This is a genomic window from Mycobacterium sp. 852014-52450_SCH5900713 (genome assembly GCF_001667075.1).
Lineage (GTDB): Bacteria > Actinomycetota > Actinomycetes > Mycobacteriales > Mycobacteriaceae > Mycobacterium.
In genome coordinates, this window is the sequence record NZ_LZIL01000009.1 from 1 (window position 1) to 55,734 (window position 55,734).

The following is a 55,734-nucleotide window of genomic DNA, read 5'->3' on the forward strand; positions in this document are numbered from 1 at the left end:
AGTTGTGTATAAGCCCCGGACCAGGGAGCGCGTTCGGGCCCCTACCAGGCCCCGCGCCGGGCCAGGCGCCGACGCCGGCCGACCAGGGGGGCGGCTAAGTGAACCGGATGTGGTTGCGCGGTAGCGCTTTAGCGGCGGGCAGCGCGCTGCTGGCGGGCTGCCAATTCAACGGCCTGAACTCGCTGTCGATGCCTGGGACGGCGGGCCATGGCGGCGGCGCCTACTCGATCACTGTCGATCTGCCCGACGTGGCGACCCTGCCGCAAAACTCTCCGGTCATGGTTGACGACGTCACGGTCGGCAGTGTCTCCGGTATCCAGGCCGTGCAGCGGTCCGATGGATCGTTCTACGCGGCAGTGAAATTGTCGTTGGACAACCATGTCGCGCTGCCCGCCAACGCGACAGCGACCGTCGCCCAGACATCGCTGCTGGGTTCGATGCACATCGACCTGGCCCGCCCCAAGGGCAAGCCGGCCGTCGGCAAACTTTCCGATGGGTCCAAGATCTCCGAGGCCAACACCGGCCGCTATCCCACCACCGAGGAGGTGCTGTCGGCCCTCGGCGTCGTGGTGAACAAGGGCAATGTCGGTGCCCTCGAAGAGATCACCGACGAGACCTATCAGGCCGTTGCTGGTCGGCAAGACCAATTCGTCGACCTGGTCCCCCGGCTGGCGGAACTGACCGCCGGACTCAACCGGCAGGTCAACGACATCATCGATGCGGTCGACGGGTTGAACCGATTTTCGGCGAGCCTGGCCCGCGACAAGGACAACCTGGGCCGGGCACTGGACACGCTGCCCGACGCGATTCGGGTGCTCAACAAGAACCGCGACCATATCGTCGAGGCGTTCGCCGCGCTCAAGAAGCTGGCGACGGTGACCTCGCACGTGCTGGCAAAAACGAAGGTGGATTTCGCCGCCGACCTCAAGGACCTGTACGCCGCCTCCAAGGCGCTCGCCGACAACCGGAAGAACTTCGTCACGTCGCTGCAGCTCTTGCTGACGTTCCCCTTCCCCAACTTCGGCATCAAGAACGCGGTGCGCGGTGACTATCTCAACGTGTTCACCACGTTCGATCTAACGCTGCGCCGGCTCGGTGAAACCTTCTTCACCACGGCGTATTTCGACCCGAACATGGCCCACATGAACGAGATCCTCAATCCGCCCGACTTTTTGGTCGGCGAAATGGCCAACCTATCCGGACAGGCGGCCGATCCGTTCAAGATTCCGCCCGGCACGGCTTCGGGACAGTAGGGGGCGGGCGCAGATGCACGACAGACTGACCAAAATCCAGCTGTGGATATTCGCGGTGATCACCGCCATCACATTGACCGTGATGGCGATCTTCTACCTCCGGCTGCCCTCGACGTTCGGCCTCGGAACCTACGCCGGGACGGCCGATTTCGTAGCCGGCGGCGGCTTGTACAAGAACGCCAACGTCACCTACCGTGGCGTCGCCGTCGGCCGGGTGGAATCGGTGGGGCTCAATCCCAATGGCGTCACCGCCGGGATGCGGTTGAACAGCGGAACCGCCATCCCGTCAAACGTCACCGCCACCGTCAAGAGCGTATCGGCCGTCGGTGAGCAATACATCGACCTGGTGCCACCGAGCGCACCGGCGGGGACCAAGCTGCGCAACGGGTTTCGGATCGATCGGCAGAACACCCGGATCGGTCAGGACGTCGCCGACCTGTTGAAGCGCGCGGAGGCGCTGACCAACAGCCTGGGCGACACCCGGTTGCGCGAGGTGTTGCATGAGACGTTCATCGCGGCCAACGGGTCGGGACCCGAGCTGGCCCGGCTGTTCGAGTCCGCCCGTCTGCTGGTGGACGAGGCCAACGCCAACTATCCGGAAGTCTCCCAATTGATCGACCAGGCCGGCCCGTTCCTGCAGTCGCAGATTCGCGCCGGCGCCGACATCAAGTCGCTGTCCGACGGGCTAGCGCGGTTCACCTCCGAGGTGCGCCAGGCCGACCCGCAGCTGCGCTCCACGCTGGCCACCGCCCCGGGCGCGACCGACGAGGCCAGCACCGCGTTCTCCGGCATCCGCCCGTCCTTCCCGACGTTGGCCGCCAGCCTGGCCAACCTGGGTCGGGTGGGGGTGATCTACCACAAGTCGATAGAGCAGCTGCTGGTCGTGCTGCCGGCGCTGTTCGCCGCGATCACCACGGCGGCGGGCGGTGCGCCGCAGGACGAAGGCGCCAAGCTGGACTTCAAGCTGGACCTGAACGACCCGCCGCCGTGCGCCGTCGGCTTCCTGCCCCCGCCGTTGATGCGCACGCCGGCCGACGAGACGGTGCGCGAGCTGCCGAGGGACATGTACTGCAAGGTGGCCCAGAACGATCCGAGCACCGTGCGGGGCGCGCGCAACTATCCGTGCCAGGAATTCCCCGGCAAGCGGGCGCCGACCGTTCAGCTCTGCCGCGACCCGAAGGGCTACGTCCCCATTGGTCGCAACCCGTGGCGCGGTCCGCCCGTGCCGTACGACACCCCGGTGACCAACGGGCTGAACGTGTTGCCGCCCAACAAGTTCCCCTACATCCCGCCGGGTGCGGAACCCGATCCGGGCACCCCGATCGTCGGGCCACCCCCGCCCGGGGTGGTGCCGGGGCCCGGCCCGCTGCCGAACAAACAGCCGGCATACGACCCGCCACCGCCCAACGACAACGGGCCGCCACCGCCGTTCACGTCGTGGCAGCCGCCCGGGGTTCCGCCCGTGCCGCCGCAGCTGCCGTATCCCAAGTGGCTGCCGCCGCCGGCGCCGCCGGAAGGGATCAATCCCCCGCCGGCGGGCCCGGGACCGGAGAAGCCGTGGGGTCCGCCGCCCGGCGGCCAACCGCAGGCCAGCGGGCCTGCGTACGCCACCTACGACGAGAAGACCGGCGCATTTAAGGACCCGGCCGGTGGCACTGGTATTTTCGCGGCCGGTGCTAGCGGCGTGTCCAGCGCCGAGAATTGGGTGGACCTGATGCTTGATCCGAGGCCGATGTAGTGGCAGAGGAGCCAACGACCAATCAGCGCGTCCGTCGTCGGGCCTCCCGCGCGGCCGGCCCCGCGAACGGCGAAGTGAACGAAGCCGCCACCGTGCAGGTCGAAGCCGCGCCGACGCGGCCGGCCAAGCCCGTCAAGGCGCTCAAGTCGCTCAAGCCGCCACCGCGGCGCCGACCGCACCGTGCCCTGGTGGCATGGATTTCGTTCGCGGCCGCGGTGTTGGCCATCGGCGCGCTGGCCGGTTGCCTGGCCGTGCTCGTCGTCCAGCAGCGGCACGCCAACGCCCAGCAATCACGCGACCAACGTTTCGTCGACACAGCCACGCAGACGGTGGTCAACATGTTCAGCTACAAGCAGGACAACATCGACGAGAGCGTGAACCGCTTCTTCAACGGGACCAGCGGACCGCTGCGCGGCATGCTCGGGGCCAACAACAACATCGAGAACCTCAAGGGCATCTTCCGGTCCACCAACGCCACGTCTGAAGCGGTCATCAACGGCGCAGCGCTCGAGGGCATCGACACGGTCACCGACAATGCGTCCGTGCTTGTTTCGGTGCGGGTCACGGTCGCCGACATCGACGGCGTGAACAAACCCTCCATGCCCTATCGCCTGCGAGTGATCGTGCACGAGGACGAGCAGGGGCGGATGACGGGCTACGACCTGAAGTATCCCAACGGGGGTAATTGATGCGGTGGCGGCGCCGGCTGCTCGTCGTCGCGGGCTATCTCCTGATTCTGGTGTTCGTCGGGTTGTCCGCGGCGGCCGGCTGGTTCTACTGGCAGCGGGTGCAGACGCGCGGCGAGGAAGCCGCGCGGGCGGTGCTACCTGCGTTGGCTACCAAGGAGATTCCCCAGGTCTTCGCCTATGACTATCAGACGGTGGAACGCAGCCTCAGCGACGCGTACCCGCTGTTGACCCCCGACTACCGCCAGGAATTCCGGAAAAGCGCCAACACGCAGATCATTCCGGAGGCCAAGAAGCGCGAGGTGGTCGTCCAGGCCAGCGTCGTGGGCGTGGGAGTGATGTCCGCCAAGCGTGATTCGGCATCGCTGATGGTCTATATGAACCGCACCGTGACCGACAAAACACGCCAGCCGCTCTACGACGGCAGCAGGTTGCGGGTCGACTTCAAAAAGATCGGCAAGCAATGGCTGATCGCCTACATCACGCCGATCTAGGCGCACGTCTTAATAGCACATCGCAATGCCGTTGCAGTACAACGGATAACGTTCGACCGGGCTGGGCGGGGGGCCGGTCATCTGCAGCGAGAACGGTTGCTTCTTCATCTCCGGCTGCATCCCGCAGACGGCGCCGTGCAGGCTGGTGTGGGTGCCGCTCATGTTCTCGTCGCTGAACGCGTAGGTTTCGGTGGACGGTGCGGTGCCGCCGCCCGGACACGAGACGCCGTCCGGTTTCTCGACTTTGAACGTCCACAGCATGCTGGACATTCGGGCCCTGCCGCTGAAGTTCTGTAATTTGTCCGCGGCGGTGATCCGTTCGGCCGTCGAACTCACGATGTTCAGGGCGCAGTTCATCGCGAAGACGATCGGGTCGGAATAGTCATTCATGTTTCGGGTTCCGGACGGCTGGTCGCACAACGCCGAGATCGTCCAGGTCACCCCGGAGACCCCCGCCTCGTTGAAGTTGTAGTTGCCATCCGGGGGCGGTCCGATCGCGTGCGCGGGGTCACCGGAGTCCAGTGCGATTCCGATGGCGACAGCCGAGAAGATGCCTGCGCCAGCGGCCAACGCGCGACGGAGCTTCACAGTGCCCTCCCTTCCGGTCCTTCCCCTGCACCGATCCACCGAGTATCACAGCGTTTGCGCGGCAACACCATGGGTTCGGGCGGCCTACTTGGCGTCCTGCGCCTGCGGCTCCGCTAACGCGTCCAGGAATGACCGCGCCCAGCGGTCGACGTCGTGGGCGAGGACCTGGCGCCGCATCGACCGCATCCGGCGCCGACCCTCTTCGACGGGCTGGTTCAGCGCCGCTTCGATCGCGTCCTTGACGCCCTCGAGGTCGTGCGGGTTGACCAGATAGGCCTGCCGGAGTTCGGCGGCAGCGCCGGTGAATTCGGACAGGACCAGCGCACCGCCGAGGTCGCTGCGACAGGCGACGTACTCCTTGGCGACCAGGTTCATGCCGTCGCGCAGCGGGGTGACCAGCATGACGTCGGCGGCCACGAAGAACGCGATCAATTCGGTGCGGGGGACCGGACGGTGCAAGTAGTGCACCACCGGATGACCGACCTCGGCGTATTCGCCGTTGATGTGGCCCACCTCGCGCTCGATGTCGTTGCGCAGAATCTGGTAGCTCTCCACGCGTTCGCGGCTCGGCGTCGCGAGCTGCACCAAAACGGTGTCGTCGCGTTTGGCCCGTCCCTCCGCGAGCAACTCCGAGAAGGCCTTCAGCCGCACATCGATGCCCTTGGTGTAGTCCAGCCGGTCGACGCCGAGCAGCACCTTGCGAGGGTTGCCCAGCTCGGCCCGGATCTCCCGGGCGCGGCGCCTGACGTCGCGGTCGCGGGCGGCCTGGTCGAGCGAGCCCGAATCGATGGAGATGGGGAAGGCGCCGACCCGGACGACGCGCGACCCGAGATCGACCTCGCCGTACCGCGTCCGCACCCCGACCGACCCGCGGGACGTGTTGACGCCGATCAATCGCCGGGACAGGAACAGGAAGTTCTGGGCGCCTCCGGTCAGGTGGAAGCCCACCAGGTCGGCGCCGAGCAGGCCCTCGATGATCTCGGTGCGCCACGGCAGCTGCATGAACAATTCCACCGGCGGGAAGGGGATGTGCAGGAAAAAGCCGATGGTCAGGTCGGGCCGCAGTTCTCGCAGCATCGCCGGCACCAGTTGCAGCTGGTAGTCCTGCACCCACACGGTCGCGCCCTGGGCGGCGGCGCGGGAGGTGGCCGCGGCGAAGCGCCGGTTGACCTCGACGTAGCGGTCCCACCATTGGCGGTGGTAGATCGGTTTGACGATGACGTCGTGGTACAGCGGCCACAGCGTGGCGTTCGAGAATCCCTCGTAGTACTCGGCGATGTCGTCGGCGCTCAGTCGCACCGGGCGCAGCTCCAAGTCCTCCTGGACAATGGGCTCGTCGTCGAAATCGGTCTCTTCCTCGGCGACGCCCGCCCAGCCGACCCACGCGCCCCGCTGGCGGCGCAGCAGCGGCTCCAGGGCCGTCACGAGGCCGCCGGGGCTGCGCTTCCACGCCGTGGTGCCGTCGGGAAGCCGTTCCTGGTCTACCGGCAGCCGGTTGGCGACCACCACAAAGTCGGAATTCCCGAAGGTCGGTGTCGTCGAGTCGTGCCCGTCCCCGGGTGCCATTTACGCGTCTTGTTTTGCGGGCCCAATACCGAGCATGGACAGGAAGACGCGGCACTCGTCGGCGTCGTTCGCATAGGCCGCGACGACTCGCCTGGCCTGGCTCGCGGTGCTGTCGGCAACGGGTTCGACGTCGTCGATCTCGCCAGGGTCAGATTTCGTAGCCATGACATAACTGTAGGTGATGCAGGATGAGCAGGTGGGTGAGGACTTGATGTTCGAGTTCCTCGACGTGGTCGTTGAGCAGCGAGGCGTCCGGGCGCTGGACGGCCTGACGGCGGCCATCCCGGGTCGGGGCGTGACCGCGGTGTTCGGACCGTCGGGCTCGGGCAAAACCACCCTGCTTCGGCTGTGCAACCGGCTCGAGGTCCCAACGAGCGGCACGGTGTCGTTCTGCGGGGACGACGTCGCCGGCATCGATCCCCTGTGGTTGCGGCGCCGGGTGGGCATGTGTTTCCAGCGTCCGTCGCCGTTTCCGGGGACGGTCGCCGACAACCTGCGGGCGGCCAACCCAGACGCCTCCGACGAACGGATGCGGGACACCCTGTCCCGGGTCGCTCTGACCGGATCGTGGCTGGACCGCGACGCCACGGCCTTGTCCGGCGGGGAGGCGCAGCGGATGTGCCTGGCCCGCACCCTGATGGCCCAACCGCAGGTGTTGCTCCTCGACGAGCCCACCTCCGCGGTCGACGCCGAGGCCGCCAGGGTGATCGAGCGTGCCGTGCGTGACCTGGCGGTCGACGGGATTCCCGCGCTGTGGGTCACCCACGATCCGGCGCAGGTGGAACGCGCCGCGGACCGGGTCCTGCACATCGAGCGGGGCCGAAGCCTGGGGCTCGGCCCGGTCGGGTCGGTGGCGGGATGAACGGCCAGGTTGGCTGGATGGGCCTGGCCGCGTCGCTCATTCTGGTGGCGTTCGCGGCGGCGATTTCGCTCTGGCAGCGGTTGGGGCTGCAGGGGCAGCTTGCATGGGCGGCGGCCCGCGCGTTGGCGCAGTTGCTGCTCGTCGGCGGCGCGCTGACGTTGCTGTTCGAGCCCGGCCGTTCGCTGTGGTGGTCATGGGCGTGGGTGGCTGGCATGGTGGCCTACGCCGGGGATCTCGCCCGGCGTAGGGCGCCTGAGGTGCCGCGACTCGCGCCGCTGACGATCGCGGCGTTCGCCGCCGCGGCCGTCATCACCCTCGGGGTGATCTTCGGGCTGCGGGTGTTCCCCCTACAGGCGCGGACATTGGTGCCGGTCGCCGGGATGATGATCGGCAACTCGATGACGGCCACGGTGTTGGTCGCCCGGCGGTTGGTCGACGAGCTCCGCGACAAGCGTGACGAGGTTGAAGCCAGGCTCGCCCTCGGGCAACCCTCCCGCCAGGCCGCCTCCCCGTACCTGCGGACCGCGCTGCGGTCGGCGATATCGCCGCAGATCGAAACCACCAAAGCCACCGGGCTGGTGTTCCTCCCGGGTGCCATGACAGGGCTCATCCTCGCCGGCGTGCACCCGGTGCAGGCCGTGCTGGTCCAGGCCGTCGTGATGTTCTTGATCCTGGGCTCGGTAGCGGCCACCACGGTCGTCGTCGCACTCGGACTGGTCCGCCTGGCCTTCACTCGCGATCACCGCCTCCTGCCGCTTGGCATGAGGCCGGACGGCTCACCCACCCACCGGTGACCCACTTACACACTGGCCGTAATGTGTAACGACGTCGGACCTGACAACAAGTGAGGTGGGCCGCATGACACTCTCCGAGCAAACCGGTGCTCAGACCGGCGACGCGAACGCCGAAGAGTTGGTGAGCTACGAAACCCTCGACGAGGGCCGCATCGCGCGGATATGGCTCAACCGGCCGGACGCCCACAACGCGCAAAGCCGCGGCCTGCTGGTGCAACTCGACGAGGCGTTTTTACGCGCCGAGGCCGACGACACCGTGCGCGTGGTGATCCTGGCGGCGCGCGGCCGCAACTTCTCCGCGGGCCACGACCTGGGCTCAGAGCTGGCGATCGCCGAGCGCAGCCAGCTTCCGAGCTTCCGTATCAACGGCGGGACCCGCGATCCGATCGCGGAGAAGATCTACCTGCAGGAGTGGCACTACTTCTTCCAAAACACCTGCCGCTGGCGGGATTTGCGCAAAATCACCATCGCCCAGGTGCAGGGCAACGCGATCTCCGCGGGTCTGATGCTGATTTGGGCGTGCGATCTCATCGTGGCCGCCGACAATGCCAAGTTCAGCGATGTCGTCGCGGTGCGCTTGGGGATGCCGGGCGTCGAATATTACGCTCACCCTTGGGAATTCGGTCCCCGGAAGGCCAAAGAGCTGCTGCTGACCGGAGATGCGCTCGACGCCGACGAGGCCTATCGGCTTGGCATGGTGTCCAAGGTGTTCCCGGTCGACGAGCTGGCCGACAAGACACTGGAATTCGCCCGGCGCATCGCCAACCGGCCCACGATGGCGGCGCTGCTCGTCAAGGACTCGGTCAACGCCGCTTCCGACGCAATGGGATTCACCGAGGCCCTGCGGCACGCGTTCCACATCCACGAGCTCGGGCATGCGCACTGGGCGGCCCACAACGAGAACAGGTACGCGGTCGGACTGCCGCCCGACGTCGAGGACTGGCGCAACGCCAAGCCGACGCAGGTGGCCCGCCGCGATACGCCGTAACGCTCGCCGGCCGCACGCGACCACCCGTTGCCGCCGCGAGTTCTCCACGTGGTTCGATATCTAGAACCTGTTTCAGTTTGAGAGGGCGTCGGCGTGCAGCTTTCTTTCGAAAACCGGACATATCTGGTCACCGGCGGTGGCAGCGGGATCGGCAAGGGCGTCGCCGCCGGACTGGTCGTGGCGGGCGCCTCGGTCATGATCGTCGGCCGCAACCCCGACCGGCTGGCGGGGGCAGTCAGCGAGATCGAAGCGCTTGGGAGTGGCGGGTCCATTCGCTACGAGCCGACCGACGTCACCAACGAGGAGGAGGCCGCCCGCGCGGTGGACGCCGCCACGGCCTGGCACGGTCAACTCCACGGGGTGGTGCATTGCGCCGGTGGCTCTGAGACCATCGGGCCGATCACCCAGATTGACTCCGAAGGCTGGCGGCGCACCGTCGATCTGAACGTCAACGGCACCATGTACGTGCTCAAGCACGCCGCGCGGGAGCTGGTCCGCGGCGGCGGTGGCTCATTCGTGGGCATCTCATCGATCGCCGCCAGCAACACCCACCGGTGGTTCGGCGCCTATGGCGTCAGCAAGTCGGCCGTCGACCACATGATGCAGCTGGCAGCCGACGAGCTCGGCCCGTCCTGGGTGCGCGTCAACAGCATCCGGCCGGGCCTGATCCGCACGGATCTGGTCGCCCCGGTCTTCGCGTTGCCGGAGGTGAGCGACGACTACCGCGAGTGCACGCCGCTTCCGCGGCCCGGCGAGGTCGAGGACGTCGCCAACCTGGCGATGTTCTTGCTCAGCGATGCCGCGTGCTACATCACCGGGCAGATCATCAACGTCGACGGTGGGCTCATGCTGCGACGGGGCCCGGACTACTCGGCGATGCTGGAACCCGCGTTCGGCGCCGACGGGCTACGCGGAGTCGTCTGATCCCAGGCCGGCATCTCGATCGGCGAGCGTGGCGAGCGCCGACCAGTCTAGGTGCCCGCCGCCCGTAGCCACCAACGTGAGGAAGCGGTCACGCAGCAGGCTTGCCACCGGCAGTGGCACCTGCAACTGCTCCGCGGCGGCCAGCGCCAGGCGAACATCTTTGAGGCCCAGCTGGGCGGCGAAGCCGGCCGGCTCGAATTCCCGGCGGGCGATGAGCCCGCCGTAGGTCTGATAGACCGGGGCCGCGAACAGCGTCGAAGTGAGGATGTCGACGTATTGCTGCCTGTCGACCCCCGCCTTGGCGACCAGCGCGACGGCCTCACTGACGCTCTCGATCACCGAAGCGATGAGGAAGTTGCCGCTCAGCTTCACCAGGTTGGCGCTGTGCGGCTGCTCGGACACCACAAAGGTCCGCTGGCCGATCGTGTCGAACAGCGGGGACAGCGGTTGCAGCACCTGCGGCTCGCCCGCCGCGACGACGAAAAGCTTTGCGGCGGCGGCCGCTTCGGGCCGACCGAATACCGGCGCCGCGGCGTACCGCTGACCCGCTTCGGCGTGCGCGGTGGCCAGGTGCTCCGAGAGGGCAACGCTGATGGTGCTCGACGAGACGTGCGTGGCGCCCGCGGCCAGTGCCGCCAGAATCCCGTGTTCGCCGAACGCAACGGCCTCGACGGCGTGGTCGTCGGCCAGCATCGTGAACACCACGTCGCCGGTGCACGCCTCGGCGACGGTCGAGGCGGCAGTGGCGCCCCGCTCGACCAGGCCCTCCGCCTTGCCGGGGGAGCGGTTGTAGACGGTGACCTGATGGCCCGCCCCGATCAGGTTGGCGGCCATGCCCCGGCCCATGTTGCCCAAGCCGATAAATCCGATGTCCATGCATCCACTCTGCCTTGCCGGGGGCCGTCCTTTGCGATGATGAGCGCCTAGTGACGCGACGAGCACGGGAGCGACCAATGAATCGACTCGAGGGCAAGCGAATCCTGGTGACGGGCGCCGCGTCGGGGATCGGGCAGGCGACCGCGCTGCGGCTCCTCGACGAGGGCGCCACCGTGGTTGCCTCCGACGTCGCCGAGGCCGGCCTGGACGCCACCCGGGCCCGCGCGGACGAGGCCGCGACCGCCGGCCGCCTCACCACCGTGCCGATGGACGTCGGCAACGAGGATTCGGTGATCGACGGCGTGCGCCGGACCGTCGAAAAGCTCGGCGGCCTGGATTCATTGGTCAATGCCGCCGGCATCCTGCGCGCCGCGCACACCCACCAGACCAGCCTGGAACTGTGGAACCAGATCGTCGGCGTCAACCTGACCGGGACGTTTCTCGTTGTGCGCGAGGCGCTTCCGATGCTATTGGCGAATCCGCGCAGCGCGATCGTCAACTTCAGTTCGACCTCGGCGTCGTTCGCCCACCCGTATATGGCGGCGTACGCGGCGAGCAAAGGCGGAATCCAGGCCTTCACTCACTCACTGGCACTTGAATACGCTCGTGACGGCCTGCGTGCGGTCTGCGTGGCACCCGGCAGCATCAAGTCCGGAATCACCGACGCGACCGGGGGATACATCCCGAAAGACGCTGACTGGTCGTTGTTTTCGAGGTTGATACCGATCCTGCCGACCACGGTGGAGTCCAGCGGCACCGGGATGGCCGACCCGTCGGCGGTCGCCGGGGTGATCGCAATGCTGGTCTCCGATGACGGCGCGTTCATCACCGGGACCGAGATCCGCATCGACGGCGGGACGCACGCTTAGCCGCTAGTTAACGCAGGGCACGCCGCCGCCGTCGATCGGTTTCCCCTGATCCGGCGTCGGATAGGTCGTGGTGGTGCCGTTGTAGTAGTAACTCTTGGCCTTGGTCGACGTTGTGGTGCTCGCCGTTTCGTCCGAAGTGCCGTCGTCAACCATCGACACCGAGAAATTGGTATCGACGGTCACCCTGATATGTCCGGGCTGGACGCTGGGATCGGGCTGGCTGGGCGCGTCGAGGCCGAGCAGTTTGGCCACGTTACGTGCGTCGGTTTCCGACCCGGCGCCATACGCGACCGTGCTCGCCGTGGGCTCACCCGAATTGCGGTCCCGGGTCTGCCCCGTGGTGTAGCCGTGGTTTTGCAGGGCGTGCGACACCTCGGTCGCTAGTCCGCTCATGCTTCCGGCATTGATGACGTCGACGATGGTTGATGGACTCGGTTTTGCGGCTGTGGTGGCGGGCGTCGTGGTCTGGGGCGAGGCACCGATCGCAGTGGCCACCTCCGCCTTGATCGCGGCCGGGTCGATGATGTTGACGTCCTGGCCGTCGATGTTGTCGTAGCGCACTACCGGAAGCGTCCGGAACTCGACGTGGCCGCCGGACGCCAGCGAACCCAGCCGCTGGATCATCTCCTCATCCCACCCGGAAGACAGCACCACATCCTTGCGCGCCACCGCCATCAGGCCTTTGAGTTTGTCCAAGTTGGTGAAGGTTCCCGCGGCCTGCAGCTCCTGCATGACCGACGAAATGAACGCCTGCTGCCGGTGGGTCCGGTCCAGGTCCCCGTTTTCCAGCCCGTGCCGCTGCCGGACGAAGGACAACGCCTCGGAGGCGTCCAGCGTCTGTCGCCCTGCCGGGAAGTCGGCACCGGAATACGAGTCGTAGACGGGATGGTTGAGGCAGACCTCCACCCCGCCCAGTGTCTGCGCCAAGTCGAAGAACCCGGCCAGATTGACCTCGGCGAAATAGTCGATCGGGACGCCGGTCAGGCTGCGCACCGCGCGCAGGGTCGCCGCCCGGCCCGCTTCGCGACCCTTGGTCTCAAGTTCTTTCTGGCTGCTGGTGCCCTGGTTGGCGAGCTTGTTCGCGACGTACTGCTTGGTGAGGCCGTACGCCTCCTTGATCTTGATGTGGTTGTATCCGGGGACCCCGGTGAAGGGCACCCAGTCGTCGCGCGGGATTGAGAAGGCCACAACTTTGTTGTCGGCGCTGACGTGCACCAGGATCAGTGTGTTGGTGTTGTAGCCGCCGTCGTCGGAATCGCCGGCGTGCAGATGTTTCAGGATCGACCAGGGCAGGTCGTTGCCGTCCTGGTCTTTGCGGGAGTCCAGCCCGATCAGCAGGATGTTCATGTCGTCGCCGCTGGACCGCGGATCGTCGGGCTGCAGGGCGTTCGAGACGGTGATGCCGCCCAGCGCGCCGTGAGCCACGTAGTATCCCGCCCCGGTCATCCCCACCGCCGCCACCGAGATCAGCGCGCCCAGGGTGCGCGTCAGCCCTTTGCGGAAACGTGAGGGCTGGCGGACGGCTCGATGGCGGCGATGAGCACCGCCCGAGCGGGCCATCACAAACCTCTGCCCACGCCCAGCGCATCACCAGCCACCGCAGCGGCGGTTTGCGGCGATGTCGCTTCAAGCATGGTGTCAAGTATGCGTTAGCTTGCTGTGAAGCCCCCAATCGAGAAGGCTTCCCAGGTCGGCCCCTTGCGGCGGCCCGCGCGCGCGTTAGCGGCGGCAATCCCGGTCTGACCAGCGCGTTCCGGCTCGAGCGTCGCACCGTGGTTTCGACAAGGTCACACTGCCGACGGGACCGACTCGAACTTGTTATCGAGCCGAGACGGCGGCTATCGGGCTGGGACGAGGTCCTCGCCCGACTCGTAGAAAACGGTGATGTTCGAGCCGGCCAAGATCTCGGCGAGGTAGATACCGAGCGGCTCGACCTCGTAGTAGTAATGAACATTGCCCCGGGGGTCCACCGCCGTCGCGCAGGACAAGCCCGGCGCCCCGCATCGTTGCTTGATGGGGATGGCCAGAATGGCCAGCGCCACCACTACGGCAATCCCGACCATGAGCGGGACCCTGGTGACTGCCCGCCTCGTCGTGGGCGCCGGATGCATCACCGTTGGAGTGTAAGCGGGATGCCCGCCCGGTTCGGCGCGGCGCAGTAGGGTTTTTCAGCTATGACCACCATCAACCCGGACGGCGCGCCGTCGCCGCAGACCCGGGTCGAGGTACTGGGCAACATCGGACCCAACTGGTTCGCCTCGGTGATGGGCACCGGCATCGTCGCCATCGCCGGCGCCACCCTGCCCGTGCACGTGGCGGGATTGCGCGCTTTCGCCCAAGTGGTCTGGGTGATGGCCGCCGTCCTGCTGGCGGTGCTGATCGTCCTGGTCGGGGGGCACTGGTTGCGCCACCCCACCGTCGCGCGCACGCACGCGCGCAATCCACAGATGGCGCACTTCTACGGCGCCGCCCCGATGGCGTTGATGACGGTCGGCGGCGGAGCTGTGTTGGTCGGCAGGGATCTGCTGGGCGAACGCATCGCCGTCGACCTGGATTGGGTGCTGTGGACCGCGGGGACGCTGGGCGGGCTGTTCACCGCGGTGAGCATTCCGTTCTTGATGTTCACCCAGCACAACGTCGAGCCCGACGCGGCATTCGGTGGCTGGCTCATGCCGGTGGTTCCGCCCATGGTGACCGCGGCGACCGGTGCGCTGTTGCTGCCGCACGTGTCGTCGGGCACCGGGCGCGAGACCCTGCTGTACGGCTGTTACGCGATGTTCGGGCTGTCATTGCTGGCTTCCCTGAACATCATCGCGATGATCTGGGCGCGCCTGACCCTGTATGGCACCTCGGGTTCCGCGCGGGTGCCAACGCTGTGGATCGTGCTGGGTCCGCTCGGCCAATCCATCACCGCCGCAGGGCTTTTGGGTGCCAGCGCCGGACTGGCCGTTGACCCCGAAGTGGCCGAGGACATGAACGCCTTCGCGATCCTGTACGGAGTTCCGGTGTGGGGCTTCGCGGTGTTGTGGATCGCGCTGGCAACCGCGCTGACCGTGCGCACACTGCTGCGCGGCATGCCGTTCGCCCTGACATGGTGGAGCCTGACCTTCCCGGTCGGAACCTTCGTCACGGGTACCTCCCAGCTCGCCGGCCACACGCATCTGCCCGCGTTCCGGGTGGCCGCGACCATCGCGTACGCCGGCCTGTTGTTCACCTGGCTGCTGGTTGCCGCGCGCACCTTGCGGGGCAGCCTGCGCGGCAACCTGCTCAAGCTGCCGCCGAGCACCACGCCGGTGAAGGCCAGCAAGCAACCGGTGGCCTGACCGTGCGCGGTGGGGGCGCGGCCCGTAGGCGTTTCGATCCCCCGGGTCGGCGGGTAGGCAACTCTGAGCCGATCGGAGGGCTAAATGATGAACTCAAGCGAGCCGCCGGAGCGGGGTACTCCGAGCGAGACACCCGAGCGACCGGCGCCGACGGAAACACCTGAACGGCTCGCACCGGCAGATCCGCCGGAGCGTTTGACGCCGTCGGAACCGTCTGAGCGTTAGGCGCGGACACAAACAGCTTGATGAGGACCGGAGGTTGAGGATGCGCGCTGAAGAAGGCGACGAAACGGTCAAGGACTACGCAGCAGAGGGCAAACAGGCCCTCGGCAGGATCAACGCTTCACAACGAGCGGGGTATCGGCTTGGCGACGTGGCCCGGCGGTTCGCCAGATTATGGCGGGGCGATCACGGGCCGGGGGACAAGCCCGGATTCCCGAGATAGTCACGCGGGCGCGGGGTACCGGTGTACCCAGGGGGCCGCTTCTTCGAGCTGGGCTGCCAGCTGAAGTAGATCGCCGTCGGCGCCCAGGCGCCCCACCAACTGCACACCGAGCGGAAGCCCGGCCTGTGTCCAGTGCAGGGGCACGCTGATCGCGGGGCGCCCGGTGATGTTGGCGAGTTGCGTGTAAGGCACCCAGCCCAGGCTTTCCTGAATCAGTTGGTCGAGAATTCCGCTGTGCGCCATGACTTTTCCCGCCCGCAGCTTGCTGGCGACCCGGGCCGCCTGTTGCAGCGCGCGCGGCGTCGCCGTGGCGCCGACGCGAAGGGGCGGCGTGGCCAGGGTCGGGGTCAACAAGCAATCGAAGGTCTCGTGGAACGTCGACAGGGATCGGATGTGATTGTTTCTGTTCTCCAACGCAAGTATGGGCGCCAGAACGCCGGTGGCCCGGGCGAGTTCACTGACGGCCAAGGTGTCGGCCTCGAAATCGCGGTCGCGGGCGCCGGTGCGTTGTCTGGCGTCGGCAACGTGCTGATAGAGCTGCGCGAACCAGATGGTGAGAAAGTCGCGCGCCAGCGCGTCGTCGTCGTAGGGGGGTGGGACCTCCTCGACCCGGTGCCCCAGATCGCTGAGGAGCGCCACCGCCCGTTCCACCGCGGCGACGGCTTCCCGATCGGGATGCGGGTTGATCGCCGAGGACCACGAGTATCCGATGCGCAGCTCGCCCGGCCTGCGCTTGATGTGATCGGCGAAAGTGCCTCGCGGAAGGGCAACTTCGTAGGCGGCGTGCGGATCGCGGCCGACGATCGCGTCACACAGCGCGGCGCTGTCGCGCACGGTGCGTGATACGACGCCCTGGGTCACCATCCCAAACATCGGCTCACCGGTCTGCGGACCGTAGGGCGACAGCCCCCGGCTGAACTTGAGTCCGACCAGCCCGTTGCAGGCCGCGGGAATGCGGATCGATCCACCACCGTCGTTGGCTCCGGCCGCCGGGACGATCCCGGCCGCGACCGCCGCGCCGGATCCACCCGAAGAACCGCCGGGAGTGTGCTCGGTGTTCCACGGGTTGCGGGCCGGGCCCCAGTAATCCGATTCCGTCACGCCCTTGGCCCCGAACTCCGGGGTGTTGGTCATTGCGAAGATCACCAGTCCCGCGTCCAGGAACCGCTGAGTCACCAGGGCGTGTTGGTCGGCCACGTCGTTGGCCAGCGAACGGGAACCGCTCGAGGTCGGAAAGCCGCGGTACTCCTGAGCAAGGTCTTTGATCACGAAGGGCACACCGGCAAACGGTCCGCGCAGGCCCGGATCGGCGGCCTGTCGGTCCGCCACATCGCCGAGGCGGCGGACGATCGCGTTCAACCGCGGATTCACTGCGTCTGCTCGCTGACGCGCCAACGCGAGGAGTTCGCCCGGCGTCACCTGCTTGCGGTCGACGAGTTCGGCCAACGCCGTCGCGTCCAAGGACATGTACTCGTCAAGCTGCATCGGATTCTCCTCTGGACGCCCCGCCTGCATCGTATTGGAGGCGCTTCGCCACCCGGGTCGGCGCAGAAGCGGCTTAGTATCACCTGATGCCCATGGCAGTGGAACCGTTTTCGATCCAGGGACCCGGCGGCGTGCGCATCGTCGCCGACCGGCTTGGCGATCCTCGAGCGCGCGCCGTGGTGTTCCTGCACGGCGGCGGGCAGACTCGCCGCTCCTGGGGCAGGGCCGCCGCAGCCGTCGCCCAGCGTGGCTGGCAAGCGGTCACCGTCGACCTACGCGGCCACGGCGAATCCGACTGGTCCGACGAAGGCGACTACCGCGTCGTCAGCTTTGCCGGCGACGTCCAGGAGGTGCTGGGCACGCTGCCCCCGCAGCCGGTGCTGGTCGGTGCCTCACTTGGCGGGTTCACCTCGATGCTGCTCGCAGGTGAGATTTCCCCGGGCATCGCCAGCGCGGTCGTGTTGGTCGACATCGTGCCGAACATGGACCAGTCCGGAGCCAATCGGATACACGCCTTCATGTCCGATCGGGTGGAATCGGGCTTCGCCTCACTTGACGAGGTCGCTGACGCGATCGCCGAATACAACCCGCACCGGCCGCGGCCAACCGACTTAGACGGCCTGACCACGAATCTGCGCCGACGCGGCGATCGCTGGTACTGGCACTGGGATCCCCAGTTCATCAGCGGGACCGCCGCGTTTCCCCCTTTCGAGGTCACCGACCCCGACCGCATGCACGCGGCCGTCGACGCCATCTTGCGCGGCGGCGTGCCGATGCTATTGATTCGGGGCCAGATGAGCGACCTCGTCAGCCAGGAACGGGCGGACGAATTCCTGGCGCGCTTTCCGCAGGTCGAGTTCACCGATGTGCGCGGTGCCGGGCACATGGTCGCCGGCGACCGCAACGACATCTTCGCCGACGCCGTCCTGGGGTTCCTCGCCAGGCATCTCGACGACTGATCGGTTCGTCGGCCTAGAGTGAAAGCAATTGTCCGGCAGGGCATTCCCCAAAGATTTGTCGCTCATGTCAATTCGGTCGGGTCAGGTGCGCGCCCGGACTTAGCGCCCAGGCGGCCGAAACCCGCTGGCGCTGTTAGCATGCTGGCCGACACATCAAGAGAGGCGGCGTGGCATTGCAGTGGTTGCGAGGTTTGGGCTTGGTCGGTGCTGTGCTCGTCGCCGCGACGGCGCTGGCGAACCCGGCGCGGGCCGACGCGGGCGTCACGCCGGGTATCAAGGTCGAAGACGAAAATAGCTCGTGCACATCGGGTTTCGCGGCGCAGGGCAATGACGGCAGCTATTACCTGATGACCAGCGGCCATTGCGACGCCCACGACGGCTCACAGTGGACATACGGCAATGACGTCCCGCTCGGAAAGATCACCGCAAGCGAGAAGGAGGGCGACACGAGGGACGCCGCCATCATCCTCCTCCGCCCGAGCGTGGGGGCGCCCCTCGGAGATGTCGGCGGGCGGTATGCTGTTCGGGATGTGTTGAGCGCTAACAAAATTCGCGAAGGCATGCCCTTCTGCAAATTGGGCGCGGTCACCGGTGAAACCTGCGGTTCCGTCACACACGTAGACGGTGACGTTGTCGAGGCCAGCGTGTTCAGTCTCAATGGCGACAGCGGCAGTCCGGGTTTTGTGAAGAACCCGGACGGCACCGTAAGTGCCGTGGGCTTGTTGATGTCCTCGCCCGACGGCGACGACAACACGACCTACTTCACGCTCATCGACCCGCTGCTGGGCAGGTGGGGGTTACGCGTTCTCCCTTGACGCCCAACCGCGCGTGCCCGCCTTTAACACAGCGTTTGTAACTTGCGGCTAACGGGTATCCGCGCGCCGCGGCACTGGCCGGGACTCGCTAGGTTGACGAGGCCAATGAGTTCGTTAGTGCGACACCAGCGACACGAGGGAGAGCAGTAGTGAAGCGTGGGATCGTCGTCGGCGTGGCGGGCGTGGCCGTAGTGGTCGCGGCGTGCGCCGGCTGTTCGAGTAACAAGTCAAGCACGGGATCGTCGGGTTCCTCGTCGCCGTCGGCGGCCGGCCCGCAGGTCATCGTCGACGGTCAGGCGCAGAACGTCAGCGGCCAGGTCACGTGCACGCCGGCGGGCGACAACACCAACATCGGCGTCGGTGACCCGACGGCGGGGGTCGGCGCCGTGGTCAGCAACGCCAACCCGCCCATCGTGCACTCGGTCGGACTCGGCAGTGTCAACGGCATCACGCTCGGCTTCTCCGACGCGGCTCCCAATCAAGGGGGCAACGCGGGAGCCGCGGTCAACGGGAAGACCTACGCAATCAAGGGCACCGCGACCGGGCTCGACATGAGCAACCCGCAGCAACCGCAGCCGGTAACCAAGTCTTTCGAGTTGGACGTGACCTGCCCGTAGTGCAGGCGACCGAGACCCAAGAGGGGACGCAGCTATGTCTATGAAACGTGTCGTCAGCGCGGCGGCCATCGCGGCGGGGCTGAGCATGTCCGCGGTTACTTTGAACGCGGGTTCGGCCTTCGCGGCTCCGCTCGACCCCCCGCCGCCGTGCCCTGGCTGCCATGGCGGTGGCGGTGGCGGCGGGGGCGGGGGCAACCCCGGCGGACCCGGCGGGCAGCAGGGCGGACCCGGCGGGCAACAGGGCGGACCCGGCGGGCAACAGGGCGGACCCGGCGGTCAGAACGGTCCCGGCGGTCAGCAGGGCGGGCAACAGGGCGGTCAGCAGGGCGGACCCGGCGGTCAGAACGGCCCCGGCGGGCAGAACAATCCCCCGCAGCAGACCGGCCAGAACAACCCGCCGCAGCAGACCGGGCAGAACAACCCGCCGCAGGGTCAGCAGAACACGCCGGCGCCCAACGAGCACGGGCAAAACCCGCCGCAGGGCGGGCAGAACTCGCCGGCGCCAAACCAGTACCCGCAGCAGGGCGGGCCGGGCAACCAGCCGGGTGATCACGATCAGAACGGGCCGGGTGGACAACCCAATGCGCCGGCGAGCGAGCACAACCCGCCGCCGCAGGGCAGGCAGGCCCTCAACCCGCCGAGCACCCAGCCTCCGCATCAGCCTTACGTTCCGCGCGGGACGTACGTCAGCGGTAACGCCCAGGTAGGCGGGCCCGGCGATGCGCGGGCGGGCTTCAGCATCGTCGACCACGGTGCGCCGCCGCCACCCCCGCCGCGGGGCCACGGCTGGAACGACGGTCCGGCCCCCGGCCATCCGCCGCCGCACTGGGTCGGCGCGCCGCCTCCAGGGGGTTGGGACGGTCCGCCGCCTCCCGGCGGCTGGAACCGTCCGTGGTCGGGGCCGCAGCGTGATGTCGCCGTCGCGCAGGTCGATTTCGGGCCGTTCCAGTACGACTCCTACACCGCCATCCCGGTCTTCAACTGGCAGTTCGGCGGTTGGGGGTTCTGGTACATGGGCGTCTGGGTTCCGCTGTACTGACGGGCCGCCGGTCTAGCCGGCGCGCCATTGGTGGGCGGCGATCGGGTCGTCGTGGCAGGCTCCGGGAATGGATGTGCGAGAGAACGTCCGCCGAGCCATCGACGTCATGACGGCTTGGACGTCCGACAGCGGCAACGAATTCGCCTGGAACCGGCTCGTCGAGAACGTGATCGATGAGCCGGACGGAGAAATCCTGCTGTTGATGGGTTTCGTCAACCTCGCGGGCGAACTGGGGATCAAGCTGGAGAAGGCGACTGGCCAAAAGATGCGCGCTCACCTCCAAGACATCGCCCTGAAGTACCTATGAGGGGTGCGTGAACGCGGTGGAGGAGCGGTTCGTCCGGGTCGGTGGTGACAGCGGCGTACTCACCATCGAGCTGACCAATTCGAAACGGCTCAACATCGTCGGCACGCGCGCCGTGGAGGAATTGACACAGGCATTCCGCGCCGTCGACGGCGATGGTGACGTCCGGGTGGTCGTGCTGCGCGGCGCGGGGGAGGCGGCGTTCATCGGCGGTGCCGACATCAACGAGATGGTCAACCTGGACCGGTCGAGCGCCGAGGCGTTCATCCGTCGGCTCGCAACCCTGTGCGAGTCGATCCGCGAATGTCCCGTTCCCGTCATCGCCCGATTGGCCGGGTACTGCCTCGGCGGTGGGCTCGAGGTCGCGATGTGCTGCGATCTGCGGATCGCCGAATCCGGGGCGACATTCGGCATGCCGGAAGTGGCGGTCGGAATCCCCTCGGTGATCCACTCGGCCTTGATGCCCGCGCTGATCGGGGCGTCGCACGCGGCGTGGCTCCTGCTGACCGGTGAGACAATCGACGCGGGCACGGCCGTCTCCTGGGGTTTGGTGCATGAGGTGGTTTCCGCCGACGCGCTCGACTCTCGCATCGCCGAACTCGCCGCGAAACTCGCCGGATTCGGCCCGCACGCTGTCCGGCAGCAAAAGCGCCTGCTCAACAAGTGGTTCGACATGACGGTCCACGGGGCGATAGGACAGCATCGAGCAGTTCGGTCTGGCGTTCTTGACCGGAGAGCCCCAGGAGCACATGCAGGCGTTCCTCGCGCGCAAGCAGGACCGAACATAGCGTCGCCCCCACCCGGTGCCGCACACGAAATAGCTTGTCGCGCTTGGTCGCCGCCGTGCGGAGCTGCCTTACTGGGGATGAGCCGCGAGGTAATCCGCGACGGCGATCGGGGCTGCCTCCGCGTAACCGACGGGGAGCAACACGTCGCCGGCGGTGGTGACGTAATAGACGTCCCACCGGTAGTAGGTGGGGAACGCGGCCGGGTCGGCCGCGATCAGCGCGGCGTATTGGTCGACCGCCTGGACGTATTCGTGTGCGTGGTTGTAGCCGTAGATGGCGCGGTCGGGGTCGTTGGCGAAGCCGTTGGCGGACAGGAAGCGGCCCGCCGCCATGATGCTGTCGCGCGGCGAATTGATATCGCCGCCCTGGCCGTAGGTGGCGAACGTCGACGGCAAGAACTGCATGGGGCCCTGCGCGCCGGCCGTGCTCGCGCCGTTGATGCTGCCGAAGCGGGTCTCGACGAGGTTGATCGCGGCCAGGTAGTTCCAGCCGACGCCGGTCTCCGATTCCGCCGCGTGGTAGTCATTCATCAGTTCGTCGGCGGGTACGGGAGGCTCGATCCGCCACGCGGGCAGCGTGTCTTTCGCGGGCGTCATTGCCTGGAGCTGGCGACGGGCATCGAGGTTACGGTCGTAGACGCCGCTCAGCTCCGGCGGGATGCGCGGCCGGGTGATCGAGTCCCAATCGGGGTGCCGCCCAATGGCGCGGTACGCGGCCTGCTCGCGGTGCGCCGCCGCCGTCAGTGCCGGCTCCGCCGTCGACGGGTCACGAAGCGCGCGCTCGTCCGCGACCAAATCGTCGGCCAACTGAGCCGGGTCAGACGCCAGTTGTGGCTGGGCGCCAAGGGGCGGATTCGGTGCTGCGGCAACAGTTCTCGAAGCGAGCGGTGCGGCGCCCGCCGTCGCGGCGGTTGAAGCAGTCATCGCCGTTGCATTGGGCTTCACCGTCGGGGACGAACAGCCGACGACTAGCAACATGATGGCGCCGAGAAACACCGGCGCGGTCGCAGCGACCGTCGGGTTACGCCTCACTGGAGTCACTTCCGTCGATTTGCCAGGAATAGTCTTTCGCATCTGACCGCCTGACATCAATGCCGTGGCCCGTATCGGCTGGGGCAGATCGCCTCAGGTAGTGGCCTCAAAGCATCCCCGAAGTGCGAAATCTTGTTGACGGCAACCGGCTTCATGCCGCGCGGAAACCGGCGAAATCTCGGGGCCCTGGAATTCCCCACAAGTTGCGGGTGACCGCGGCTTATTCCAGACTGAGAATCACCTTCCCAGCAGAGTGGACAAGCTACATGTGTGACGCCGCGGCTGAACCGACCGAGAGACGGAACAGGATTCGCCGAGCTGCGGCGGCAATGCCCAAGCACGTCTCTCGTCTCATTCGTCCGGCGATGCTTGCCGCAATGGTGACGATGCTGATCGCTGCGCCCGATACACGCCCTCTGCTGCCGCCGGGATGCGCGATCGGTTGGACGATGGTCGGGGGCGTGCTGATTTATGTGCCGGACTGCACGCACCGGTCACCGGCTCCACCGCCCCCGCCGGACGGACCGCCGCCCGGCCCCGTGCCGCCTCCGGCGCAGTAGGCGACGGAGCGCCGCGCGATGGGTCGGCGGTCAGGCCGGGATCGCGCTCAGACGCTCAGGGCTTCGGAGCGGCGGAATCGCTGTTGGGGCGGTCGGAGAAAGTCGGAAGTTGCACCGGTTCTGCATCGCGACTGGCCGGTGACACGACCTCGGGCTCGTAGCGATGGGAAAACAAGTCGGATGATGTCATGGAGCGGGTCCTCAAGTTAGGTTGGCTTCAGCCCAAATGTGGTTGGCTTGGGGGCGAAGGGCGATCGATTCGTGGATCTGCTCATCCCCACAAGAATTTGGCTACTCGGCAGCGCGAACGCGGACTGCTGCTACCAATCTACACGCCAGAGTTCGCACGGACGTTGCGCCGAGCGCCTGGCATTCATCAACCCCAAAAACCGCGCCCCGGTGCACGCCCTGGCGGAAGCGGGCCGGGGACCCCTTAACGTGCTGTGGGCTGGTGGGGAACGCCCCACCAGCCCACACGGTCGAACTCGCGCTAGACGGCGGTTACTCCGACTGCCTGCGGACCCTTGGCCCCTTGCTCGACATTGAACTCAACTCGCTGATTTTCCTCCAGCGACTTGTAGCCGTTTCCCTGGATTTCCGAGTAGTGGACGAACACATCTGCTGCGCCGCCGTCCGGAGCGATAAAACCGAAGCCTTTTTCGCTGTTAAACCATTTCACAGTTCCCTGTGTCATACCTTCAACTTCTCTCATTTTGAACGGATGCCGACGGGCATCCCGGGCAAGCGTACCACGTGGGGTGGCTATTAACTGTAATCGACTGCCTCAGAATGGCTTTCATGTCGTCCAAAGGTTCGTGGGCGACGAATCGGATCTGGAGTCTCCGGCGTGCGGATCGCGCCAGCTCGTCGGGGCGTGCACGAGGTCGAACTGCAGGTGTGGCGGGCCGGCTCCCGGCAAGTCTCCGCGCGTTCGGGGCGTTCGTGGCGGCGTTAACAACGCTGCATGGTCAGCGGGAGCGCGGCTGTGCGGGCGCGCCGTTATCGGCCCGTATCTAGGGGCTTGTGACGTCGTCCTGACACGCTCAAACTGGTTGATATGCGCGACCGCGAGACCATCGATTCAGAATTGCGGCGCATCGCGCTCGGGCGACGAGCGGTCCGAGAGCACGGCGGCGAGCCGTCGTCCCGAGAGGTGGACGAACTGCTCGACGAGCTCCTGGCCCACAGCGCCGGGGCGTCTCTCCCCGCTGCGGCGAAAGCCTATGAAACCGATGTTGCCCCCAACGCCGGGTCGAGGGGCGCCGGAATCGGCACCACGCTTCGCCGGCGCAAGGGCGTGCAGCGGCACTTGGGCCTGCTCGCGGCCTTGCCGCTATCTCTGGTGGCCGTCGCCGCCGCGGTGGTGGTGATGTTTTCGGTCCACCGCCAGGATTCATCGGCGCAGCGGGCGGAAACTCCGCCGTCGGCCGCGCCCGCGCCCAAACCTGTTGCGCCGCAAGCGCCCAATGCGCGCATCGAGGCCGCCGACGCGGCGTTCATCGCCGCGTTGAAGCACGAAGGGGTGCCAGTCCCCAACCACGAATACGTGATAACCCAGGGTCACGCGGTCTGCGACTTCCTGGCGCGCCAACCCAATTTCGCGGATGCGGTCGAATTCGTGCAGCGATCGTCGATTTGGGACGCCAACCAAAGCACCGAAGTCACCGCGGGCGCCATCGTTGCGTACTGCCCTCAGTCTCAACCCGCGGCCCCGGCCGACTTGTCGCCGGCCTACCAGAATGCCCTCTCCGATCTGCAGGCAATCGAGGGGAAGCTGCAAGGGATCCAAGGGGACCTGCAAGGTATCCACCGAGATCTGGACGGCGTCCCCGGCCCGCCATAACCGGGGTGGTCGCCTTCGCCCGGCCCGGAAAGCTGCTGTGCGGAGTCCCCGAACTCGCCGACTGGACTTTGGTTGAGTTCGCGCCAAAAAGGCCACTTCGGCTCCTTCCGTAGCAACGAGGTCAGAGCTACGATCTCCCTGCACGGAGTCATGTGATGCGCAGCATAGCTAACCGTTTGGCAGTCATCGGCCCAGCCGCATTCGCGCTGGCGGTGACCATGACGTCTCTATCGCCGGCGGTAAGTAGGGCCGCCGAATGTGGCGAAGGCACCGTGTACGACCCACCGTCCGATACGTGTGTGGTGCTCGCGCAGGCAGCTCAACCAGTAGCGCCGCCACCGGCGGCCCCACCGCCACCACCTCCGGCGGCTCCACCGCCTCCGCCGCCCGCTTGGGGTGGCTATTACGGCCCCAGGCCCTACGTCTCGGCCAGCATCTGCGCGCCGATTCCATTCATCCATATCTGCGCCGGAATCTGAGAGCGCCAGAGCGGCGGCGATGCCTGGAGCCCCCTGTCAGGATTGAACTGACGACCGCTCGCTTACAAGGCGAGTGCTCTACCACTGAGCTAAGGAGGCGGGATCAAACCGGTCCAAGCCTAATCGGTCACTCGCCGCTGTCGATGATGCGCGTTGAGCGCACCGTCCGGGACGAAGGACGACGCCGGCCGGGGAGCGGAATGCGGTCGGCGATGCTGCTCAGCGGGTTCACCACCATGGTGAGCGCGACGACCGCGTCCTGGAGCGTGGCGATCGCGGGCTCCAGCGCTTCCATCCCGGGCGTCAGCCGCGCCAGGGTGTCGGCGACGTCGGCGAGCTGGTCCAGCGGCCCGTTCTTCGCCGTCAGCTTGTCGACCAGACCACCCTCGGCCAGCAGCCGGTCGGCCAGCCCATCCTCGGCCAGCAGCCGCTCGATCAGTCCGTCCTCGGAGACAAGCTGATCGGCCAGGCCGCCGGGCTGCAGGGTGCGGTGCAGGCCCCCGCCCTCAGCGGTAAGGCGGTCCAGCAGGCCGCCGTCCGACGTCAGCATGTCGACCAACCCGCCCGGGCGCAGCAGCCGGTCGATCGGTCCCTCCGGTGCCACGGCCCGTCCCAGTGGCGCATCGTCGTCCAGCAGCCGGGCGAGCCGGTTGGCACGAACGATCGCGTCGTCGATTCCCAGCATGGAAGTCATGGCGTTCGTTCCGCCGGTCCCGCCTTCGCCCAGCGCCCGTTTCGCCACCCCGACCGCCGCGGTTGCCACGGTCAGGCCGGCGTCCGCGGCGGCGAGCCCGACACGTGCCGGGGCGGTCGCGGCCAACACGATCCGTGCGGCGAGGTTCATTCCACGAGTCTATTCGCGACGCGACTGCGCCGACCCGCGCAGGTCCGAGCGGTTGCGATGAGGCCTGGCAGACTACTATCAGAGTGTTGGCACTGAGCTTTCAGCAACCACACAACCTTTACATAGGAAACGTTCAACAAGAGGCAGAAGAATCTGATGACCGCGGCAACCTCAAGCGAAACGAAACCGGAGGCTCGTGTCCTCGTAGTCGATGACGAGGCCAACATCGTCGAGCTCCTCTCGGTGAGCCTCAAGTTCCAGGGTTTCGAGGTCTACACCGCGACGAATGGCGCCCAGGCCCTGGATCGGGCCCGGGAAGCCCGCCCCGACGCGGTGATCCTGGACGTGATGATGCCCGGGATGGACGGATTCGGAGTGCTGCGGCGCCTGCGCGCCGACGGCATCGACGCCCCGGCGCTGTTCCTGACGGCCCGTGATTCGTTGCAGGACAAGATCGCCGGCCTGACCCTGGGCGGCGACGACTACGTGACCAAGCCGTTCAGCTTGGAGGAAGTCGTCGCCCGGCTGCGGGTCATCCTTCGGCGCGCCGGCAAGGGCGGAGCGGAGCCCCGCAGCGCCCGGCTGACCTTCGCCGACATCGAACTCGACGAGGAGACGCACGAGGTGTGGAAGGCCGGCGAACCGGTGTCCCTATCGCCGACCGAGTTCACGCTGCTGCGTTACTTTGTGATCAACGCGGGCACGGTCTTGAGCAAGCCCAAGATCCTCGACCACGTGTGGCGATATGACTTCGGAGGTGACGTCAATGTCGTCGAGTCCTACGTTTCGTACCTACGCCGCAAGATCGATACTGGGGAGAAGCGGCTGCTGCATACCCTGCGGGGAGTGGGCTACGTGTTGCGGGAACCACGCTGAGCCCGCGCTCGGCCGCCAGCGTTAGCGAAGAATCATTCACATGGCCAAACAGCATCGACGTGGATTGCCGCTCCGGGTAGGGCTGGTCGCCGCCACCCTGGCGCTGGTGGCGTGCGGGCTGGCGGTCTCGGGCATCGCGGTCACGTCGATCCTGCGGCACAGCCTGGTCACCCGGATCGACCAGACGCTGCTCGACGCGTCGCGGGGCTGGGCGCAGGCCCCGCGGCGCGAGTCGCCGCCGCCCTACGGGGCCCCCGACCCGGGCCGGCCACCGTCGAAGTTCTACGTGCGGGGCATCGGCATCGACGGCACCCCGTTCACCGCGATCAACGACCGCAACTCCGAACCGGCATTGCCGCCCAACAACGACGTAGGCCCCAATCCGACGACGCTGCCGTCGGTCAACGGGTCCGACATCCAGTGGCGCGCGGTGTCGGTGCGCGGCCCGCACGGCCTGACGACCGTTGCGATCGACCTGTCCGACGTCCAACACACGGTCAGCTCCCTGGTCTGGTTGCAGATCGGTATCGGGGTGGCGGTGCTGGTAGTGGTCGGCATCGCCGGCTTCGCGGTCGTGCAGCGCAGCCTGCGGCCGCTCTCCGAGGTCGAACAGACTGCCGCGGCGATAGCCGCCGGCCAGCTGGATCGCCGTGTCCCGGAACGTGATCCACGTACCGAGGTCGGCCGGCTGTCCCTCGCCCTGAACGGAATGCTTGCGCAGATCCAGGAGGCGCTCGCGTCCTCGGAGTCGTCGGCCGAGAAGGCCCGCGGTTCCGAGGAGCGGATGCGGCGGTTCATCACCGACGCCAGCCACGAGCTGCGCACCCCGCTAACGACAATCCGCGGCTTCGCGGAGTTGTATCGGCAGGGCGCCGCGCGCGACGTCGCCATGCTGTTGTCGCGCATCGAAAGCGAAGCCAGCCGGATGGGGCTGCTGGTCGACGACCTGCTGCTGTTGGCCCGCCTCGATGTGCAACGACCGCTCGAACACAACCGGGTCGACCTGCTGGCGCTGGCCAGCGACGCCGTGCACGACGCGCAGGCGATGGACCCCAAGCGCACCATTGCCATGGAAGTGCTCGACGGCCCTGGCACCCCGGAGGTGCTCGGAGACGAACCGCGGATCCGACAGGTGCTGAGCAACCTGGTCGCGAATGCCTTGCAGCACACCCCGGAGCGCGCCGACGTCACCGTGCGGGTCGGCACCGAGGGGGACGACGCCGTGCTCGAAGTGGCCGACAAGGGTCCCGGCATGACCGAGCAGGACGCGTCGCGGGTGTTCGAACGCTTCTATCGCACCGACTCGTCGCGGGCGCGTGCCAGCGGCGGCACTGGATTGGGGCTATCGATCGTCGACTCGCTGGTGCGCGCGCACGGCGGCGCCGTCACGGTGACGACCGCGCCCGGGGAGGGCTGTTGTTTCCGGGTCACACTCCCGCGCGTCAGCGAAGTGCCGGCGCAGGAGCCGGTTCACGCCAATTGAGCCAGGGCCGCCTTGATTTTGGCCTGCGCGTCGTCCAGGGATTCCGGTGAGGGGTTGCGGTCGACGTTGGCGAAACCGAAGTCGCTCAGGCGGCGGGTGGGGAACACGTGCACGTGTAGATGGGGCACCTCCAGCCCGGCGATGATCACCCCCGCCCGCTCAGTCTTGAAGGCCTTGCACACGGCCTTGCCGACAAGCTGACTCACGCTCATGATCCGGGCGAACGTCGCCCCATCGACGTCCTGCCACTGATCGATTTCGGCCCGCGGCACCACCAACGTGTGCCCTTGAGTCATGGGCTCGATCGTCAAGAACGCGACGACCTCGTCGTCCTCGTAGACGAAGCGGCCGGGAAGTTCACGGTTGATGATCTTGGTGAAGATCGATGCCATGGCCCCAGCATAGGGGCGATGGTTCTCGCCTCGGGCCGCGCCTGCTTGCGCCGGGTTCGATAGCGCACGCGCGATCGAATCTCAGGAGGCGGTAGTGCCTTCGGCGCCGTGCGGCCGGCTCACTCCTCCTTGCCGAACTGCATGACGTCGAGGTTCCAGTAGCCCCTCATGTTGGTAATCAGTCCGGCGTCGTTGACCGCGTAAGTGAACACGCCCCGCACCGAGCTGGTGAAGCCGCCCTCGAACTTGCTGTTGAGCACCAATATGTGGGCGATCTCATGGGGGGAACTCGACGGGAACGTTTCCTCGCAAGTGATGGACAGCTGGTTGGCCGCGATGTTCGTGTCGAAGAACGCGCCGACTGCCTCCTTACCGCGAACCCCGGTGCCGTCCGGGTTGGTCACGGATTTGCCGATCGGATCCTCGATGACGACGTCGTCGGCCATCAGGGCCAGCCAGCCCTCCCGGTCGTGCGCTTGTACGCATCGCCATGATGCCTGCGAGGCGGCGAGCGCCGGGGTCGCCTGCGATTCTTCGGTTCGGGTCATTCTTGTTCTCCTGTCACTAGATTGCGCACGCGGCGCGCGCGCCTTCCTCGGTGGCCTTGCGGATCAGCCCGAGCCCGGTGCAGTCGCCGGCGGCGTGCACCTGAGCGCCGGGCAGGGCGGCGGCCAGCGCGTCGAACATCGTGGTGTCGGGTTCGACCGTGCCGGCCAGCACGACGCTGTCGGCCTCCAGCTGCCGGGCGGTGCCGCCGGCCGGGGTGAACACCACCGCTTCGGTGGTGATCCGTTCCACGGTGGCCCGCACATGCACGGTGACGCCCAGCCGGTCGAGGCGATCCATGTGTTCGGTCTTGCGTTTGTTGCCGACCTCCGGGGCGATGTTTTTGCCGGATTCGAGGACCGACACCAGCCGGCCCCGGCTCGCCAGGAATTCGGCCAGTTCCAGGGCGACCAGGTCACCGCCGATGATGGCGACCCGCCGTCCGACCGGCATCCAGGCGCGGCTGGCCATCCGGACCGCGGCAGGATGCACCAGCCGCTGCCGCCACCCGCCCAGCGCGGAAGCCCCCAGCCGTTGCCAAGCCGGTGCGCCGGATTCGGCTCGCCCGCCCAGCAATTCGCGCAGCCCGGGACCGGTGTGGACGTGCGGTAGATCGGATCCGGGGATCGCCGGCACGGCGACCCTGCCACCGGTGGCGACCACCACCGCATCCGGGCCGGCATCGACGACGTCCTGAGACGAAATCGATTGACCCAGACGGACTTCCACGCTGCTGAGCTTGATCTCCTGGCGCAGGTAGCGCAGAAAAGGCTCATTCTCCGGATGCAGAACCGCCGCCCAGCGCAGCGCGCCGCCCAGCGCGGCGCTGCGTTCGAAAAGCGTGACGCGGTGTCCCCGTTCGGCGGCTACCCGGGCGGCCTCCAGCCCGGCGGGCCCACCGCCGATCACCACCACGCGCTTGGTGCGTGCGGCGGGAGCCGCCGCCATTTCGCGCTCCTTGCCGGTGCGTGGATTGACGGCACAGTCGACAGAGAAACGCAGTTCCATTGCATCGATGCAGTTTTCACAGGAGATGCACTTGCGAATCCGGTGTGCCTGCCCGTCGCGCAGTTTGCGCGGCAGCTCGGGGTCGGCCAGCAGCGGACGGCCCATCGCGATGAAATCGGCGCGTCCGTCGGCCAGAATCCGTTCGGCCCGGGCCGGATCGTGGATGCGGCCGACGGCGATCACGGGCACGTCGACCACCTGCTTGACCGCGGCCGCGGCCCCGACGTTGAGCCCCTCGCCGTCGTCGGCACCGTTGACCATCCCGGTCACCAACCGGTCGATCACCCCGCCGCTGATGTGGAACGCGTTGACACCCGCGGCCACGAACTCCGGCGCCAGCTGCGCGGTCTCGAAGATCGGCCGGCCACCCGCGACCCGTTCGTAGCCCGAGATTCGCAGCGTGATCGGCAGGGCGTCACCGATCTCGGAACGGATTGCGGCCAGCGCATCGAGGACCACCCGCGCACGGCCGCGGACCGAATCACCGCGGTAGTCGTCGGTGCGGCGATTGCGTTGCGGGGCAAGGAATGAGCCCAGCAGCATGTAGCCGTGCGCGGCGTGCAGCTCGATGCCGTCGTACCCGGCCTCGACGGCACGCCGCGCCGCGGCCTTGAACAAATCGAACACCCCGCACAGCTGTTGCTTGCTGATCTCGACCGACGGGCGCCCGGTGAGGTAGGAGGGAATCACCGACGGGCCCAATGACGTGACACCGAAGATCTCGGGCCCCAGACCGTCGGGACCGGCGTGCACGATTTGTGGTTGGATCTTGGCCCCGTGCTCGTGCACCACCTCCACGAGCGCCCGATGCGCGTCGACCGATTCGTCGGTGGCCAGGTGCAACCCGCCTGGAGTCTCCGGATGCTGGTGGTCGATCCCGGTGGCGCCCAGCGTGATCAGGCCGACTCCGCCCTTGGCGCGTGCGGCGAAGTAGTCGCGGGTGCGCTCGGACGGCAGCCCATCGGGCGTGCCATACATGGTCTCCATCGGAGACATGACCATGCGGTTGCGCACTGTCATGGCGCCGATCTGTCCCGGCGCCAGCAGGTGCCCGAACCCCGTCACTCGGGACCCAGTCGGTTGGGGCGGCAGTTACCTGTCCGCGTCCGTGTACCGGATGACGCCGCGAATGTTCTTGCCGTCCAGCATGTCCTGGTAGCCCTCGTTGATCTGCTCCAGGCGGTACTGGGTGGTGACCATGTCGTCCAGGTTCAGCTTGCCGGCCTTGTACATCGACAGCAGCTGCGGGATGTCGTACTGCGGGTTGCCGCCGCCGAAGATGGTGCCCTGCAAGTTCTTCTGCATCAGGGTGAGCATCGCCAGGTTGAGGTTGACGTTGGTGTCCAGCAGGCTGCCGATGGCGGTCAGCACGCAGGTGCCGCCCTTTTGGGTGATGTTGAGGTAGTTGTCGACGTCGGCGCCGTGCAGCTCGCCAACCGTGACCACGACCTTGTGGGCCATCAGCCCGTAGGTGACCTCCATGATGCCCATCAGCGCCGCGTCGATGTCGGGATAGACGTGGGTGGCACCAAATTTCAGCGCCTGGTCGCGCTTCCATTCGACCGGGTCGATCGCGAAGATGTAGCGTGCGCCGGCGTTGACGGCGCCCTGCAGCGCCGCCATGCCGACCCCGCCGACACCGACGATGGCGACGTCTTGGCCCGGCCGGATGTCGGCGGTGCGGACCGCCGAGCCGTACCCGGTGGTGACGCCGCAGCCGACTAAGGCGGCGACCTCGAAGGGAACCGACGGGTCGATCTTCACCACGGAGCTGCGGTGCACCACCATGTACGGCGAGAACGTGCCCAGCAGCGTCATGGGGAAGACATTCTGACCCTTTGACTGGATGCGGAACGTGCCGTCGGAAACCGCGGCACCGCCGAGCAGTCCGGCCCCCAGGTCGCACAGGTTGCGCATGCCGGCCTGACACGTCGGGCACTGCCCGCAGGACGGGATGAAGGACAGCACCACGTGGTCGCCGGGGGCGATGTCTTCGACGCCCGCACCGACCTCGGTGACGATGCCGGCACCCTCATGCCCGCCGAGCACCGGGAAACCGGCCATCGGGATTCCGCCGGTAACGAGGTGATGGTCGGAGTGGCACATGCCGGCCGCTTCCATCTGGATCTTGACCTCATGCGCTTGCGGGTCGCCGATCTCGATTTCCTCGATGGACCAGGGCTGGTTGAACTCCCAGATCAGTGCGCCTTTTGTCTTCACGATGGTCCTGACCCCATTTCGCCTTTGAATCGATCAGAGCTGGCCGGCCCCTTGATGCCGGACAACTTGGTGACGGGCGCCACAGGCACCCTTGTCGCGTCAGCATAGCGCGTGCAACAAATCAAATGCTTGGTTGGTCCGCCACTGGCTCCGGTCACCAGATCGGCACCGGTGCCTGGCCGAGCGGGTAGTAGCCCGGCAGCTTCTCGCCGGCGATGCTGCGCTCGATTCGCTTCTGCATGCCGGAGCTGAGGTCGCCGGATTCGATGAGCTTGCCGAACATGTACGCGACGTGACCGAAGTCGAAGAAGTCCCGCTGCCACTCGATGAGGTTGTCGGCGTTGAGGCGGAACCAACTGCCGCCGATGCCGTAGATCTCGTCCCTGGTGCCGTCGGACTTGTTGACGATCTGCTTCCAGAAGCCGACGATCTCGCCCTGCTTCTCGTCGATGAGCACCTTCTGGTACTCGTACACCCAGTTCTCCAGGCCCTCCATCTCCAGGCCCAGGGCAATGTCGCGGATTTCGTCGATGCCGACGCACATCACGTCTTCCTTGGGGCCGATGTTCCAGCCGTAGGTGGCGTCCTGGGTGTAGAAGTCCGCCAATGGCCGCCAGTCACCGGCCTTCTCGCAGTCCTTGTTGGCCTGCAGCCAGCGGTCGACCCATGCCTCGAGTTCCTCGCGTGACGCTTGTGATGTCATGAATCAGTCTCCTGGATCTTCTTTGATGAACAGTGCATGCGTTGGGCACATATCGACCGCGCGCTCGACTTCCTCGCGGGCGTCTTCGGGCGGCTCGGGGTCCACGATTTCGACCTTGCCCCGCTTGGGCACCCGGAAGTAGTCCGGCGCCTCCAGTTCGCACATGGCATGGCCCTGGCACAAATCCAGATCGGCTTCGATCCTGAATCCCATGGGAGAACCTACTTCTGGCGCTTGCGGTAGCGGACTTTTGCCGGCCGGGCGAGCTGGACGACCATTTTGGAGTGGTCGTTGTGGTAACTGTCGGCCGGCTGTGCCATCTCGAATTCGTACTCGCGCAATAGAACCGAGAAGATCGCCTTGATCTGCATCTGGGCGAAGGCGGCGCCGACGCACCGGTGTCGCCCTGCGCCGAATGGAATCCAGGTCCACCGATTGACGATGTCGGCCTGCTCGGGCTTGTTGTAGCGGTCGGGCTTGAAGGCATCCGGATCGGGGAAGTCCTCGGGAATCCGGTTGCTGATCGCCGGGGACGCGGCGACGTAGTCGCCCTTGTGGATCGGAAAGCCCTCGACCTCGAACTCGCCCTGGGCCACCCGCATCAGGATGATCAGCGGCGGGTGCAGCCGTAGGGTCTCCTTGACCACGTTATCCAGCTTCGGAATCGACCGCAGCGCATGGAAACTCACCTCTTCGCCATCGGCGTACAGCTCCTCGAGCTCGGCGAGCACCTCGGCGTACACATCGGGGTGGCGGATTAACTCGATCAACGTCCACGCCGAGGTCCCCGAACTGGTGTGGTGCCCCGCGAACATCAGCGAGATGAACATTCCGGTGACCTCGTCGGCGGAAAACCGGGGAATGCCGTCTTCGTCCTTGATCGAGACCAGCACGTCGAGCATGTCGCGGTCGGCCTTGTCCTTCGGGGGATTGGCCAGCCGCTGGTCCATGATCTCCTGCACCAGCGCAACGAGTTTGACGCGCGCCTCGTCCCGTCGTTTGAAGCTCTCGATCGGCAGGTAGGGATCGACGTAGCACAGCGGGTCGGTGCCGCGTTCCAGCTCGTGGTAGTACTCCGCGAAGCGATGGTCGAGCTGCTCACGGAATTTCAGCCCGATCAGGCAGGCGGTCGAGGTGTAGATGGTCAGCTCCGCGAAGAAGTCGAGCAGCTCGATCTCGCCCTGGTCGCCCCAGTTGGCGATCATCTTCTTGACTTCGCCCTCAATGGTGCTGGCGTGGCCCTTCATCTGCTCGCCGCGCAACGCCGAGTTGTGCAGCATCTCCTTGCGCCGCTCGGGGCTGGCGTCGAATACGACGCCCTTGCCGAAGATCGGCGTCATGAAGGGGTAGGCCTCGGCCTGGTCCAGATCCTCGTCCGCGGAGCGGAAGAAGAATTCGTTGGCGCCCGCGCCAGACAGCAGGATGACGTGTTTGTCGACCAGCTGGAACCAGCCGACGTCGCCGCACTCGTCCCGGACGCGCTTCATCAGACCGATTGGGTCGGTGCGGAATTCCTCGAGGTGACCGTGCTCTTCCTCGCCGCCGGAAACCCGCGGCACAATCGCGGTGGTTGTCATGACGGCATCCCCTCCTCGCCGAGTGCGAGCTTCTGTCGATCTTTCTTGTCGGCCAACGGGGCTTCGGGCTGAAGCTCCATGTTCGCGATGAACCCGCCGCGCGGTGTCTCGGCGACGAACGTGATGGCGCGCGCCAGGTCCGCCGCGCGCAGGAAGTAGTCATGGCGGGCCTGGCCCCACTTGGCCCAGTCCTCCAGTGCGGGGCCGATCTTCTCGGCCGGCAGGCTCCAGCCCATCGAGGTCTTCGTCGGGCCGGGGTGCACGATCGAGGCCCGCACGCCGGTGCCCTCGAGCTCCATCTGGAAGTTGGTGACCATCGCCACGAGAGCGGCCTTGGCCGCGCCGTAGGCACCCATGTGCGGCCGCTGGCGCAGGGCCACGTCGGAGCCGACGAAGATCAGATCGCCACGCTGACGCTCCAGCATGCCCGGCAGCACGGCGGCGGCCAGCCGGTTGGCGCCGACGAGGTGGATTTGCAGTTGCGACTCGAACTCGTCGGTGGTGATCTCCGCGAGTTTGCCGAAGTATGTGTCGCCGGCACCGGCGACCATTACCTCGATGTCGCCCAGTGCGTCGACCGACTGCGAGACAAAGGATTTCACCGAGTTCGGATCCGTGACGTCCAGGTGGAATCCGACCGCCTCGCCGCCTTCGGCGTTGATCTTGCCGACGATGTCGTTGAGCTTCTCGACTCGGCGCGCGCCGAGCGCGACCGGGAAGCCGTGCGCCGCGAGTTCGATGGCGGTGGCCTCTCCGATGCCGGACGAGGCGCCGGCCACGATGGCCGGCCGGCGTTCGGGCAGGGGGTCAAAGCGGGGCATTCAGCGGACCTCCACGGTCATTGGTAGGTGAGCGAATCCGCGGACATTGCTGGAGTGGACGCGGACGGCGTTGGCCTCGTCCACCTCATATCCGCGGATTCGCTTGAACAACTCGGTGAGCGCGACCCGGGCTTCCATCCGCGCCAGATGCGCGCCCAGGCAGAAATGTGCGCCACTACCGAAACTCAATAGTTTGGGCCCGATTTCGCGGCCGATCAGATAGTCGTCGGGCCTGTCGAAGACCCGCTCGTCGCGGTGGCCGGAACCGGGCAACAGCAGCAATACGTCGCCCTCGGGAATGGTGGTGTCGTAGAGGGTGAGTTCCCCGGATACGGTGCGGGCCAGGATCTGGCTGGACGTGTCGTAGCGCAAGGTCTCCTCGACCCACAGCGGCACCAGCGACAGGTCGGCATAGACCGGAGTCAGCTGCCCGGGGTTCTTGTGGCCCCAAAATGCGGCATTGGCAAGGAGTTTGGTGGTCGTCTCGTTGCCGGCGATCACCATCAGGAACATGAAGCCGAGGACTTCCTCGTCCGTGAGCCGGTCGCCGTCGATCTCGGCTTCCAGCAGCGCCGAGGTCAGGTCATCCGTCAGCTTCTTGCGCCGCTCGGCGACCATTCCCTGGTAGTAGACGATCAGGTTGATGGAGGCTTCGACGGCCTCCGGCGGCACGTCGGTGACGCCCTCGTCGCGGTGCATCACCCCGTCGGCCCAGGCGCGCACCTGGACTCGATCCGGTTCGGGGACACCCATCAACTCGGAGATGACGTCCATGGGAAGCTTTCCGGCGAACTCGTCGACGTAGTCGACCGTGCCGTCCGCTGACGACCTAGCCTTTTCCAGCATCGTGTCGAGGTGTTGTGTCGCGATCTCGGTGACGCGGGGTTCGAGTTCGCGAATCCTCCTCGGTGTGAAGCCTTTTGACACCAGCGTCCGCAGACGCAGATGGGCGGGATCGTCCATCGCCAAAAACGACATCGTCTTGGACGCGTGCGGGCCGCGCGACGCCGGATCCAGCGAAACGCCGTATTTGTTCGACAGCGTGGTGCTGTTGCGGAAACCCTGCAGCACATCCTGGTGCCGCGACAGCGCCCAAAACTTCAGGTCCTCGTTGCGATACAGCGGGGCCTCATCGCGGAGGCGCTTGTAGTACGGGTACGGGTCCTCGTGGAAGTCGTAGTCGTATGGATCGAGGACCAGCTCGTGGTCGCCAACATGGATGGTCATTCGGTGCTTGTCTCCTGGCTCGTCTCTCCGGCGCCGGTGAGGATCAGCCTGACCACATAGGCCAGCCGGTCGGCGATCTCGCGATAGGTGAATTCGCCGCTGCCGGCCTGAACGAGCGCCCCGAAAAACGACATTTCGAGCGCCGACACGGCGGTGGGGTCGGCATCGGGGCCGATCGCGGACGTGATGCGGCGGTGGATCTCCGCGCCGATCCGGTCGCGGGCGGCCCGCACCGCGGGCTCGGCGCCTCCGCTGAGCAAGGCCGTCGTGCACGCGGCGCTGACCTCTGGCTCATCGGCGACCACCAGGGCCAGGTGGCGCAACACCTGGTCCACCCGGGTGGGCATCGGGTCGTTGACGTCGGTGAAGTAGGGGACCTGCCGGACCAGGTCCAGGTAGACCTCGGCGATCAGGTGGTTCTTCGACGAGAAGTAGGTGTAAGCCGTGGCCGGGGCGACTTTGGCGCGAGCCGCGACCGCGCGCACCGTCAGATCGGCGTAGGACTTTTCGCGCAGCGTCTCGATGCCCGCCGCGAGCACCTTCCGGAAGGTCTCCTCCTGGCGGCGGTTTCGCGCGGGCGGGCCGGTCTGGTGCTCGGCCTGAGACGTGATCGTCACCAGTGCATCGCTGGACACATGTCCAAGCTATCGGACCGACTCCGCCGGAAGCAAGACCGATCGGCAAAGACAGCGGTTAATGTGCTGTTTTCGGTCGCGTAGCCGCCCCAGTCGAGATCGGCCCTTGCACCGCTAACGGCGAGGCGGCTATGGTTCCATCGGATAATATCGGACAACTGTCCACTGAAATCCATTGGAATTCGCGTGCTCGATTGGTCGCACAGACGGGAGCGGGAGATGGCCTTGTTGGCCGACGGCGTGAGCGCACTTTTCATCGACGGGAAGATGTCGCCCGGCAGCGCCGGCACGTTCCCGACGATCAATCCGGCGACCGAGGAAGTATTGGGAGCCGCGGCCGATGGCGGCGCCGACGACATGGGCCGCGCGATCGACGCCGCGCGGCGCGCCTTCGACGACACCGACTGGTCGCGCGATACCGAGCTACGGGTGCGGTGCGTGCGCCAACTGCGCGAGGCGATGCAGCAGCACCTTGAAGAACTGCGGGACCTGACCATCGCAGAGGTCGGCGCGCCGCGGATGCTCACCAGCATCGCCCAGCTCGAAGTCCCGGTCAACGACCTGGCGTTCGCGGCGGATACCGCCGAATCCTACGTTTACAACCAGGATCTCGGCGAGGCGTCGCCGATGGGCATCCGTACCCGGCGCACCATCGCCCGTGAGGCCGTCGGCGTGGTAGGGGCGATCACGCCGTGGAACTTTCCCCACCAGATCAACCTCGCCAAGATCGGACCCGCACTGGCGGCTGGAAACACCGTGGTCCTCAAACCCGCCCCCGACACACCCTGGTGCGCCGCGGTGCTGGGCGAACTCATCGCCGAGCACACCGACTTCCCGCCCGGTGTCATCAACATCGTCACCTCCAGCGACCACGGCGTGGGTGCGCTGTTGGCCAAAGACCCACGGGTGGACATGGTTTCGTTCACCGGGTCGACCGCCACCGGCCGCAGCGTGATGGCCGACGGTGCCGCCACCATCAAGAAGGTCTTCCTCGAGCTCGGCGGCAAGTCGGCGTTTATCGTCCTCGACGACGCCGACCTGAGCGGTGCCGTGGGCGTGGCAGGGTTCTCGGTCTGCATGCACGCCGGGCAGGGATGCGCGATCACCACCCGGCTGGTGGTGCCGCGGGCGAAGTATGACGAAGCCGTCGCCATCGCGGCCGCGACGATGGGCGGCATCAAGGCGGGCGACCCCACGGACCCCGGAACCATCTGCGGGCCGGTGATTTCGGCGCGTCAGCGCGACCGCATCCAGGGCTACCTCGACTCGGCGATCGCCGAGGGCGGCGCATTCGCATGCGGGGGTGGCCGGCCGTCCGGCCGCGACGTCGGTTTCTTCATCGAGCCCACCGTCATCGCCGGGCTGGGCAACGACGCCCGCTGCGCGCGCGAGGAGATCTTCGGCCCGGTCCTGACGGTGATTCCGCACGACGGCGACGACGACGCGGTGCGCATTGCCAACGACTCGCCATACGGCTTGTCGGGCACCGTTTTCGGCGCCGACCCGGATCGGGCGGCGAGGGTCGCCGCGCGGGTCCGCGCAGGCACCATCAATGTCAATGGCGGCGTGTGGTATTCGGCCGACGCCCCGTTCGGCGGTTACAAGCAGTCCGGCAACGGCCGAGAGATGGGCCTGGCCGGTTTCGAGGAGTACCTCGAAATCAAAACCATCGCGACAGCGGTTAACTAGAGGAGCTCGAGAGCATGCGGTTTGAGAACAAGGTCGCGATCGTCACCGGTTCCGGTGGCGGCATCGGTCAGGCGTATGCCGAGGCGCTAGCCCGTGAAGGTGCCGCGGTTGTCGTGGCCGACATCAAGTCCGAGGCGGCCGAGGCGGTGGCCAAGCAGATCGTCGCCGACGGCGGTACGGCCCTGGCGGTGCCCGTCGATGTGTCCGACCCGGCGTCGGCGAAGGCGATGGCCGACCGCGCGCTGGCCGAGTTCGGCGGCATCGATTATCTGGTCAACAACGCCGCGATCTTCGGGGGCATGAAGCTCGATTTCCTGCTCACGATCGATCCCGAGTACTACAAGAAGTTCATGAGCGTCAACCTCGACGGCGCCCTGTGGTGCACCCGCGCCGTCTATCGCAAGATGGCCAAGCGCGGCGGTGGGGCGATCGTCAACCAGTCGTCCACGGCGGCGTGGCTGTACTCGAACTACTACGGCCTGGCCAAGGTCGGGGTGAACGGCCTGACCCAACAGTTGTCCCGCGAGTTGGGCGGCCAGAACATCCGGATCAACGCGATCGCGCCCGGGCCCATCGACACCGAGGCCAACCGGACCACCACGCCGCAGGAGATGGTGGCCGACATCGTCAAGGGTCTTCCCTTGTCGCGCATGGGGACTCCCGAGGATCTGGTCGGGATGTGCCTGTTCTTGCTCTCCGATGAGGCGTCGTGGATCACGGGGCAGATCTTCAACGTTGACGGCGGGCAGATAATCCGGTCATGAGCAACGCCGGCGACGATGCAGAGCGGAGCGATGAGGAGGAGCGGCGCCAATGGCAGAAGATCTGAGGCTGGGCTACATCGGGCTGGGCAACATGGGTGCGCCGATGGCCACGAAGATGACCGAATGGCCCGGCGGGGTGACGGTTTACGACATCCGAACCGAGGCGATGACGCCGCTGGCCGAGAAGGGCGCCGGCCTGGCCGACAGCGTCGCCGACGTCGCTGCCGCCGACATCATCCACGTCACCGTCCTCGACGACGCGCAGGTGCGCGAGGTCGTCGGCGAGCTGGCCGCCCACGCCAAGCCCGGGACGGTCATCGCGATCCACTCGACGATCAGCGACACGACGGCTGCGGAACTGGCCAGTGACCTCAAGCCGCAGGGCATCCATGTCGTGGACGCCCCGGTCAGCGGTGGCGCCGCGGCCGCCGCGAAGGGCGAGCTTGCCACCATGGTGGGGGCCAATCGGGAGGTGTACGAGCGGATCAAGCCGGCGTTCAAACATTGGGCGGCGGTGGTCATCCACGCCGGTGAGCCCGGTGCTGGGACTCGAATGAAGCTGGCCCGCAACATGTTGACGTTCACGTCGTATGTCGCGGCGTGCGAAGCCATGAAACTGGCGGAAGCGGCGGGACTGGATCTGCAGGCGCTGGGTCGGGTGGTGCGTCACACCGATGCCCTCACCGGCGGGCCCGGGGCGATCATGGTCCGCGACGACATGAAAGACCTTGAGCCGGAACACTTCCTGTACCAGCCGTTCATGCATACCCGGGGGCTGGGGGAGAAAGACCTGAGCCTGGCGCTGGCCCTGGGCGAGGCGGTATCGGTGGATCTGCCGCTGGCCCGGTTGGCCTACGAGGGGCTGGCGGCCGGCCTCGGGGTGCCACACACAGAGAAAGAGGCGTGATGGACGAACTTCGCCGCAAGGGCCTCGCGAAGATGAACGAGGTCTACGGCTGGGAGATGCCCAACATCGAGGGCGATGCGTACTTCGACCTGACCGTCGATCACCTGTTCGGCAGCATCTGGACACGACCGGGATTGTCGATGCGCGACAAGCGCATCATGACGTTGACGGCGGTGACCGCGATCGGCAACCGCGACCTGGCCGAGATTCAGATCAACGCCGCGCTGCTCAACGGTGAACTGACCGAGACTGAGCTCAAGGAGATGGCCGTCTTCCTCACCCACTATCTCGGTTTCCCCCTCGGTTCGGCGCTCAACGGCGCCGTCGACGCCGTCGTCGCGAAGCGGAAGAAGGCCGCGGCGAAGGGCGCCGGAGAGGACAAGAAGGCCAACGTGGACACCGCGCTGAAGATGCACTCCGGAGACAAGGACTGACCGGTATCAGTAAGGCCGGCCACCTTCGGGCATCACGTACTCGGAGATCGGCGCAAGGCCGCCGTTGACCGACGTTCCACCGTTGATGATGCCCGGCGCCATTTCCAGCATGTTGTGCGGGAACCCGAATTTCGGCTTGGTCAGCGCGTCGAGCCGGCCCAGTTCGTCGGTGCTGAGCCGCACATCGACGGCGCGGACGTTGTCCTCGAGCTGCGAGAGCCTGCGCGCCCCGATGATGACCGAGGAGACGGCGGGCTGCGCATGCACCCAGGCCAGTGCGACGCTGGCGACGTTCGTCTCGTGCGCCTTGGCGATGCCTTCGAGTTCGTCGATCAGCGCGTAGGTCTTGTCGTTGAGGAATGCGTCGACCATGGCGCCGCGATCGGCGTCGTGCCGACCGGCATTGGCTCGGGTGTACTTGCCGCTGAGCACGCCGCTCTTCAGCGGCGACCACGGTGTGATGCCGAGGCCGAACTCCGCTGCCATCGGGGCGAGTTCCTGTTCTATCGAGCGCTCCAACAGCGAGTACTCGACCTGCAGGCCGACGAAGCTCGACCAGCTACGGAACCGGGCGATGAGGTTGGCCTCGGCGATCTTCCACGCCGGGGTGTCCGAAACGCCGATGTAGCGGACCTTTCCGGCGCGGACGAGGTCGTCGAGCGCCGACATCGTCTCATCTATCGGAGTGTTCGCGTCCCAGATGTGCAACCAGTACAGATCGATGTAGTCCGTTTGCAGACGCCGCAGAGAGTTGTCGCAAGCGTTGATCAGGGACTTACGGCCCGAGCCCCCTCCGTTGGGATCGCCGGGATACAGGTTGCCGCTGAATTTGGTGGCGATCACCAATCGATCCCGGCGGGCGGCGTTGCGACCGACGTGGTCGCCGATGATCTTCTCGGAATGGCTTCGGGTGTAGAAGTTGGCGGTGTCGATGAAGTTGCCGCCGAGGTCCGTGTACCGGTCGATGATCTGTTGAGACTCTTCAACACTGGTGCCCCAGCCGAGGTCTTCGCCGAACGTCATGGCGCCCAGGCACAAGGGGCTGACGCGCAGTCCGGAGCGTCCGAGTGTCACGTACTGATCCAGGGGCATGGGGGCCGCCTTCTGGTAAGTTGTTCGATCATGGGTTTGTTCAATCCTAAACTAGTTCATGTCTGAACGATCAGGCAAGTCGAAGCCTGCGATCGACGCGGCCAAGATCTGGTCGTTGAACTACCGCGTGCTGCTGTCGGTCATCTCGTGCGCCGAGCCCGACATCTGCGCACTGGGACTCGAATCCAAGGAACTGTTCCTGCTCGCCGAGATCGACGAGCATCCCTACCCCGCCGAACTGGCGGCGACGTTGAGCATGCCCAAGGCGACGGTCACCGTCTACCTCAAACGACTTGAGGCCGCGGGATTCGTGCGTCGTGAGATCGACGCCTCCGATCTGCGGCGCCATCGACTACTACTCACTCCGGCCGGACGTAAGGCCGCCACGGACGGGTTGGCGCTGCTGTCCGACGAGTTCAACAAGCGTCTCGGACGCCTCACTGCCGCGCAGCAAAAAGAGCTCAAAGACCTGCTGGAGCGAATCGTCTGAACGCCTGAGCTAGTCTGACGTGTCGTGCGAGTTCTGGTGATCGGTTCGGGTGCACGAGAGCATGCGCTATTGCTGGCGCTTCGGAAAGACCCGCAGGTCACGGGGTTATTCGTCGCTCCCGGCAACGCCGGTACCGCCCGCGTGGCCGAGCAGCATGACGTCGACATCACATCGGGTTCCGACGTTGTCGCCCTGGCGCGCGAGCTCCGTGCCGACCTGGTGGTGATCGGTCCCGAGGTGCCGCTGGTGCTGGGGGTGGCCGACGCCCTGCGAGCCGCCGGCATCGTCTGCTTCGGGCCCAGCAAGGACGCCGCCCGCATCGAAGGCTCCAAGGCGTTCGCCAAGGAGGTCATGGCCGCCGCCGGCGTGCGTACCGCGGCCAGCGAAACCGTTGACAGCCCGGCGCATTTGGACGCCGCCCTGGACCGGTTCGGGCCTCCGGCGGGCGACCCCGCCTGGGTGGTCAAGGACGACCGGCTGGCCGCGGGCAAGGGCGTAGTGGTGACCGCGGACCGCGGCGTCGCCCGGGCGCACGCCGCCGGCCTGCTCGAGGCGGGCCACCCGGTGCTGCTGGAGTCGTATCTGGACGGCCCGGAGGTGTCGCTGTTCTGCGTCGTCGACGGCCAGACCGTGGTGCCGCTGTTGCCGGCGCAGGACTTCAAGCGTGTCGGCGACGGCGATACCGGACCCAACACCGGCGGCATGGGCGCCTACGCGCCGGTTCCGTGGCTTCCCGACGAGGTGTACCGGGACATCGTCGGCAACATCGTCGAACCCGTTGCGGCCGAAATGGTTCAGCGCGGCAGCCCGTTCTGCGGGTTGTTGTACGTCGGACTGGCGATCACCGCCAACGGGCCGGCCGTGGTCGAATTCAACTGCCGGTTCGGCGATCCGGAGACCCAGGCCGTGCTGGCGCTGCTGGAATCGCCGTTCGGGCAACTGCTGTACGCGGCGGGCACCGGCAAGCTGGCCGACTTCGGCGAGTTGCGCTGGTACGAGGGGGCGGCTGTCACGGTGGTGCTGGCGGCGGAGAACTATCCCGGGCGCCCTCGGGTCGGGGACGTCGTCGCAGGCTCGGAAGTCGACGGGGTGCTGCACGCGGGCACGGCGCGCCGCGACGACGGCGAGGTGGTCTCCTCGGGCGGTCGCGTGCTGTCGGTGGTGGGCACCGGCGCCGACCTCGCCGCCGCGCGGTCGCAGGCGTACGAGCTGATGCGGTCGATCCGACTGCCCGGCAGCCACTTTCGAAGCGACATCGCGCTGTTGGCGGCCGAGGGCAAGATCAGCGTCTAGAAACCCGCGGCCTGGCCGTCGCGGCGGGGATCGCTAGCCGCGAAATAGCCGCCACCGAGCCGCCAGATCGCCTGGCAGCTGCCGAACTGGTTGTAGTCGTCCACGGCAACGAGGTCATGTCCGCGACGGCGAAGCTCGTCGAGCGTCGCCGCCGGGAAGCCTTTCTCGCAGCTCACCTGCATGCCTTGCACCCACCGGAACCGAGGACCGTCACACGCGGCCTGCGGATTCTGTCCATGGTCGGCGATGCGCACCATCACCTGTGTGTGACCCTGAGGCTGCATCGTTCCGCCCATCACGCCGAAGCTCATCACGGGGGCGCCGTCTTTGGTGACAAAGCCAGGGATGATCGTGTGGTAGGGCCGTTTGGCCGGCCCCACGCGGTTCGGGTGTCCTTCGGCCGCAGCGAAATTCGTCCCGCGGTTCTGAAGCGATATCCCGGTGCCCGGCACCACGACACCGGACCCGAATCCCATGTAGTTCGACTGGATCATCGACACCATCATCCCCGCGGCGTCGGCGGCGGTCAGATACACGGTTCCCCCGCTCGGAGCGCCCGCGGATGCCGGCCTCGCCCGGGCGCGATCGATCAGGGCCGCGCGTTGCCTCAGGTAGTCGGCGTCCAGCAGGTGTTCCGGGCGCACCGGCATGTGCTCGATGTCGGCGACGTAGGCCTGCGCGTCGGCAAAGGCCAGCTTCACCGCCTCGATCTGTAGATGCACGCTGTCCGCGGAATCGACTGGGAACGAGCCCATGTCGAAGTGCTGCAGGATTCCCAGGGCGATCAGGGCCACTATCCCGTGACCGTTGGGCGGGATCTCGTGGACGGTGTACCCGCGGTAGGTGCCGCGGATGGTGCCCACCCAGTCGGCGCGGTGAGCGGCGAGGTCGCTGGCGCGCATCGCGCCGTCGTTGGCCACCGCGTGCGCCTCGAGTCGGGCGGCCAGCTCTCCGCGGTAGAACGCGTCGCCATTGGTTGCGGCGATCTCTTCGAGGGTGGTGGCCTGTTCGGCGAAGCTGAACCGCTCACCGGGTTTCGGCGCCCGCCCGGCGGGCATGAAGGCGGCGGCGAAGCCGGGCTGCTTCTCGAACAGCGGGATCTGCGCCGCCCATTGCTCCGCGACGGTCGGTGACACCAGAAATCCGTTGCGGGCGTAGCGGATTGCGGGCTCGAAGAGCTTTTCGAACGGGAGCTTGCCGAACTTGGCGTGCAACTCGGTCCACGCCGACACCGCGCCCGGCACGGTGACCGCGTTCCAGCCGACCACCGGAACCGCGTTGCCGCCGAAGTATTCCGGCGTCCAGGCCGCGGGCGAACGGCCAGACGCATTCAGCCCGTGCAACTGCCGGCCGTCCCACACGATGGCGAAGGCATCCGAGCCGATGCCGTTGGAGACCGGCTCCACCACCGTAAGCGCGATGGCGGTGGCGATGGCCGCATCCACCGCGCTTCCCCCGTCGGCGAGCATCCGAAGGCCCGCTTGGGCTGCCAGCGGTTGCGACGTGCACACAACGTTGTCCGCCAGCATGGGCTTTCGCGGCCAGGCGTAAGGAAACTCCCAATCGAAGGGTGCCGTCACCTTCGCGAGCGTAGCGCTGGCGTGACGCTCGTTGCCCAGCACCGCCCTAGCGTGACGCTCGATGGCCAAACGCATTCACGCCGTCAGCAGCGGCGCCATCCAGGTCAGCTCGGCGGGCAGCTGCGAACTCCAGAACTCCCCGTTGTGGCCGCCCGGCGAGAAACCGCCCGCAGGCGGATGGGGCAGTTGCGCGATGAACTGTTTGGTCGCGGCGTAAAACGGATCGCCGTCGCCGCAATCGACCCGAATGGGAATCGACCCCAGCGCAGGCATCCCGAACACCGAATTCGCCGCGAAGTCGTCGGGCCCGTCGAAGGCACCAGGCGCAGCAGCGCCGGAGGAGAGCCACAGTGCGGGACTGACGGCGCAAATCGCCGCGGTGCGCGCCGGACCCAGCCGACCCCCCAGCAGCAATGCGCCGTAGCCGCCCATCGACCAGCCCAAGAACGCCACCCGCGAGGTGTCCAGGCCCTGGCCACTCAACATCGGGATGAGCTCGTCGAGCACCATCGCCCCGCTGTCCTCGCCGGACGCCCTCTTGTGCCAATAACTGCCGCCACCGTCGACGGCGATAACGGCAAACGGCGGCAGGCCCGCGTTGACGGCTTGGGCCAGGCCCTGTTCGACGCCGCCGGCCATCACCGTGGATGCGTCGCTGCCCTTGCCGTGCAGCGCGATGACCGGTCGCAGCGCCTTCGTTTGGCCTGGCGGTCGCGCGATGGCCCAGTTGGTGTTGATCCCGCCGCGCGCCGCCGAGACGAAGGAACCCGTCACCATGGTGGGCGCCGGCTGACCCGGGGGGGCCGGTTCGAGAGGTGGGGTCGGTGGCGCCAGCGGCGCCTGGGTGCCGGCCGGCGACAGCGGCATGGCCTGAGATGGTCGGGGCTTGAACAGGATGTCGAGCGCGTACGTGCCCGCTGCTCCCGCGGCGGCGCCGGCGCCGAGACCCAGCAGGGCACGGCGGCTCAAGTCGGGCATGGGGGCCATCATGCCATGTTGGTTTTGGCGGACTGTTTGGCCGAAATGGCAATGCAGTACCACTTTGACTGGCACGATGGCTACTCGTGACGGCAGCAGTCACTCCGAAGGGAGAACGTCGACGGTATGCGCTCGTGAGCGCCGCCGCCGAGCTGCTTGCCGAAGGCGGATTCGATGCGGTGGGTCACCGCGCGGTCGCTCGGCGGGCCGGACTGCCGTTGGCGTCTACTACGTATTACTTCTCGTCCCTTGATGATTTGATCGCGCGTGCCGTCGAACACATCGCGATGATCGAGGTGGCACAGCTGCGGTCGCGGGTTACCGCCCTTTCCCGTCGGCGCCGCGGACCGGAGACCATCGCCGAGGTGTTGGTAGACCTGCTTGTCGGCGACGTGTCCAGCCCGGGACTCAGCGACCAGTTGATCTCGCGCTACGAGCGACACATCGCGTGCACCCGGCTGCCCGCATTGCGCGATACCATGCGTCGCAGCCTGCGGCAGCGCGCCGAGGCCGTGGCCGAGGCCGTCGAGCGATCGGGCCGCACGGTACACATCGAGCTGGTGTGCACGCTGATCTGCGCGGTCGACGGTTCGGTGGTGTCCGCGTTGGTCGAGGGCCGCGATCCTCGCGCGGCGGCGTTGGGGACGGTGGTCGATCTCATCGAAGTGCTCGCCCCCATCGATCAGCGGCCCCTGCGGTCGGCCGGCAGCGAAGGCGTCACGATGTACCCGGTGGCGAAGTCGCCGTAGATCGTCACGTCCGCCGGGCGGCGCTGCGCGTAGAGGGCCACATAGGCACAGACCACGGCGTCGACGGGGTCCTCGGCGCGGCGCAGCTCGCTTTTGCGCTCGGCAATGGTTACCCGCTTGCGCAGCCGAGCCCACTCTTCATTACCCGCTACCTGCAGGGGTACCGCGGCGTGCGCAAGCTTCTCTATGCCGTCCATCAGCAAGAGCAACTCGGATTTGAGCTGATCGACGCCGCGGCCGGGCTTGGCCTTGTACTTGAGGGTTCGCGCCAGCCGGAACAGCACCACGGTTGCCGGATGCGGGTAGACCTCGATGGCGCGCCGGCATGCCGGTGAGCGCGGGTCCATGTCCAGTCCCAACGCCCGCGCCAGACGCGCCGCGCGCGGGCCGTCGGCGAACTCCGGTTTCGCCGTGTTGGCCGGGTGCGCCCCGGCTTCGAACTTGCGGAAGTCGCGGTTGAGCGCCGCTTCGGCGGGACGCTGGCCGGTCGGGTTGGTCACCACCAGCGGCGCGTCGAATCCGACCACGCACTGCCCCTGCACGTAGGGCGACAACGCGGCGAGCACCGCGGCGTCGTCGCCGACGGCGTCGATGTGCACGAGGCAGCCCCCGGCGTCGACGACCGCGACCCCCGTGGGATTGCGCCCGGCCCAGGCCAGATCGACGCCGGCGAAGTACATCCTGGCCAGGGTATGGCCTGCCGGATCGTAAGCTCTATGTCTGTGAGCATTCCGAACGTCCTGGCCGCCCGGTACGCCAGCGCGGAAATGGTCGCGATCTGGTCGCCGGAGGCCAAGGTCGTCGCCGAACGCCGGCTGTGGCTGGCGGTGCTGCGGGCACAGGCGGAACTCGGGGTCGACGTTCCGCAGGACGCGATCGCCGACTACGAGCGGGTGATCGAGGACGTCGACCTGGCCTCGATCGCGGAACGCGAGCGCGCGCTGCGCCACGATGTCAAGGCCCGCATTGAGGAGTTCAACGCGCTGGCCGGTCACGAGCACGTGCACAAGGGCATGACCAGCCGCGACTTGACCGAGAACGTGGAACAGTTGCAGATCCGGCGGTCCCTGGAATTGGTCTTCTCCCATGGAATCGCGGTGGTGGCGCGGCTCGCCGAACGAGCGGTGGGCTACCGCGACCTGGTGATGGCCGGACGCAGCCACAACGTCGCGGCGCAGGCCACCACCTTGGGCAAGCGGTTCGCGTCCGCCGCGCAAGAGACGCTGATCGCGTTGACCCGGCTGCGCGAGTTGATCGACCGCTACCCGCTGCGCGGTATCAAAGGCCCGATGGGCACCGCCCAGGACATGTTGGACCTGCTGGACGGTGACGCGGCAAAGCTGGCCGAACTTGAGCGTCGCGTAGCCCAATTCCTAGGCTTCGCAACGGTTTTGACCAGCGTCGGGCAGGTTTATCCGCGATCGCTCGACCACGATGTGCTCTCCGCGCTGGTGCAGCTCGGCGCCGGGCCGTCGTCGATGGCCCACACGATCCGGCTGATGGCAGGGCACGAGCTCGTCACCGAGGGATTCGCTCCGGGCCAGGTCGGCTCGTCGGCGATGCCGCACAAGATGAACACCCGCAGTTGCGAACGGGTCAACGGGCTGCAGGTGGTGCTGCGCGGTTACGCCTCGATGGCCGCCGAGCTCGCGGGCGCGCAGTGGAACGAGGGTGACGTGTTCTGCTCGGTAGTGCGCCGAGTTGCATTGCCGGACAGCTTCTTTGCCATAGACGGGCAGATCGAGACGTTCTTGACCGTACTCGACGAGTTCGGCGCCTATCCCGCGGTGATCAGCCGGGAGCTGGATCGCTACCTGCCGTTCCTGGCCACGACCAAGGTGCTCATCGCGGCGGTCCGCGCGGGGATGGGGCGCGAGGCCGCGCACCATGTGATCCGCGAGCACGCGGTCGCGACGGCCCTGGCCATGCGGGAACAGGGCACGGAGCCCGACCTGCTGGAGCGGTTGGCCGCCGACGAGCGACTGCCGCTGGACCGGGCGGCGCTGGATGCCGCGCTGGCCGACAAGAAGGCGTTCATCGGCGCCGCCGGCGATCAGGTGGACGAAGTGACCGCCACGGTGGACGCGTTGGTAAGCCGCTACCCGGACGCCGCCAAGTACGCCCCGGGCGCGATCCTGTGACGCTCGCCGGCTCGCTCGCGGGGATCGACTTCACCGATCTGGACAATTTCGCCAACGGATTTCCGCACGACTTGTTCGCCATCCACCGTCGTGAGGCGCCGGTGTACTGGCACGAACCGACCGACAACACCCCCGACAGCGAGGGCTTCTGGTCCGTCGCCACCTATGCGGAAACGCTTGAGGTGTTAAAGGATCCGGTGACATACTCCTCGGTCACGGGCGGCGGCCGGCCGTACGGCGGTACGCTTCTGCAGGACCTCTCCATCGCCGGGCAAGTGCTCAACATGATGGACGACCCGCGTCACTCACAGATACGGCGCCTCGTCAGTTCCGGGCTGACACCGCGAATGATCCGGCTGGTCGAAGACGATCTGCGGGCGCGCACGCGTCGGCTGCTCGACGCGGTGGTGCCCGGGGAACCGTTCGACTTCCTGGTCGACATTGCCGCCGAGCTGCCGATGCAGATGATCTGCATCCTGTTGGGAGTGCCCGAGTCCGAACGGCATTGGCTGTTCGAGGCGATCGAGCCGCAGTTCGACTTCGGCGGCTCGCGCAAAGCGTCATTATCGCAGCTGTCGGTCTCGGAAAGAGACGCGGCGGCCGGCTCACGGATGTACGAGTACGGCCAACAGCTGATCGCGTCGAAGCGGGCCGAGCCGACCGACGACATGTTGTCGGTCGTGGCGAACGCGATGGTCGACGACGCGGACGCGCCGTCCCTGTCGGACCTCGAGCTCTACCTGTTCTTCAGCCTGTTGTTCAGCGCCGGCGCGGAGACGACGCGCAATGCGGTCGCCGGAGGGCTGCTGGCGCTGGCCAACCATCCGGAGCAACTGCGGGCGCTGCGCGCGGATCTCGACGCGCTGCCGACCGCCGTCGAGGAGATCGTGCGGTGGACGTCGCCGTCGCCGTCCAAGCGGCGCACCGCCACGCGCGACGCCACGCTCGGCGGTCAGTCGATCGAGGCGGGCCAGAAGATCCAGATCTGGGAGGGCTCGGCGAATCGCGACGCCGCCGTATTCGAGCGCGCCGACGATTTTGATATCGCCCGAAAGCCCAACCCGCACTTAGGGTTCGGTCAGGGTGTGCATTATTGCCTGGGCGCCAACCTGGCCCGGCTGGAACTGCGCGTGCTCTATGAGGAGCTGTTCTCCCGGTTCGGCGGTGTGCGCGTTGTGCGGCCGATCGAATGGGCCCGCAGTAACCGGCATACCGGCATCCGGCACCTGGTTGTGGAACTCCTCGAGGAACGGTGACGATCCGACGCGCCGAGGCCGAGCCGACGCCGGACGTCTTCGCCGCGGTGATGGCGACAGGGATTCTGTCGATCGCTGCGCACAACCACGGCTACCGCTGGGTCAGTGACGCGCTGGGCGTCGTCGCCACCGTCGGCCTGGTGTTATTGGTGGTCCTGGTGGTCACGACGACCGTGGGCAGGCGCGAGAAGTTGCGCTGGGATCTGACGGATCCCGATGTCACCCTTCGGTTGTTCACCTTCGTTGCCGCCTGCGCGGTGATCGACACCCGTTTGTCGTCCAATGTGTGGGTGCTGCGGGTGCTCGGCGCGGTGGGGCTTTCATCCTGGTTGGTGCTGATCGGCCTCACCGCACGGAATATGTTGGCGCGCCGCTGGTCGGCGCTGCGCGACCGCGCCCACGGCGCGTGGCAACTGGGTAGCGTGGGAAGCTCAGGGCTAGCGATCGTCATCGCCCGGGCGGCGTACCACACCGGTCACCGTTGGTGGCTGACCGTAGCCGTGGCCGTGTGGGCGGCGGCGATCCTCTTCTACGGCCTGGTGACCTGGCTGATCGTGTGGCGGGTCGTCAACGAGCGCCAGGACCGGGACGGATTCGAGCCGGATACCTGGATCCTGATGGGCGGCATGGCGATTGCGACGCTGGCCGGCGCCAACATCCACCCCCTCGCCCCCGTGTGGCTGACCTGCGCCGTCCGCATCGTCACGGTCGTGACGTGGGTGACGGCCACCCTGTGGATACCGCCACTGATCTACTTCGGCCTACACCGGATCAGCAGGCGTCCCAACATGTTGCGTTTCGCCGGGGTGTGGTGGGCGTTCGTGTTCCCGCTGGGTATGTATTCCGCGGCCAGCTACGCCATGGCAGGCGAAATCGGCGAGCGGTCATTGCTAACGGTTTCGCTCGTATTCTTTTGGGACGCGTTGGCGGCATGGCTCGTTGTCGTCGTCGCTGGGCTAATGCTGCTCGGCCGCGCGCTGCTACAGCCGGCCGATCGAGATGCCGGCCGCGCGTAATTCGAGCGCGGCCAGCGCCCGGATGGTCAACGGATCCTCCCGGCGCCACCCACCGACCGGATCCGCGCTGACCGCGGCGAGCTTTCCCGGCGGCCTGTTCGTCAGTGCCCGCAAGGCAAGGAGTTGCTCGCCGGCCGGGGTCGCGGCCAGCGCTGTCACCGTCAATTTCCGTCGAAAGAACCGCAGCCGCAGGAGAAGCCACGGCACGTCCGCGACGAGGATAGGGACGGCGGCGATGGCCATCGCCAGCAGGACCGCAAGCCAGCTGGCCGTGGAGTCCAGGTCGTGGCCGGCACCCGCGAGATCGAGCGCTGCCTGGCTGGCAGAGTTCAGCGGCTGGCTGACCGCGTCCCCCACCAAAGGGATGTGCTGGGCGCCCTTGCCGGCCGACGCAAGGTTGCCGGCGATGCCATGCGCGCCGCTCTCGACTTGCCTGCCGGCCTCGGCGATCGTCGAAACGGCGTCGTAAACCGCCAGACCGACGAGCAGCCATATGGCGGTCCACAGGACGACGGCGAAGTCGCTGAGCAGCTGGGCCAGCAGCCGGCCCGGTCGGGTGGAGTAGGGCAAAAACCGCGGGGTCATAGTCTCGATCCCAGCACAGCTCCCGACACGCGGCCCCTTCCCGGGTGCCCGATAGGCTAACCCGATGCGCCCTGCACTGTCCGACTACCGGCACCTGGCCAGCGGGAAGGTTCGCGAGATCTTTTCCGTCGACGAGGAACATCTGCTGCTGGTCGCGACCGACCGGATCTCGGCGTACGACTATGTCCTCGACAGCACGATCCCGGACAAGGGCCGCATCCTCACCGCGATGAGCGTCTTCTTCTTCGGTCTGGTCGACGCCCCCAATCACCTGGCCGGGCCACCGGATGACCCTCGGATTCCCGAGGAGGTCCTGGGTCGTGCCCTGGTGGTGCGGCGGCTGGAGATGCTGCCGGTGGAGTGTGTGGCGCGCGGCTACCTCACCGGGTCTGGATTGCTGGACTATCAGGCGACCGGGAAGGTCTGCGGCATCACCCTGCCGCCCGGCCTCGTCGAGGCCAGCAAGTTCTCCGAACCCCTGTTCACCCCCGCCACCAAAGCCGCGCTGGGGGATCACGACGAGAACATCTCGTTCGACCGGGTGATCGAGTTAGTGGGCGGCGTTTATGCCAACCAGCTGCGCGACCGCACGCTGCAGATCTATGTCCAGGCCGCCGACCACGCCTTGACGAGGGGAATCATCATCGCCGACACGAAGTTTGAGTTCGGCACCGACCGCGACGGCAACTTGCTGCTGGCCGACGAGATCTTCACCCCGGACTCCTCGCGATACTGGCCGGCCGAGGATTACCGGGTCGGGGTTGTGCAGACGAGTTTCGACAAGCAATTCGTCCGGAACTGGCTAACCGGCCCCGAGTCGGGCTGGGACCGCCATGGCTCGCAACCACCGCCGCCTCTGCCCGACCACATCATCGACGCGACTCGAGGTCGTTATATCGATGCCTACGAACGCATTTCGGGCCTGAGTTTCGACGAGTGGATCGGCGCATGACGGAAACACGTGCCGGCGCGTCAGCGCCGCCCGTCGCCAAGCGCGAGGAGCGCCGACGCGAGCATCACGGCGACGTCTTCATCGACCCCTATGAGTGGCTGCGCGACAAGTCCGACCCCGAAGTCATCGCCTACCTCGAGGCGGAGAACGATTACGTCGATCGGATGACGGCTGATCTCGAACCGTTGCGGCAGAAAATCTTCGATGAGATCAAGGCGCGTACCAAGGAGACCGACCTGTCGGTTCCGACGCGGCAGGGCGACTGGTGGTACTACGCCCGCACCTTCGAAGGAAAGCAGTACCGCGTCCAGTGCCGTTGTCCGGTCGGCGATCCCGATGACTGGGATCCGCCGACTTTGGAAGAGGACACCGAAATACCCGGCGAGCAGATCCTGCTCGACTCGAACGCCGAGGCGCACGGCCACGAATTCTTCGCGCTCGGTGCCGCCACCGTCAGCCTGGACGGGAATCTGCTGGCATATTCCGTCGACACCGTCGGGGACGAACGTTATACCCTGCGCTTCAAGGACCTGCGCACCGGCGAGCTGTATCCGGACCAGATCGCCGACATCGGGGCGGGCGCGACCTGGGCGGCCGACAACCGCACCGTGTACTACCTGACCCTGGATGAGGCGCACCGCCCCGACAAGGTCTGGCGCTACCGGGTGGGCTCCGACGAGACCGCGGAGTTGGTGTATCACGAGGCCGACGAACGGTTTTGGCTCGGCGTCGGGCTCACCCGGAGTGAAGCCTACGTATTGATCGCATCGGGTTCCTCCATCACCTCCGAGTACCGGTACGCCGACGCCGCCGATCCGCGCGCACCGTTCTCCGTCGTGCTGCCGCGGCGCGAAGGCATCGAGTACGCCGTCGAGCACGCGGTGGTCGGTGGGCAGGACCGGTTCTTGATTCTGCACAACGAAGACGCGGTGAACTTCACGCTGACCGAAGCGCCGGTGAGCGAACCGACCCAGCAGCGCACCCTGATCCCGCACCGCGACGACGTGCGGCTCGACGGGGTGGACGCCTTTGCCGGCCATCTGGTGGTCAGCTACCGGAGGGAGGCTTTGCCCCGGCTCCAGGTGTGGCGGATCGATTCCGGAGGGAAATACGATGAGCCCGAGGAGATTACGTTCGACTCGGAGCTGATGTCGGCCGGTCTCGCGGGCAACCCGAACTGGGACGCGCCCAAGTTGCGAATCAGAGCGGGGTCGCTGGTCATCCCGGCGCGGGTATACGACATCGACTTTGCCACCGGGGAAAGAACCTTGCTGCGCGAGCAACCTGTGCTCGGCGGTTACCGCACCGACGACTACGTAGAACGGCGCGACTGGGCCCTTGCCGACGACGGGACCCGCATCCCGGTATCGATCGTGCACCGCGCCGGGATCGAATTCCCCGCGCCGGCCTTGCTTTACGGCTATGGCGCCTACGAGATATGCACCGACCCCAGCTTCTCCATCGCTCGGTTGTCGCTGCTGGACCGCGGCATGGTTTTCGCCATCGCCCACGTCCGCGGTGGCGGTGAAATGGGCCGGCCGTGGTACGAGCACGGCAAGCTGTTGGAGAAGAAGAACACCTTCACCGACTTCGTAGCTGTGGCAAGGCACTTGGTCGACACGGGTGTCACCCGGCCGCATCAGCTGGTGGCGCTGGGCGGCAGTGCGGGCGGCCTGCTGATGGGGGCGGTCGCCAACCTGGCGCCGGATCTCTTCGCCGGCATCCTGGCGCAGGTCCCGTTCGTCGACCCGCTGACCACCATCCTCGATCCCTCCTTGCCGCTGACCGTCACGGAATGGGACGAATGGGGAAACCCGTTGCAGGACAAAGACGTCTATTCCTACATGAAGTCATATTCGCCTTATGAGAATGTCGAGGCCAAGCAGTATCCGGCCATTTTGGCGATGACTTCCCTGAACGACACCAGGGTCTACTACGTCGAGCCGGCCAAGTGGGTGGCGGCGTTGCGGCACGCCAACGCCAACGGCAGTCCGATTCTGCTGAAGACCCAGATGAACGCCGGTCACGGCGGGGTCAGTGGCCGCTACAAGGCGTGGCAGGAGACCGCATTCCAGTACGCCTGGCTATTGGCTGTCGCCGAAGGCCACCGCGATGGCGGCGGACAGAAAGACGACGTCGAGGGATAACGC

Annotated in this window: 54 protein-coding genes, 1 tRNA gene and 2 pseudogenes; 31 read left to right on the forward strand and 26 right to left on the reverse strand. The window is 66.9% G+C overall.

The window, feature by feature from the left end:
• Positions 1-98: 98 nt before the first annotated feature.
• The 4 genes from A5773_RS02635 to A5773_RS02650 are packed head-to-tail and all read left to right on the forward strand — an operon-like array spanning position 99 to position 4,171.
• Complete coding sequence (locus tag A5773_RS02635) at positions 99-1,253, forward strand: MCE family protein (RefSeq protein WP_066955163.1); 1,155 nt, start codon at positions 99-101, stop codon at positions 1,251-1,253.
• Between the two features lie 13 nt (positions 1,254-1,266).
• Positions 1,267-2,991 (forward strand): virulence factor Mce family protein, encoded by a 1,725-nt coding sequence (locus A5773_RS02640; protein WP_067789290.1) that lies wholly within the window; start codon positions 1,267-1,269, stop codon positions 2,989-2,991.
• Positions 2,991-3,680, forward strand: coding sequence for a mammalian cell entry protein (locus A5773_RS02645; protein ID WP_066955157.1), 690 nt, complete (start codon positions 2,991-2,993; stop codon positions 3,678-3,680). The genes A5773_RS02640 and A5773_RS02645 overlap by 1 nt, the downstream gene beginning before the upstream one ends.
• A complete protein-coding gene (locus A5773_RS02650) occupies positions 3,680-4,171 on the forward strand; it encodes a mammalian cell entry protein (protein WP_066955154.1) in 492 nt (163 codons plus the stop codon). The genes A5773_RS02645 and A5773_RS02650 overlap by 1 nt, the downstream gene beginning before the upstream one ends.
• A 9-nt stretch (positions 4,172-4,180) precedes the next feature.
• Here A5773_RS02650 and A5773_RS02655 read toward each other — a convergent pair whose 3' ends face one another.
• The 3 genes from A5773_RS02655 to A5773_RS25890 form a co-directional block, all read right to left on the reverse strand.
• Positions 4,181-4,759, reverse strand: a complete 579-nt coding sequence (locus A5773_RS02655; protein ID WP_066955149.1) for a hypothetical protein — start codon at positions 4,757-4,759, stop codon at positions 4,181-4,183.
• An 84-nt stretch (positions 4,760-4,843) separates the two neighbouring features.
• Positions 4,844-6,325, reverse strand: coding sequence for a trehalose-6-phosphate synthase (locus A5773_RS02660; protein ID WP_066955146.1), 1,482 nt, complete (start codon positions 6,323-6,325; stop codon positions 4,844-4,846).
• Positions 6,326-6,490: a hypothetical protein gene (locus tag A5773_RS25890; RefSeq protein WP_156659617.1), complete on the reverse strand. Its 165-nt coding sequence runs from the start codon at positions 6,488-6,490 to the stop codon at positions 6,326-6,328.
• 16 nt (positions 6,491-6,506) lie between these two features.
• Here A5773_RS25890 and A5773_RS02665 point away from each other — a divergent pair, with 16 nt between their 5' ends.
• From A5773_RS02665 to A5773_RS02680, 4 genes are all read left to right on the forward strand, one after another.
• On the forward strand, positions 6,507-7,187 hold the full coding sequence (locus A5773_RS02665) for a phosphate ABC transporter ATP-binding protein (RefSeq protein WP_197505360.1): 681 nt from the start codon (positions 6,507-6,509) through the stop codon (positions 7,185-7,187).
• A complete protein-coding gene (fetB, locus tag A5773_RS02670) occupies positions 7,184-7,981 on the forward strand; it encodes an iron export ABC transporter permease subunit FetB (RefSeq protein ID WP_066955144.1) in 798 nt (265 codons plus the stop codon). The genes A5773_RS02665 and fetB overlap by 4 nt, the downstream gene beginning before the upstream one ends.
• Before the next feature lie 64 nt (positions 7,982-8,045).
• Complete coding sequence (locus A5773_RS02675; protein WP_067789293.1) at positions 8,046-8,969, forward strand: enoyl-CoA hydratase; 924 nt, start codon at positions 8,046-8,048, stop codon at positions 8,967-8,969.
• A gap of 93 nt (positions 8,970-9,062) precedes the next feature.
• Complete coding sequence (locus A5773_RS02680; protein WP_066955138.1) at positions 9,063-9,893, forward strand: SDR family oxidoreductase; 831 nt, start codon at positions 9,063-9,065, stop codon at positions 9,891-9,893.
• Here the strand turns inward: A5773_RS02680 and A5773_RS02685 are convergent.
• Positions 9,876-10,769: an NAD(P)-dependent oxidoreductase gene (locus tag A5773_RS02685; RefSeq protein WP_067261471.1), complete on the reverse strand. Its 894-nt coding sequence runs from the start codon at positions 10,767-10,769 to the stop codon at positions 9,876-9,878. The genes A5773_RS02680 and A5773_RS02685 overlap by 18 nt on opposite strands.
• Before the next feature lie 77 nt (positions 10,770-10,846).
• On the opposite strand from A5773_RS02685, the gene A5773_RS02690 reads away from it, so the two are divergent.
• On the forward strand, positions 10,847-11,638 hold the full coding sequence (locus A5773_RS02690) for an SDR family NAD(P)-dependent oxidoreductase (protein WP_067789296.1): 792 nt from the start codon (positions 10,847-10,849) through the stop codon (positions 11,636-11,638).
• Between the two features lie 3 nt (positions 11,639-11,641).
• Here the strand turns inward: A5773_RS02690 and A5773_RS02695 are convergent, their stop codons facing one another.
• Together A5773_RS02695 and A5773_RS02700 are read right to left on the reverse strand one after the other, a co-directional pair.
• On the reverse strand, positions 11,642-13,198 hold the full coding sequence (locus A5773_RS02695; protein WP_066955130.1) for an LCP family protein: 1,557 nt from the start codon (positions 13,196-13,198) through the stop codon (positions 11,642-11,644).
• 278 nt (positions 13,199-13,476) lie between these two features.
• Positions 13,477-13,749 carry a hypothetical protein gene (locus A5773_RS02700; protein ID WP_067261474.1) on the reverse strand — a complete coding sequence of 91 codons (273 nt, stop codon included), beginning with the start codon at positions 13,747-13,749 and terminating at the stop codon, positions 13,477-13,479.
• 63 nt (positions 13,750-13,812) lie between these two features.
• On the opposite strand from A5773_RS02700, the gene A5773_RS02705 reads away from it, so the two are divergent.
• On the forward strand, positions 13,813-14,961 hold the full coding sequence (locus tag A5773_RS02705; protein ID WP_067789301.1) for a TDT family transporter: 1,149 nt from the start codon (positions 13,813-13,815) through the stop codon (positions 14,959-14,961).
• Between the two features lie 445 nt (positions 14,962-15,406).
• Here the strand turns inward: A5773_RS02705 and A5773_RS02710 are convergent, their stop codons facing one another.
• Positions 15,407-16,891, reverse strand: coding sequence for an amidase (locus A5773_RS02710; RefSeq protein ID WP_066955121.1), 1,485 nt, complete (start codon positions 16,889-16,891; stop codon positions 15,407-15,409).
• 92 nt (positions 16,892-16,983) lie between these two features.
• On the opposite strand from A5773_RS02710, the gene A5773_RS02715 reads away from it, so the two are divergent.
• The 6 genes and pseudogenes from A5773_RS02715 to A5773_RS25335 all read left to right on the forward strand — a co-directional run.
• On the forward strand, positions 16,984-17,850 hold the full coding sequence (locus tag A5773_RS02715) for an alpha/beta fold hydrolase (protein ID WP_197505801.1): 867 nt from the start codon (positions 16,984-16,986) through the stop codon (positions 17,848-17,850).
• A 167-nt stretch (positions 17,851-18,017) separates the two neighbouring features.
• The gene (locus tag A5773_RS02720) at positions 18,018-18,665 is read left to right on the forward strand and encodes a S1 family peptidase (protein WP_067789313.1); all 648 of its coding nucleotides are present in this window, start codon (positions 18,018-18,020) and stop codon (positions 18,663-18,665) included.
• 149 nt (positions 18,666-18,814) lie between these two features.
• On the forward strand, positions 18,815-19,282 hold the full coding sequence (locus tag A5773_RS02725) for a lipoprotein LpqH (protein ID WP_066955116.1): 468 nt from the start codon (positions 18,815-18,817) through the stop codon (positions 19,280-19,282).
• Positions 19,283-19,322: 40 nt separating this feature from the next.
• On the forward strand, positions 19,323-20,321 hold the full coding sequence (locus A5773_RS02730) for an MAP_0585 family protein (RefSeq protein WP_067789315.1): 999 nt from the start codon (positions 19,323-19,325) through the stop codon (positions 20,319-20,321).
• 67 nt (positions 20,322-20,388) lie between these two features.
• Positions 20,389-20,628: a hypothetical protein gene (locus A5773_RS02735; protein ID WP_066955110.1), complete on the forward strand. Its 240-nt coding sequence runs from the start codon at positions 20,389-20,391 to the stop codon at positions 20,626-20,628.
• 16 nt (positions 20,629-20,644) lie between these two features.
• Positions 20,645-21,265, forward strand: a pseudogene (locus tag A5773_RS25335) (enoyl-CoA hydratase); the annotation flags it as partial.
• Positions 21,266-21,481: 216 nt separating this feature from the next.
• Here A5773_RS25335 and A5773_RS02745 read toward each other — a convergent pair.
• Together A5773_RS02745 and A5773_RS02750 are read right to left on the reverse strand one after the other, a co-directional pair.
• Positions 21,482-22,390 (reverse strand): lytic transglycosylase domain-containing protein, encoded by a 909-nt coding sequence (locus A5773_RS02745; protein ID WP_066955950.1) that lies wholly within the window; start codon positions 22,388-22,390, stop codon positions 21,482-21,484.
• Positions 22,391-23,494: 1,104 nt separating this feature from the next.
• Positions 23,495-23,698 carry a cold-shock protein gene (locus tag A5773_RS02750; protein WP_066955104.1) on the reverse strand — a complete coding sequence of 68 codons (204 nt, stop codon included), beginning with the start codon at positions 23,696-23,698 and terminating at the stop codon, positions 23,495-23,497.
• 363 nt (positions 23,699-24,061) lie between these two features.
• Here A5773_RS02750 and A5773_RS02755 point away from each other — a divergent pair, with 363 nt between their 5' ends.
• Positions 24,062-24,847: a DUF732 domain-containing protein gene (locus A5773_RS02755; protein ID WP_066955101.1), complete on the forward strand. Its 786-nt coding sequence runs from the start codon at positions 24,062-24,064 to the stop codon at positions 24,845-24,847.
• 503 nt (positions 24,848-25,350) lie between these two features.
• Here A5773_RS02755 and A5773_RS02760 read toward each other — a convergent pair.
• Positions 25,351-25,425: transfer RNA gene (locus A5773_RS02760), tRNA-Thr, on the reverse strand.
• A 28-nt stretch (positions 25,426-25,453) separates the two neighbouring features.
• Entirely contained in the window at positions 25,454-26,170 is a 717-nt protein-coding gene (locus A5773_RS02765) for a hypothetical protein (RefSeq protein WP_066955098.1), read from the reverse strand.
• Between the two features lie 156 nt (positions 26,171-26,326).
• Here A5773_RS02765 and phoP point away from each other — a divergent pair, with 156 nt between their 5' ends.
• The gene (gene phoP / locus A5773_RS02770) at positions 26,327-27,046 is read left to right on the forward strand and encodes a two-component system response regulator PhoP (protein ID WP_066955095.1); all 720 of its coding nucleotides are present in this window, start codon (positions 26,327-26,329) and stop codon (positions 27,044-27,046) included.
• A 40-nt stretch (positions 27,047-27,086) separates the two neighbouring features.
• Positions 27,087-28,545: pseudogene (locus A5773_RS02775) on the forward strand (sensor histidine kinase).
• On the opposite strand, the gene A5773_RS02780 reads toward A5773_RS02775, so the two are convergent.
• From A5773_RS02780 to A5773_RS02825, 10 genes are all read right to left on the reverse strand, one after another.
• Positions 28,517-28,921 carry an HIT family protein gene (locus A5773_RS02780; protein ID WP_066955090.1) on the reverse strand — a complete coding sequence of 135 codons (405 nt, stop codon included), beginning with the start codon at positions 28,919-28,921 and terminating at the stop codon, positions 28,517-28,519. The pseudogene A5773_RS02775 and the gene A5773_RS02780 overlap by 29 nt on opposite strands.
• Before the next feature lie 119 nt (positions 28,922-29,040).
• Positions 29,041-29,469, reverse strand: a complete 429-nt coding sequence (locus A5773_RS02785) for a ketosteroid isomerase family protein (RefSeq protein ID WP_066955086.1) — start codon at positions 29,467-29,469, stop codon at positions 29,041-29,043.
• A gap of 16 nt (positions 29,470-29,485) precedes the next feature.
• Complete coding sequence (locus A5773_RS02790; protein WP_066955083.1) at positions 29,486-31,540, reverse strand: FAD-dependent oxidoreductase; 2,055 nt, start codon at positions 31,538-31,540, stop codon at positions 29,486-29,488.
• A 27-nt stretch (positions 31,541-31,567) separates the two neighbouring features.
• Positions 31,568-32,695, reverse strand: a complete 1,128-nt coding sequence (locus tag A5773_RS02795; RefSeq protein ID WP_066955080.1) for an NDMA-dependent alcohol dehydrogenase — start codon at positions 32,693-32,695, stop codon at positions 31,568-31,570.
• Between the two features lie 154 nt (positions 32,696-32,849).
• Complete coding sequence (locus tag A5773_RS02800) at positions 32,850-33,398, reverse strand: hypothetical protein (protein WP_066955077.1); 549 nt, start codon at positions 33,396-33,398, stop codon at positions 32,850-32,852.
• A 3-nt stretch (positions 33,399-33,401) separates the two neighbouring features.
• Positions 33,402-33,611, reverse strand: coding sequence for a ferredoxin (locus tag A5773_RS02805; RefSeq protein ID WP_066955074.1), 210 nt, complete (start codon positions 33,609-33,611; stop codon positions 33,402-33,404).
• Between the two features lie 8 nt (positions 33,612-33,619).
• Positions 33,620-34,975, reverse strand: a complete 1,356-nt coding sequence (locus A5773_RS02810) for a cytochrome P450 (protein WP_066955071.1) — start codon at positions 34,973-34,975, stop codon at positions 33,620-33,622.
• The gene (locus tag A5773_RS02815; protein WP_066955068.1) at positions 34,972-35,796 is read right to left on the reverse strand and encodes an SDR family oxidoreductase; all 825 of its coding nucleotides are present in this window, start codon (positions 35,794-35,796) and stop codon (positions 34,972-34,974) included. The genes A5773_RS02810 and A5773_RS02815 overlap by 4 nt, the downstream gene beginning before the upstream one ends.
• A complete protein-coding gene (locus A5773_RS02820) occupies positions 35,797-37,023 on the reverse strand; it encodes a cytochrome P450 (protein WP_066955065.1) in 1,227 nt (408 codons plus the stop codon).
• Complete coding sequence (locus A5773_RS02825) at positions 37,020-37,658, reverse strand: TetR/AcrR family transcriptional regulator (RefSeq protein WP_066955062.1); 639 nt, start codon at positions 37,656-37,658, stop codon at positions 37,020-37,022. The genes A5773_RS02820 and A5773_RS02825 overlap by 4 nt, the downstream gene beginning before the upstream one ends.
• A 219-nt stretch (positions 37,659-37,877) precedes the next feature.
• Here A5773_RS02825 and A5773_RS02830 point away from each other — a divergent pair, with 219 nt between their 5' ends.
• The 4 genes from A5773_RS02830 to A5773_RS02845 are packed head-to-tail and all read left to right on the forward strand — an operon-like array spanning position 37,878 to position 41,452.
• Positions 37,878-39,347 (forward strand): aldehyde dehydrogenase, encoded by a 1,470-nt coding sequence (locus A5773_RS02830; RefSeq protein WP_066955059.1) that lies wholly within the window; start codon positions 37,878-37,880, stop codon positions 39,345-39,347.
• Positions 39,348-39,361: 14 nt separating this feature from the next.
• On the forward strand, positions 39,362-40,111 hold the full coding sequence (locus A5773_RS02835; protein WP_066955055.1) for an SDR family oxidoreductase: 750 nt from the start codon (positions 39,362-39,364) through the stop codon (positions 40,109-40,111).
• A gap of 49 nt (positions 40,112-40,160) precedes the next feature.
• Complete coding sequence (locus A5773_RS02840; RefSeq protein ID WP_066955052.1) at positions 40,161-41,018, forward strand: NAD(P)-dependent oxidoreductase; 858 nt, start codon at positions 40,161-40,163, stop codon at positions 41,016-41,018.
• Complete coding sequence (locus tag A5773_RS02845) at positions 41,018-41,452, forward strand: carboxymuconolactone decarboxylase family protein (protein ID WP_066955049.1); 435 nt, start codon at positions 41,018-41,020, stop codon at positions 41,450-41,452. Before A5773_RS02840 ends, A5773_RS02845 begins: the two co-directional genes overlap by 1 nt.
• A 6-nt stretch (positions 41,453-41,458) precedes the next feature.
• Here the strand turns inward: A5773_RS02845 and A5773_RS02850 are convergent, their stop codons facing one another.
• Positions 41,459-42,544, reverse strand: a complete 1,086-nt coding sequence (locus A5773_RS02850) for an aldo/keto reductase (RefSeq protein ID WP_066955046.1) — start codon at positions 42,542-42,544, stop codon at positions 41,459-41,461.
• A gap of 58 nt (positions 42,545-42,602) precedes the next feature.
• Between A5773_RS02850 and A5773_RS02855 the strand changes: the two genes are divergently transcribed.
• Both A5773_RS02855 and purD read left to right on the forward strand, forming a co-directional pair.
• Positions 42,603-43,034, forward strand: coding sequence for a MarR family winged helix-turn-helix transcriptional regulator (locus tag A5773_RS02855; RefSeq protein WP_231989201.1), 432 nt, complete (start codon positions 42,603-42,605; stop codon positions 43,032-43,034).
• 24 nt (positions 43,035-43,058) lie between these two features.
• Complete coding sequence (gene purD, locus A5773_RS02860) at positions 43,059-44,327, forward strand: phosphoribosylamine--glycine ligase (RefSeq protein WP_066955043.1); 1,269 nt, start codon at positions 43,059-43,061, stop codon at positions 44,325-44,327.
• On the opposite strand, the gene A5773_RS02865 is transcribed toward purD, so the two are convergent.
• Both A5773_RS02865 and A5773_RS02870 read right to left on the reverse strand, forming a co-directional pair.
• Complete coding sequence (locus tag A5773_RS02865; RefSeq protein WP_066955935.1) at positions 44,324-45,907, reverse strand: gamma-glutamyltransferase family protein; 1,584 nt, start codon at positions 45,905-45,907, stop codon at positions 44,324-44,326. The genes purD and A5773_RS02865 overlap by 4 nt on opposite strands.
• Positions 45,908-45,982: 75 nt before the next feature.
• Positions 45,983-46,897, reverse strand: a complete 915-nt coding sequence (locus A5773_RS02870; protein WP_066955040.1) for an alpha/beta hydrolase-fold protein — start codon at positions 46,895-46,897, stop codon at positions 45,983-45,985.
• Positions 46,898-46,971: 74 nt separating this feature from the next.
• On the opposite strand from A5773_RS02870, the gene A5773_RS02875 reads away from it, so the two are divergent.
• Positions 46,972-47,634 carry a TetR/AcrR family transcriptional regulator gene (locus A5773_RS02875; RefSeq protein WP_066955037.1) on the forward strand — a complete coding sequence of 221 codons (663 nt, stop codon included), beginning with the start codon at positions 46,972-46,974 and terminating at the stop codon, positions 47,632-47,634.
• On the opposite strand, the gene A5773_RS02880 is transcribed toward A5773_RS02875, so the two are convergent.
• Entirely contained in the window at positions 47,568-48,314 is a 747-nt protein-coding gene (locus A5773_RS02880; RefSeq protein ID WP_067789321.1) for a DUF429 domain-containing protein, read from the reverse strand. The two genes, A5773_RS02875 and A5773_RS02880, sit on opposite strands and share 67 nt — an antisense overlap.
• 42 nt (positions 48,315-48,356) lie before the next feature.
• Here A5773_RS02880 and purB point away from each other — a divergent pair, with 42 nt between their 5' ends.
• From purB to A5773_RS02895, 3 genes are read left to right on the forward strand one after another with little or no spacing between them, the layout of a single operon-like run.
• Complete coding sequence (purB, locus tag A5773_RS02885) at positions 48,357-49,775, forward strand: adenylosuccinate lyase (protein ID WP_066955031.1); 1,419 nt, start codon at positions 48,357-48,359, stop codon at positions 49,773-49,775.
• Positions 49,772-51,031: a cytochrome P450 gene (locus A5773_RS02890; protein WP_066955028.1), complete on the forward strand. Its 1,260-nt coding sequence runs from the start codon at positions 49,772-49,774 to the stop codon at positions 51,029-51,031. The genes purB and A5773_RS02890 overlap by 4 nt, the downstream gene beginning before the upstream one ends.
• Positions 51,028-52,047, forward strand: a complete 1,020-nt coding sequence (locus A5773_RS02895; protein WP_067789324.1) for a tellurite resistance/C4-dicarboxylate transporter family protein — start codon at positions 51,028-51,030, stop codon at positions 52,045-52,047. Before A5773_RS02890 ends, A5773_RS02895 begins: the two co-directional genes overlap by 4 nt.
• Here A5773_RS02895 and A5773_RS02900 read toward each other — a convergent pair.
• Positions 52,012-52,632 (reverse strand): hypothetical protein, encoded by a 621-nt coding sequence (locus tag A5773_RS02900; RefSeq protein WP_066955022.1) that lies wholly within the window; start codon positions 52,630-52,632, stop codon positions 52,012-52,014. The two genes, A5773_RS02895 and A5773_RS02900, sit on opposite strands and share 36 nt — an antisense overlap.
• A gap of 64 nt (positions 52,633-52,696) precedes the next feature.
• On the opposite strand from A5773_RS02900, the gene A5773_RS02905 reads away from it, so the two are divergent.
• Together A5773_RS02905 and A5773_RS02910 are read left to right on the forward strand one after the other, a co-directional pair.
• Complete coding sequence (locus A5773_RS02905) at positions 52,697-53,584, forward strand: phosphoribosylaminoimidazolesuccinocarboxamide synthase (RefSeq protein WP_066955020.1); 888 nt, start codon at positions 52,697-52,699, stop codon at positions 53,582-53,584.
• Positions 53,581-55,731 (forward strand): S9 family peptidase, encoded by a 2,151-nt coding sequence (locus tag A5773_RS02910; RefSeq protein WP_066955927.1) that lies wholly within the window; start codon positions 53,581-53,583, stop codon positions 55,729-55,731. Before A5773_RS02905 ends, A5773_RS02910 begins: the two co-directional genes overlap by 4 nt.
• Positions 55,732-55,734: the final 3 nt, after the last annotated feature.

What these genes read in the sequence shown, in the direction of transcription:
- A5773_RS02660 (WP_066955146.1), bottom strand. Translation starts at nt 6,325, where the DNA reads ATGGCACCCGGGGACGGGCACGACTCGACGACACCGACCTTCGGGAAT.
- A5773_RS02710 (WP_066955121.1), bottom strand. Translation starts at nt 16,891, where the DNA reads ATGCAGCTTGACGAGTACATGTCCTTGGACGCGACGGCGTTGGCCGAA.
- A5773_RS02730 (WP_067789315.1), top strand. Translation starts at nt 19,323, where the DNA reads ATGAAACGTGTCGTCAGCGCGGCGGCCATCGCGGCGGGGCTGAGCATG.
- A5773_RS02870 (WP_066955040.1), bottom strand. Translation starts at nt 46,897, where the DNA reads ATGATGGCCCCCATGCCCGACTTGAGCCGCCGTGCCCTGCTGGGTCTC.
- A5773_RS02765 (WP_066955098.1), bottom strand. Translation starts at nt 26,170, where the DNA reads ATGAACCTCGCCGCACGGATCGTGTTGGCCGCGACCGCCCCGGCACGT.
- A5773_RS02650 (WP_066955154.1), top strand. Translation starts at nt 3,680, where the DNA reads ATGCGGTGGCGGCGCCGGCTGCTCGTCGTCGCGGGCTATCTCCTGATT.
- A5773_RS02810 (WP_066955071.1), bottom strand. Translation starts at nt 34,975, where the DNA reads ATGACAACCACCGCGATTGTGCCGCGGGTTTCCGGCGGCGAGGAAGAG.
- A5773_RS02880 (WP_067789321.1), bottom strand. Translation starts at nt 48,314, where the DNA reads ATGTACTTCGCCGGCGTCGATCTGGCCTGGGCCGGGCGCAATCCCACG.
- A5773_RS02745 (WP_066955950.1), bottom strand. Translation starts at nt 22,390, where the DNA reads ATGTTGCTAGTCGTCGGCTGTTCGTCCCCGACGGTGAAGCCCAATGCA.
- phoP (WP_066955095.1), top strand. Translation starts at nt 26,327, where the DNA reads ATGACCGCGGCAACCTCAAGCGAAACGAAACCGGAGGCTCGTGTCCTC.
- A5773_RS02695 (WP_066955130.1), bottom strand. Translation starts at nt 13,198, where the DNA reads ATGGCCCGCTCGGGCGGTGCTCATCGCCGCCATCGAGCCGTCCGCCAG.
- A5773_RS02830 (WP_066955059.1), top strand. Translation starts at nt 37,878, where the DNA reads ATGGCCTTGTTGGCCGACGGCGTGAGCGCACTTTTCATCGACGGGAAG.
- A5773_RS02840 (WP_066955052.1), top strand. Translation starts at nt 40,161, where the DNA reads ATGGCAGAAGATCTGAGGCTGGGCTACATCGGGCTGGGCAACATGGGT.
- A5773_RS25890 (WP_156659617.1), bottom strand. Translation starts at nt 6,490, where the DNA reads ATGGCTACGAAATCTGACCCTGGCGAGATCGACGACGTCGAACCCGTT.
- A5773_RS02835 (WP_066955055.1), top strand. Translation starts at nt 39,362, where the DNA reads ATGCGGTTTGAGAACAAGGTCGCGATCGTCACCGGTTCCGGTGGCGGC.
- A5773_RS02850 (WP_066955046.1), bottom strand. Translation starts at nt 42,544, where the DNA reads ATGCCCCTGGATCAGTACGTGACACTCGGACGCTCCGGACTGCGCGTC.
- A5773_RS02755 (WP_066955101.1), top strand. Translation starts at nt 24,062, where the DNA reads ATGCGCGACCGCGAGACCATCGATTCAGAATTGCGGCGCATCGCGCTC.
- A5773_RS02675 (WP_067789293.1), top strand. Translation starts at nt 8,046, where the DNA reads ATGACACTCTCCGAGCAAACCGGTGCTCAGACCGGCGACGCGAACGCC.
- A5773_RS02820 (WP_066955065.1), bottom strand. Translation starts at nt 37,023, where the DNA reads ATGACCATCCATGTTGGCGACCACGAGCTGGTCCTCGATCCATACGAC.
- A5773_RS02845 (WP_066955049.1), top strand. Translation starts at nt 41,018, where the DNA reads ATGGACGAACTTCGCCGCAAGGGCCTCGCGAAGATGAACGAGGTCTAC.
- A5773_RS02785 (WP_066955086.1), bottom strand. Translation starts at nt 29,469, where the DNA reads ATGACCCGAACCGAAGAATCGCAGGCGACCCCGGCGCTCGCCGCCTCG.
- A5773_RS02855 (WP_231989201.1), top strand. Translation starts at nt 42,603, where the DNA reads ATGTCTGAACGATCAGGCAAGTCGAAGCCTGCGATCGACGCGGCCAAG.
- A5773_RS02805 (WP_066955074.1), bottom strand. Translation starts at nt 33,611, where the DNA reads ATGGGATTCAGGATCGAAGCCGATCTGGATTTGTGCCAGGGCCATGCC.
- A5773_RS02910 (WP_066955927.1), top strand. Translation starts at nt 53,581, where the DNA reads ATGACGGAAACACGTGCCGGCGCGTCAGCGCCGCCCGTCGCCAAGCGC.
- A5773_RS02640 (WP_067789290.1), top strand. Translation starts at nt 1,267, where the DNA reads ATGCACGACAGACTGACCAAAATCCAGCTGTGGATATTCGCGGTGATC.
- A5773_RS02705 (WP_067789301.1), top strand. Translation starts at nt 13,813, where the DNA reads ATGACCACCATCAACCCGGACGGCGCGCCGTCGCCGCAGACCCGGGTC.
- A5773_RS02685 (WP_067261471.1), bottom strand. Translation starts at nt 10,769, where the DNA reads ATGGACATCGGATTTATCGGCTTGGGCAACATGGGCCGGGGCATGGCC.
- A5773_RS02735 (WP_066955110.1), top strand. Translation starts at nt 20,389, where the DNA reads ATGGATGTGCGAGAGAACGTCCGCCGAGCCATCGACGTCATGACGGCT.
- A5773_RS02900 (WP_066955022.1), bottom strand. Translation starts at nt 52,632, where the DNA reads ATGACCCCGCGGTTTTTGCCCTACTCCACCCGACCGGGCCGGCTGCTG.
- A5773_RS02780 (WP_066955090.1), bottom strand. Translation starts at nt 28,921, where the DNA reads ATGGCATCGATCTTCACCAAGATCATCAACCGTGAACTTCCCGGCCGC.
- A5773_RS02690 (WP_067789296.1), top strand. Translation starts at nt 10,847, where the DNA reads ATGAATCGACTCGAGGGCAAGCGAATCCTGGTGACGGGCGCCGCGTCG.
- fetB (WP_066955144.1), top strand. Translation starts at nt 7,184, where the DNA reads ATGAACGGCCAGGTTGGCTGGATGGGCCTGGCCGCGTCGCTCATTCTG.
- A5773_RS02800 (WP_066955077.1), bottom strand. Translation starts at nt 33,398, where the DNA reads ATGACATCACAAGCGTCACGCGAGGAACTCGAGGCATGGGTCGACCGC.
- A5773_RS02815 (WP_066955068.1), bottom strand. Translation starts at nt 35,796, where the DNA reads ATGCCCCGCTTTGACCCCCTGCCCGAACGCCGGCCGGCCATCGTGGCC.
- A5773_RS02905 (WP_066955020.1), top strand. Translation starts at nt 52,697, where the DNA reads ATGCGCCCTGCACTGTCCGACTACCGGCACCTGGCCAGCGGGAAGGTT.
- A5773_RS02750 (WP_066955104.1), bottom strand. Translation starts at nt 23,698, where the DNA reads ATGACACAGGGAACTGTGAAATGGTTTAACAGCGAAAAAGGCTTCGGT.
- A5773_RS02715 (WP_197505801.1), top strand. Translation starts at nt 16,984, where the DNA reads ATGGCAGTGGAACCGTTTTCGATCCAGGGACCCGGCGGCGTGCGCATC.
- A5773_RS02700 (WP_067261474.1), bottom strand. Translation starts at nt 13,749, where the DNA reads ATGCATCCGGCGCCCACGACGAGGCGGGCAGTCACCAGGGTCCCGCTC.
- A5773_RS02665 (WP_197505360.1), top strand. Translation starts at nt 6,507, where the DNA reads ATGCAGGATGAGCAGGTGGGTGAGGACTTGATGTTCGAGTTCCTCGAC.